Here is a 57,671-nt window from a genome sequence, read left to right as displayed (position 1 = left end):
CGGTACGACTCACCTGTACACCTTGCTGCCGATCATCGAAGCCGCCGACGTGACCGGGCATGACGCCGCCGAAGTGGCCAAGGCCTACTTCGCTGTCGGCAGCGCGTTGGACCTGCCGTGGTACCTGCAGCAGATCAGCGATCTGCCGGTCGCCAACAACTGGCAGGCCCAGGCCCGCGAAGCGTTCCGCGACGACGTGGACTGGCAGCAACGGGCGATTACCATTTCGGTGCTGCAAATGGCCGATGCGCCACAAGACATGGAGGCCCGTGTGGCACTGTGGCTTGAGCAGCACCAGGACATGGCTGATCGCTGGCGCGCAATGATGGTCGAAATCCGTGCAGCCGTCGGCACGGACTACGCCATGTATGCGGTCGCCAACCGTGAGTTGCTCGACCTGGCGTTGAGCGGTCAGTCGGTGCTGCAACCGGCTTGATCCCTCGGTAAAACAAAAGCCCCCGCCTCGTGAGAGGCGGGGGCTTTTTGTTGGCGCCACATTCATCAAACCCCATACTTTGATCTTCCAGCGTTAACGACTACCCAAACACGGCTGGATAACTTTTTTTAACCCATCGTTGTTTGCCGGCAATGTGAAGGTTGCCGTCAGCGGCTTGCCGCCTGCCATGGCGGGCGCCAACCAAAGTTTCAGCGTCTGGCCCCGTGAGGCATCACTGGCCCAGTAGGCCAGTTCATCACGCGGCACTTGGGTGCTGAACGCAAAGACGGTTCCTAGCTGGAAAGACCCGGCGTAAGCCCAAACGCCGCTGACCGAAAGCTCAATGGCCGTGCGGGTTCCTGTGGCAATACGCAACGGCCCACTGGTACTGGCGTCTGGACCATGAAAGGGTTCAATATCGAAGCCCAACGATTGCGGCTCTATTTGCAGCGCCAGCCCGGCCGTTGGGTTTCGCGGGTGGCAGCTGATTTCCAGGCTGGCCTTGGTGTGGAAGTTGTTGTAAGCGCTGTCACCAAAAGTCCGTGCGGTGGTCAACATTGGGTTGTCGACGTCGGGCCGCTCAAGCAACCACACGGGGTGCGCGGGTGTGATGATTACGTCGTCACCGGCGTGTGCGTAAACCGTGAGCGATGGTATGAAAAGAGCTGCGAGCAACGTAAAGGCAAAGGGTTGCATAGAAGTATTCATCCGTAGGTGGGCCTTGATGTAAGGAATGAATGCATTCTGCAGCTTAGCGGGCGCTCGTTATGTCGGGCGTTTCCCAAGCGGGAGTAGTTTGTCTTCCAGGTGATCCAGATGCCGGCTCATCAGGCTTGTGGCGCTGCGCACGTCGCGTTGCTCCACCGCATCGACAATCGCCAGATGCTCCTGCCACGCGCAGTAGGTGCAGGCTTTCGCTTCATATTGCGCAATGATCAATGACGTCAACGGCACCAGGCTGTTGAGGAATTGCGCCAACGGGGCGTTGCCTGCCATCTGCGCCAATTGCAGATGAAACTCCCCCGATAATCGAATGGCCGGCCCGCGCTGGTCGCGTTCGATGCAGTCGCGCTCCCGTGCAATCAACTCGCGCAGCTGGCGTATGTGCGTGGTGGTCGCCTGGGCGCACGCCAACTGCACCACGGTGATCTCGGTCATCCGCCGTGCTTCCAGGATCTGCCGCGTCTGTTGCGCATCCGGCGCCGCCACCTGGGCGCGCTGGTTGGGGCGCAGGATGATCACTTGCTGGTGGGACAGTTTGGCCAGCACACGGCGAATCACGCTGCGGCTCACACCAAAGGTTTCGCCCAGGCTCTCTTCGGTAAAACGGCTGGCCGGGGCGATGCGTTGTTCGAGGATGGCGTCGAACAGGCGTGGGTAGATGTCATCCACCGACAGTTTTTTGCCGCCAACCAGGCGCAGGGCAGGGAGGACGGCATTGCGTTGCAGGGCGTGGGCGCTCATGGTCGGTCTCCAAAAAATCAGCTGCCCAGATGGTCGTCCGGGATGTTCAAACGAATGCCCATGCGCAGGCCTTCCTGGAGGATGTGCCGGCGCATTTCGGCGCTGGCCAGGGCGCTGTTCTTGTTGCGGATGGCGCGCACCACGGCGTCGTTCTCCTGCAGGCGTTCGGCCAAGTGCTCGGGCGAATTGCGCAGTACCTGGGCGCTTTGCTTGAGGGCGTTGCTGGTCTGCTGCACCACGTTCTGGAAGATCGGGTTGGAGGTCAGCGCGAACAGCTCTTCGTGAAAGCCGATGTAAGCGTTCATACCCGCTTCGGCGTCGCCGGCCTCCAGGGCTTCGCGCATGTCCATCAAGGTCAGGCGCAATTGGCCGACTTCCTTGCTGCTGATGGACTGGGCCACCAGGCCGACAATAAAGGGTTCGAGGGTGTAGCGCAGTTGCAGGATATCTTCGAGGCTGGCGTCGGCCACGGCGTCGCTGGATTGCGGTTCGTTGACGCTGGTTTCCAGCACCACCACGCCTTTGCCGGGCATCGAGCGCACCAGGCCGAGGGTTTCCAGCACGATCACGGCTTCGCGCAGGCTCGGGCGGCTGATGCCCATCTGCTCGGCCAGTTCACGCTGGCCGGGGAGCATGTCGCCCTGGCGCCATTGGCCCCGCTTGAGTGCGGCGCGCAGTTTTTCTACGACTGAATTGACGACGGTTGAAGTGCTGATCACGTCTACGTCTCCTTGGATGTTGCCAATACGATGGTCAAATTAGCGATGACCAAAATGTGGGAGCGGGCCTGCTCGCGAATGCGCAGTGTCAGCCAATGGATTTATCAACTGACCCGCCGCTTTCGCGAGCAAGCCCGCTCCCACATTTGATTTGTCGCTCATAGACTGGGTTAAAACTCCTGATGCGCCGGCAGCACCGGCTTCTTGGCCTGGAAGGCATACCCTTGTTCGCCGTCGAGCACCTTGTTGGCGCGCTGGATATCAATGTCTTTTTCCCAACGGGCGATGGCCACGGTGGCCACGCAGTTGCCGATCAGGTTAGTCAGCGCGCGGCCGATGCCCATGAACCAGTCCACCGCCAGCACCAGCACCAGGCCGACTACCGGAATCGCCGGGATCGCGGTCAGCGTGGCCGCCAAAATCACCAGCGCCGAGCCCGGAATGCCATGGGCACCTTTGGAGGTGATCAACGACACCAGCAGGATGGTCAGCAAATCAGTCATCGACAGCGGCGTGCCGGTGGCATTGGCGATAAACACAATGGCCAGGGTCAGGTAGATCGAGAAACCGTCGAGGTTGAACGAATAACCGGTCGGAATCACCAGGCCGACGGTGGAGCTGCCAATGCCCAAGTGCTCGAGTTTACGCATGATCTGCGGCAATACCGCGTCGGAGGAGGCGGTGCCCATCACGATCAGCAGCTCTTCGCGCAGGTACTTGAGCAGCGGCAGCATGCGCAGGCCGGACAAACGCATCACCAGGCCCAGCACCAGCCCGACAAAGGCAAAGCAGGTCAGGTAGAACAAGCCCACCAGGCTGCCCAGGTGTTGCAGTGAATCCAGGCCGTAGGTGCTGGTGGTGAAGGCAATGGCGCCGAATACACCGATTGGCGCCAGGCGCACGATCATGCCCATGATGCGAAAGATCACATGGCTAAGTTCGTTGATCAGCCGCGAGATGCCGGAAGCGGCTTCGCCCACCAGGTTCAGCGCGCTGCCGAACAGCACCGAAAACAGCAGCACTTGCAGTACGTTGTTGTCGGCAAAGGCGCCGATCACCGAGTTGGGGATCAGGTCCATCAGGAACTGGCTGGTGCCGCGAATGTGCTGGCCCTTGTCGGCCAGTTCATTGAGGCCGGCGGACGACAGCTGCTCCAAGTGAATATTGGCGCCTTGGCCGATACCGGTGCTGAACGCCATGATCAGGCCGATCACCAGGGCGACGGTGGTCAGCACTTCGAAGTAGATCACTGACTTCAAGCCGATGCGCCCGACCTTCTTCAAGTCGCCGGCACCGGATATACCGCTGACCACCACGCAGAATACGATCAGGCCGATCAGCATTTTGATCAGCTTGATAAAGCCGTCACCCAGGGGTTTGAGTTGCGAGGAGAATTCGGGAAGGGCCAGGCCGCAGATAACGCCTAACATCAGGCCAATCACGACTTGCAGGAAAATCGAACGCGAGCACCATCTGAGCATGGGAGGGATCTCTATTCGGTGCCCTGGTGGTTCCAGGGCTTAATTGTTGTGGTCTTACCGGTATGTCCAGTGCGGGGCCAGTCTACGCCGGGTTTTTTTCAAATCACAAGTAAATATTCGGCGGTTGCCAGGTCCCGGTCTGACCAGTTGGTCGGTAAGGGTGATGCTTGAGCGGTTGGCAGGTAATATTTTTTTTCGCTTATCATCCGCGTCTTGATTGGCGAGGTGACACATGGACAGACCCGGGCTGACCACCGACGCAGCAGGCCAGACGCACTGCACCTGGCGCACTGCCGCACCTGAATATCCGCGTTACCACGACCACGAGTGGGGCGTGCCGGTGGCAGACGATACCCAGCTGTACGAGAAAATTTGCCTGGAAGGTTTTCAGGCGGGCATGGCGTGGATCACCATTTTGCGCAAGCGCGAGCAGTTTCGGGCGGCGTTCGAAGGGTTTGATTTTCGCCGCGTTGCGCAATACGGCGAGGCCGATATCGAGCGGCTGATGAACGACCCAGGCATCGTGCGCAACCGCGCAAAGATCGTCTCGACCATCAACAACGCGCGCCGGGCCTGTGAACTGGTGGACGAAACCGGTTCGCTGGCGCGCTGGTTGTGGGCATTTGAACCTCCGCCAGAGGAACGCCCGGCGGTGGTGGACATGGCTTACTGGACCGGCAACCCGACGTCACCGGCATCGGTGCGCTTGTCCAAGGCCTTGAAGAAACGCGGCTGGACCTTTGTTGGCCCCACCACGATGTACGCGCTGATGCAGGCGATGGGCATGGTCAATGATCACCTGGAGGGGTGTGTTTGCCGAGCGCGCATAGAGACGCTACGCCAACAGTTCAAGCGCCCTTGAGTCAACGACTGCCGCTCCCACAGGGGGTTGGCAGTGTCTGCAGGCTCTGGTCAGGACAGGAAACCACCGTCCACATTCAGCGACACACCGGTGGTGTAGCTGGACGCATCGCTGGCCAGGAACAGCACCGCACCGGCCATCTCGCTTGGGTCGGCCACGCGCTTGAGCGGGATCTGCGCCAGGGCCATCTTCAGGATCGAGTCGTTCTTGACCAGCGCCGAGGCGAACTTGGTGTCGGTCAGGCCCGGCAGCAGCGCATTGCAACGGATGCCGAACGCCGCGCATTCCTTGGCAAACACCTTGGTCATGTTGATCACGGCGGCCTTGGTCACCGAGTAGATGCCCTGGAACACACCCGGGGAGATGCCGTTGATCGAGGCCACGTTGATGATGCTGCCGCCGCCGTTGTCGCGCATCAGCTTGCCGGCTTCCACTGACATGAAGAAGTAGCCGCGAATGTTCACGTCAACGGTCTTCTGGAACGCGCCCAGGTCGGTGTCCAGTACGTTGCAGAATTGCGGGTTGGTTGCGGCATTGTTGACCAGGATATCCAGGCGCCCGAACTGCTCACGGATACCGGCGAACACCTGGGTAATCTGCTCCATTTCACCAATATGGCAGGCCACGGCGGTGGCTTTGCCGCCGGCGGCGATGATCGCATCGGCCACGTGCTGGCAGCCTTCGAGCTTGCGGCTGGAGACGATCACATGCGCACCTTGCTGGGCCAACAGCTTGGCGATGGCTTCACCGATGCCACGGCTGGCGCCGGAAACAAATGCGATTTTGCCGTCGAGGTCGAACAGGTGGGTCTTGGACATGCTGGGTTCCTTGCTCTTGTAGTCAGAGGGCTGATTTAGCGATGACATTCAGGCTCATTTGCTCCAGCAGCTTGTTCATATGGATGAACTGCGCAAAGCGTTTGTCCTGGGTCTGGCCGTGGAAAAAACGGTAGTAGATCTGCTGCACAATGCCGGCCAAACGGAACAGGCCATAGGTGTAGTAGAAGTCGAAATTGTCGATCCGGATGCCGGAGCGTTCGGCGTAATAGTCGACGAATTGGCGACGAGTCAGCATGCCCGGCGCATTACTGGGTTGGCGGCGCATCAGTTGTACCGGCGCAGGGTCCGCGGCTTCGATCCAGTAGGCGAGGGTGTTGCCCAAGTCCATCAGCGGGTCGCCCAACGTGGTGAGTTCCCAGTCCAGTACGCCGATGATCTGCATCGGGTTGTGCGGGTCGAGAATCACGTTGTCGAAGCGGTAGTCGTTGTGCACGATGCTGGAGGTCGGGTGGTCAGCCGGCATCTTGTCGTTGAGCCACGCGCGCACTGTTTCCCAGCTGGGTGCGTCGGGCGTCAGGGCTTTTTCGTAGCGGTCGCTCCAGCCGCGAATCTGACGGGCTACATACCCTTCGGGCTTGCCCAGGTCGGCCAGGCCACAGGCGGCGTAATCCACCTGGTGCAGTTCAACGAACTTGTCGATAAAGCTCTTGCACAGTGCCTCGGTCTTGGCCGCGTCCAGGCCCAGTTCGGCGGGCAGGTCCGAGCGCAGGATGATGCCGTTGACGCGCTCCATTACATAGAACTCGGCGCCGATCACCGACTCATCAAGGCAGTGCACATAGGCTTTGGGGCAATACGGGAAGCCGTCCTTGAGCTGATTGAGAATGCGGTATTCGCGGCCCATGTCGTGGGCGGACTTGGCTTTGTGGCCAAACGGCGGGCGACGCAGCACGAATTCCTGGCCGGGGTATTCCAGCAGGTAAGTCAGGTTGGACGCGCCACCGGGGAACTGGCTGATTTTGACCGGGCCGGCAAGGCCCGGAATATGCGCCTTGAGGTAGGGATCGATGAGGCTGGCATCAAGTTCTTCGCCGGGGCGAATCTGGGTCGATTGGTCGTTAAGCGCCATGCTTATCCCTTCTGCTTATTCTAAAGGCCTTGGACTATTGGCTAATCTAATGCGCACCGCCGCCCAGCGACAAGGTCGGGGCGGCTTAATAGGTTAGCGTGTTGGACGATGATCAGTGGGCCTGATGTGCTCAAATCACCAGCATCGCGCGGCCACCGGGATTGCAGGACAGGTTGGCACCGATTTCGACTTTTGCCAGGTCGATGCCCAGGCCGGCGAGCAGGTTGTTGACGATGGGGTCGAGCAGCGGGCCGAGCAGCCCGGCAATCAAACCGCCCAGGGTGGTGAGCAAACCGTTGACCACGCCCGTGACCAGGCCCAGTACGGCGCCCAACAGGCTGGCCATTTTGGGCGAATGGTTGATCAGTTGGACGCCGGTGAGTGTTTCCTTGAGGCTGCTGACCGCGTTCGAGCTGGCGAATGCGTAATAGAGCGGTTGCTGGTTGATAGCGGGCGGGTCGGTGTAGGTGTGGGCACGCGCGGTTTTCAACACTTCGCTGTCGACTCGGACGCCCAGGCCGCCCGCGGCAAAGGCCTGCCTGTTGCCGCACACGCCGGTGCCGCGCTTGCAGGTTTTAGTGCCGATATCCACCAGCGGGTATTCGTCTACCTTGAGTGTTTCGGTGGATGAGTACAGGTTCTTGGGGTCAACCTGGCCAATCATCGCGCGCAATGCCGAGGTTTCGCCGAGTACCGACAACGACTTTTTACCGCTGTCGCAACGGTAGCCGGTGACCCTGGCGCTGCCGCCGGCCGCTTCCAGGGCGATATTGAGGGTGTCGCCGATTTCCAGGCTGGCGACCAGGCAGCAATTGGGGTCGAGCAAGCCAAACAGCCCGCCCAACAGGTCACTGAGCGCCTGCACCACGCCCCCCAGCAGGTTATTGACCAGGGTGACGATCGGCAATTTTACCGAGATCAAGGTGCGCACTTGGGCGGTGCGCACATAGACGGGCTGCCTGGCGATATCTTTGGGGTTGCCGATGCTGGAAACCTGCCCCGGCTCGATCACTTTGGTCGACAGGGTCACGCCGAGCAGGCCCAGCACATTGACCGGCAGCTCCACGGCAACCGCGCTGGCTTTGTTCGACAGTTGCACAAAACCCTGGATCAGGTTGAACAGTTGCAGGTTCACATCCAATGCAGTTTTGTCGGTGCCGTTCTGGATATTGATCAGGTCGCCCAGGTGCAGGATCTGCGAGCCCGGCGCAATCAGCTTGATGGCTTCCAGGTTGTTGATCACCACGTTGACCGCATCACCGCCCAGCTTGAGCACATCAATGGCCGCCTGGATCAGTTGGCCGACGGTGGCGTCGGTCTTGAGCAACTGGTCGTAGTTGCCGGCGCTGACTTTCAATTCGATGGCCAGGGCATCCAGGTACTTGAGCAGGCTGATATCGGTATTAAGCAAACCGTTCCAGCCCACTGCGTCCAGTTGCAACTTGCCGCCCAGCAGGCCACCGATCAAGGCGTTAAGGGCAACAGACTGGGTGCTGTCCACGGTCAATAAGGTGCTGCGAACCGTGAGCTGGGCAACCGTGGGGGTTGGCGCGGCGGCGACGGCGGTGGCGCTCAGCAGCGTGGTGAGGTTGACGGATTGGCGCGAGAACAGGGTGAGCACGCCATGGGCAAGGCTGGTGTGCACGCGATGGGTGGCAACCACCCGGATAGCGTCGGTTTTGTTCGGGTCGGCGCTGAACGTGCGCATAAAATCTGCGCCGGTGGCGAGGGTGCCGCAGGCGGTGGCCAGGGTGCGATTGTCGTCGAGGCTGAAGTTGTTGCGCGCCGCGCTTTCAGTTGCAAACTGCGCAGCAGTGTTGGCGGGCGCCACACAAGTGCCGCTGCGGCTTACCGCCTCCAGCGCCGCGGTGTCGGCCACACGCTGCAATTTGCGCTTCTCCAGGTACAGGCGACCGCTGTCGACCACCAGCAGCAGAAACAGCAGCGCAATACCGAGGGTTAACGCGCCTATCAGGCCGATGGCGCCGCGCTGGCGGGCCGGGCCGAGTCCATGGCCAATCATTGTGCGTTCCTTCGCCGGTCCTGCACCGACGTCCTGAGCATACCCGCAAGCAGTGTAGTCAGGTTTTGCGCCGGCGCTGGCTAATCGCTACTAGTTGCGCGGCGGCAGGGTAACCGGTGTCAGCACTGGGCGGCCGGCGAAATATTCCACCAGGTTATCGGCCACGCGTTGCACGGTGTCGTGGGCCGCTTCCGGCGACAGGCCGGCGACATGGGAGGTGAGCACGGTATTGCTCAGGCGCTTGAGGGCGTCGGGCACTTTCGGCTCATCGTCGAATACATCCAATGCGGCGCCGCCGATACGGCGTTGTTCCAGCGCTGCCACCAGGTCGGCGGTCACCACCACGCTGCCGCGTCCGATGTTCACCAGGTAACCGTTCGGCCCCAACGCGTCCAGGGCGTGGCGATCAATCAAATGGCGGGTGCCGGCCCCGCCCGGCGTGGCCAGGATCAGGAAGTCCGAGGTGCGCGCCAGCTCCACGGCAGTTGCGCAATAGGTGTAGTCCACATCATCGCGGGGCTGGCGGTTGTGGTAACTCACTTCCATGCCAAACCCGAGGGCGGCACGCTTGGCAATCTCCATGCCCACTGCGCCGAGGCCGAGAATGCCCAGTTGCTTGCCACCCAGGGAAGGGCGCATCACTTTCGGCCATTCGCTGCGCCGCACCGCCGCGTCAGTCTGGGGAATGCCGCGCACCAGCGCCAACAGCAAGGCCATGGCGTGGTCAGCTACCGACGGCGCGTTCACGCCAGCGCCGTTGGTGACCACGATCCCGCGATTGCTTGCCGCTTGCAGATCCACGTGCTCATAACCTGCGCCGATCACGCAGATAATCTCCAGCAACGGCAGCGCCGCGATTTCTTCGGCATACAGCCCCAGCGGGCCACGGGTGAGTACCGCCTTGATCTGCGCGCCGTGGGCCTTGATCGCTTGGGCACGCTCGGCCGGCGTCGGCGCCAGAATCACATGAAAGTCATTGCTCTCGATGATTTGCAGGTATTCGTTGATGGTTTCAACCAGGACCAGAACAGTGGTGGGCATCGCAAGGCTCTTCCTGAAGGGTTTGATAGGACGAGTATGCGGGATTTGTAAGACGGAACGATCTGCTCAATCAGAAAAATCCCGCACAGGTGACGCTAGAACCCGATATCCAGCGCTTTCACCCGCTTCACAAATGCTCCCGCCAAGGTCGCATTGTGATGCTCGATGATCGCCTGGGCCGACAAGGTCGGGGTATCCATGCAGGTATGGCCGTCCTCGGGCAGCACTACCGAAAACCCAAGCTCCACCGCTACGCGGCACGTGGTGTCGATGCAAAACTGGGTTTTCATGCCGACCACCACCAATTCGTCGACCTGCGCTGCCGCCAGTTGTTGCGCCAACTCGGTGCCCAGGAAGCAACTGGGGCGGGTTTTATTGAACAGGTGGTCGCGCGCTGCATCCACCTCGAGGCCGTGCCACAGCTGCCAGAGCGGGCTGCCTGCTGCAATCGGCGAACCCGCCGGGCCGGTGTGGCGGGCGACGAAGATGGGGGCGCCGGCGTTGCGGGCGCGCTGGATAAGCTGATTGATGGTGCCCAGCACGCGCTCGCGCTCGAAGGGGGATTCCGGCCCGTCGTATAAACCGGTTTGCATATCGATGATTAACAGGGCGTTTGCCATGGTCTTGCTCCGTGCAGTGGCCAGCGGGCGGGGCAATAAAAAGGCCCCGTCCATTACTGGCGGGGCCTTGGGTTGTTGCTGGGTGTCTTTAGCTCTGGCACCCACAGCAACCGCACGACCCGCCATAAGCGGTCGTGGTGGTGGTGCGGGTGAGGCAGGGCTGAATCAGGTTCATGGCCTGATCATGCTGGGGAGGGTGCGTGGCTGTCAACGGCGCTGTCCGAGTTCTGCTCTTGCAGCAGGGTATTTCTTGCAGCCTCAAGGAATTCATCTGACAAACTGCTGCCGCGTGTCGCACGGGCGAGGGTGAGCGCGCCAATCATCATTGCGTACTTGGCGAGCATCGCCTCGCGGTCTTCATCCTGAAGCTGCGCAAAAACCTGCAGTGACTGTTCAACACCCTCAATAAAGGTATGTTGCAACGCCGTGTCAGCGGGCTCATGGCACATGTCCGGGGTGAAGGCCGAGATGGGGCAGCCGTCGCCAGGGTTGTCACGGTGCCTGGTGGAAAAATACGGGCGCAGGATGGCTTCGCGGGCGGCGCGCACATCATCACTGCGGCTGATTTTTTCCTGCCAGCCCAGGTTCGATTGTTCGAATGCCTTTTGGCACGCCTCGGTGGCCAGCGCTTCCTTGGATGCGAAGTGCCCATAGAAACCGCCGTGGGTCAGGCCGGCTGCGGCCATTACGTCAGACAGGCTGATACCGTGCAAGCCGCGCTCTCGGAAGAGGTGCGTGGCTGCCTCGACGATGATTTCGCGGTTGAGTTCGGCTTGTTTGCGGGAGACGCGCGGCATGGCTGGGTTCTCAGGATGTAGGCGGACACTGCCTGAAACGTACAGGAATGGGTGGGATTCTAAAATAGATTTGTTGTGAAATGTATTCTCCATGGGCTGCCGTGGTGTTTGAAACGGCAGCCCTGCATCGCAACTACTGAGTGGTTTGCGCTTGCCGCGCCTTGGTTTGTTCCGCTTGCGCAATGGGCATGAAGTCGTAGGTTGGGAAGAATTGCGTGGTGTAAACACCCCAGGCGGTGTTTTCGATCGCCAGGTTTACTTCTGCCAGGCGCGACGCGGGCAGGCGCAGGACGATGACCTGCCCGATGCCCATGGTTATGTTCCAACTCACCACTTCCACACCGGCAGGCGGGAATACTTTGTGAAATTGCTGCTTGGCCAATTGTGCCTTCAACTCACTCAAGGGCCGCGACTGATCATGCTTGAGAAACACCGTTAACATGACGGCGTTTTCAGGCGTGGTCGTGTTAACGGTGGTTTGCGTACTGGTTGTGGCGTTGGCTGCGCCGGGAAACAATACGGCGGTTACCAAGGCAGGTATTAAAAGCAGTTTGAGAGCGTTGCTGGGGTTCATGTTGGGCACCTTCATTGTTGTTAACGTGCAGGGTGCAGCATTGGGGCGGGGGAATAATGTCATTCGATAGGGCTGTTTTTTTATTGAACCGCTAACGGGTTAACAGCACGGCACGGTGTTTGTGTGAAGTGTGAGCGGGGATCTTAGTTTGCACCTTGGCGATGGCTCAATGGCTATGTATGGTTCTGTAACAGTTATAGGTCTATTGAGATGAAAATATAAATTAGATGCAGGACGTGTCTTTTTTTAATGTCGGATGTGTCTTGTAAGTTAGTTGTTTTAAATGGATTCCGGATCCTGCGCCTACGCTGCCCCAGCCCTCGCAAACGGCCGCCCAGGGCCCCCTTGCACGCCTGCACCGGCTAACCATTCCTCAGCTAAGTCTTTGCTTATTCGAGAGAATCCCGGACAATCCGGCCCCTTCTATGGACGGGGCGCTGCCTGTCAGGTTTTTCTGACTCGCCCCGGCCGTGTAAATGCGGAGATCCGACCGGATGAATGATCAGGCCAATAGCGTCGACGAACGCTATGCAACGACACCTGCAACCCTCACAAGCTGGAGCCGCCAGGACACCACCTGGATGCTCGGCCTGTTCGGCACCGCCATTGGCGCCGGTACTTTGTTTTTGCCGATCAACGCCGGCCTGGGCGGCTTCTGGCCCCTGGTGATCCTGGCATTGCTGGCGTTCCCGATGACGTTCTTCGCTCACCGTGGCCTGACGCGCTTCGTGCTGTCCGGCCGCGCCGGCTCCGACATCACCGACGTGGTTGAAGAGCATTTCGGCCTCAAGGCCGGTGCGCTGATCACCTTGCTGTACTTCTTCGCCATCTTCCCGATCCTGCTGATCTACAGCGTGGCCCTGACCAACACCGTCAGCAGTTTTATGGAACACCAACTGCACATCCTGCCGCCGCCACGCGCGATCCTTGCCTTTGTGTTAATCCTCGGCCTGCTGGCCGTGGTGCGCTGCGGTGAGCAAGTGATCGTCAAGGCCATGAGCCTGATGGTGTATCCGTTTATCGTCGCCTTGCTGTTCCTGGCGGTGTACCTGATCCCGCACTGGACCGGCGGCATCCTCAGCACTGCCGGCGAAGTCCCGGCGCCGTCCGCGCTGCTCAATACCCTGTGGCTGGCGATTCCGGTGATGGTGTTCTCGTTCAACCATTCGCCGATCATCTCGGCGTTCGCGGTCGACCAGAAGCGCCAGTATGGCGCCAATGCCGATGAACGCAGCTCGCAGATCCTGTGCCGTGCGCACCTGTTGATGGTGGTAATGGTGCTGTTCTTCGTGTTCAGCTGCGTACTGACCCTGTCGCCGGCACAGCTGGCCGAAGCGAAAGCGCAGAACCTGTCGATTCTGTCGTACCTGGCCAACCACTTCGACAACCCGACCATCGCCTTCGCCGCACCGTTGATTGCATTCGTGGCGATTGCCAAGTCGTTCCTGGGCCACTACATCGGCGCCAGTGAAGGCCTCAAGGGGCTGGTATTGAAAACCGGGCGTCGTCCGGCTGCCAAATCCCTGGACCGCATGACCGCCGCGTTCATGCTGGTGGTGTGCTGGCTGGTCGCCACGCTCAACCCGAGCATTCTCGGCATGATCGAAACCCTCGGTGGCCCGATCATCGCCTCGATCCTGTTCCTGATGCCGATGTACGCGATCCGCAAGGTGCCGGCCATGGCCAAGTACCGTGGGCAGGCGTCGAATGTGTTTGTCACCGCTGTAGGCCTGGTCGCGATTACTGCGTTGGTTTACTCGCTGCTGTCCTGATAACCGGCAGCAGGCAGCAAAGCCGATTCGCGCACTGCGTGAGTCGGCTTTTTTTGTGTCCGAAAAAAATCCCGATGGCAATGAGGGCTAAGCTGTCGACGTGTTGGTTCCCTTTGGAGATACCCATGGCTCGGCCCCGTCCGCAACTGGTCACAGGCAAACTGGAAAAACTGCACCCTACACAATTGACGGTCGGCATGGCTGAAGTCGCTGCCAAGCGCGACGCCTGGACCAAACTCAAGCGCAGGGAGCGCGCCGCCGCCCTCGATAAGCACTGGTTTCCTTGTGTGCTGGGGCCGGACGAACGCTACTACATCACCGACCACCACCATTTTGGTTTGGCCTTGATTCTGGAAGAGGTCAAGAGTGTCTCGCTGCTCATGCTCAAGGACCTGTCTTTCGTCGAGCGCAGCACCTTCTGGAATGTCATGGCATTCAATCAATGGGTCCACCCCTACGACGCGCGCGGTTTGCGGCGTACCTATGAAGCCATTCCCCGCAAGATAACCGACTTGCAGGACGACCCTTACCGCAGCCTTGCCGGCCTGCTGCGCACCGCCGGTGGTTACGCCAAGGACGCAACACCGTTCAGTGAGTTTTTGTGGGCGGACTTCTTTCGCAGCCGTATCGGCAGCGATTTTGTCAGCCAGCCAAATGCCAAATTGTTGGGCAAGGCCATGACCCTGGCGCGCAGCCAGGAAGCCCGTTATTTGCCAGGATGGGTTGGGCCGATTGAAAACTGAAACTGTCACGCCCGTTGCCGTACCCCCCAATCGTACCCAGGACATCCTTGCCGGGTTATCCATCGCCGGGTTACTGCTGCCGGAGGCTGTGGCGTATTCCAGCATCGCCGCATTGCCGTCGCAGGCCGGTGTTATCGCTTTGTTTGCCGGGCTGGTGTGTTACGGCCTGCTGGGCACCAGCCGTTTCGCGATTGTGTCGGCCACGTCCTCTTCGGCGGCGGTATTGGCGGCTGCTACCGCCAGCCTGGCCGGTGATGATCCGGCGCTCAGGCTGTCCCTGGCCTTCGGCCTGGTGCTGATCACCGGCGTGCTGTTTTTGCTGGCCGGTTTGTTCAAGCTGGGCGGTGTGACGTCGTTTATCGCCAAGCCGGTGTTGCGCGGTTTTGCCTTTGGCCTGGCGCTGACCATCATCCTCAAGCAATTGGCGAGTGTGGTGGGCGTACACCTGACCGATAACAACCTGATCCGTTTCCTGCCGCAACTACTGGAACAACTTCCGCGCTGGAACTGGCCGGCGGCGCTGGTGGCAGCGGCAGCATTGGCCGTCTTGTGGCTGTGCGCGCGAATCCCGCGTTTGCCGGGCGGCTTGCTGGTGGTGGTGCTGGGGATTGTTGTCGGGCAGTACCTGGGCTTGCAGGCCCATGGCGTGCCCTTGATCGGCATGATTGATCTGCGTCTGGAACTGGGGCACTTTCCGGTGCTGCCGTTCGCGGATTGGTTGCGCCTGGGCGAGCTGGCCTTTGCCTTGGTCATGATCCTGTATGCGGAGTCCTACGGCTCTATCAGTTCGTTCGCACTTAAACATGGCGACCGGGTGTCATCCAATCGCGATCTGTTGGCGCTGGGCGCGGCGAACCTGGTGTCCGGGTTGTTCCATGGCATGCCCGCCGGTGCGGGCTATTCGGCGACGTCGGCGAATGAGGCCGCCGGCGCCGGTTCGCGCCTGGCGGGCATCATTGCGGCGTTGGTGGTGCTGGTGATCGTGTTGACGGTGCTGCCGTATGTGGCGTTAACACCGGAGCCGGTGCTCGCCGCCATCGTCATCTACGCGCTGGGCCGTAGTTTGAGCCTGCAACCCTTGGGCCGTTATTTCCGGTGGCGCCGTGACCGTTTGCTGGTGGTCTGCGCGGTAGCGGCGGTCCTGGTGTTGGGCGTGCTGGATGGCTTGCTGGTGTCGGTGGCGATCAGCGTGGTGTTGATGTTGCGCCAGATGTCTTCGGCGGATATTCAAGTGCTGGGGCGCTTGGGCGACACTCACGATTTTGTTGACCAACAACACCATGCCGATGCGGTGCAAGTGCCTGGCCTGTTGATTGTGCGGCCCAGCGAGGCGCTGTTCTTTGCCAATGCCGAACGCATCCTGGGTGCGGCGTTGCGCTTGATGCGTCAGTCGCCGGTCGATGCGGTGGTGTTGAGCCTGGAGGAGTCTCCTGACCTTGACGGCACCAGTATCGAGGCGCTGGCAGCGTTTTTTGCGCAGGTGCACGGGGAGGGTAAGCGGCTGGTACTGGCGCGGGTGCGGCATGCGGCGCTGGAAGTACTGCAAGCCTTGCCCGAAGCCGTTGCGCCACAGGTTTTGCTGAGTGCCTTGAGTGTCGATGGCGCAGTGCAGTTGGCGTTGCACACCAGGTCGTGAGTGCCAATGATCAAAAAGTGTGGGAGCAGGCAAGCCAGCTCCCACATTTGTTTGGTGGGGTTGTTAGCGCTGTATTCCAGGCATAAAAAAACGCCGCGCATCTTGCGATGCGCGGCGTTTTTTAAATCACAACATCTTAGGCTTGAATCACCGGGATGTTGGCGCTTGCTGCGATCTTGCGGAACTCGGCGATCTGGTCGAAGTTCAGGTAGCGGTAAACGTCACTGGCCATGGTGTCCAGTTTCGCTGCGTAACCCATGTACTCTTCGACGGTCGGCAGGCGACCCAGCGTGGAGGCAACTGCCGCCAGCTCAGCCGAGGCCAGGTAGACGTTCGCGCCATCACCCAGACGGTTCGGGAAGTTACGGGTCGAAGTCGACACAACCGTCGAGTTCGGCTCTACACGTGCCTGGTTACCCATGCACAGCGAGCAGCCCGGCATTTCCATGCGCGCGCCAGCCTTGCCGTAGATACCGTAGTAGCCTTCTTCGGTCAGTTGGTGAGCGTCCATCTTGGTCGGCGGCGACAGCCACAGACGGGTTGGCAGCTGGCCCTTGACCTGCTCCAGCAGCTTACCGGCAGCGCGGAAGTGACCGATGTTGGTCATGCACGAACCGATGAACACTTCGTCGATCTTCTCACCGGCAACGCTGGACAACAGACGGGCATCGTCCGGGTCGTTTGGTGCGCAGAGGATCGGCTCGTTGATTTCGGCCAGGTCGATCTCGATGATTTCGGCGTATTCGGCGTCGGCATCGGCTTCCATCAGCTCCGGGTTGGCAACCCAGGCTTCCATCGCTTGGGCGCGACGTTCCAGGGTGCGTGCATCGCCGTAGCCTTCGCCGATCATCCAGCGCAGCAGGGTGATGTTGGAGTTCAGGTACTCGGTGACCGATTCCTTGGACAGCTTGATGGTGCAACCGGCAGCCGAACGCTCAGCCGAGGCGTCGGACAGCTCAAAGGCTTGTTCCAGCGTCAGGTCGTTCAGGCCTTCGATCTCCAGGATGCGGCCGGAGAAGGCGTTCTTCTTGCCTTTCTTCTCTACGGTCAGCAGGCCAGCCTGGATCGCGTAGTAAGGAATGGCATGAACCAGGTCACGCAGGGTGATGCCAGGTTTCATTTTGCCTTTGAAGCGCACCAGGATCGATTCCGGCATGTCCAGTGGCATTACGCCAGTGGCTGCGGCAAACGCGACCAGACCGGAACCGGCCGGGAACGAGATGCCCATCGGGAAACGGGTGTGGGAGTCACCACCGGTGCCGACGGTATCCGGCAGCAGCATACGGTTCAACCAGCTGTGGATGATGCCGTCGCCTGGACGCAGCGATACACCGCCACGGGTCATGATGAAGTCAGGCAGGGTGTGGTGGGTGGTCACGTCGATCGGCTTGGGGTACGCCGCGGTATGGCAGAACGACTGCATGACCAGATCGGTCGAGAAGCCCAGGCACGCCAGGTCTTTAAGTTCATCACGGGTCATAGGACCGGTGGTGTCCTGAGAACCCACGGTGGTCATCTTCGGCTCGCAGTAGGTGCCAGGACGAACGCCTTTGCCTTCTGGCAGACCGCAAGCCTTGCCGACCATTTTCTGTGCCAGGGTGAAGCCCTTGCCGGTGTCGACAGGTGCTTCTGGCAGTTTGAACAGGTCGGTAGGGCCCAGGCCCAGCTCAGCACGCGCCTTGTCGGTCAGGCCACGGCCGATGATCAGCGGGATACGGCCGCCGGCGCGAACTTCGTCCAACAGCACCGGGGTCTTCATTTCGAAGGTGGTCAGGACTTCGTCGGTGCCGTGTTTGCAGACTTTGCCAGCATGCGGGTACAGGTCGATCACGTCGCCCATGTTCATGTTGGTCACGTCGAATTCGATTGGCAGTGCGCCAGCATCTTCCATGGTGTTGTAGAAGATTGGGGCGATCTTGCTGCCGAAGCAGAAGCCGCCGGCGCGCTTGTTCGGCACGTACGGTACGTCGTCGCCGAAGAACCACAATACCGAGTTGGTTGCCGATTTACGCGACGAACCGGTACCCACCACGTCGCCGACGTAGGCGATCGGGAAACCCTGGCCGCGCATCTCTTCGATCTGCTTCATCGGGCCGGTTTTGCCTTGCTCGTCCGGCACGATGCCTTCGCGTGCCATTTTCAGCATGGCCAGGGCGTGCAGCGGGATGTCAGGGCGGGACCAGGCGTCCGGGGCAGGGGACAGGTCGTCGGTGTTGGTTTCGCCGGTGACCTTGAAGACGCGCAGGCTGATCTTGTCGGCCAGGGTTGGGCGGTTGCGGAACCACTCGCCGTCAGCCCAGGACTGGATCACGCCTTTGGCGTGCTCGTTGCCGTTCTTGGCTTTTTCGGCCACGTCGTGGAACGCATCGAACATCAGCAGGGTGTGCTTGAGTTGGGCGGCCGCGACAGGGGCCAGCTCGGCGTCGTCCAGCAGCTCGACCAACGTCACGATGTTGTAGCCGCCTTGCATGGTGCCAAGCAGTTCAACCGCGCGTTTCTTGTCGATCAGGGGAGAAGTGACTTCGCCCTTGGCCAGGGCGGACAGGAAACCGGCCTTGACGTAGGCAGCCTCGTCAACGCCTGGTGGAATGCGGTTGGTGATCAGGTCAACGAGAAATTCTTCTTCGCCAGCCGGAGGATTCTTCAGCAGCTCGACCAGGCCTGCGGTTTGTTCGGCGTTAAGCGGCTGGGGAACGATACCCAGTGCTGCGCGCTCTTCGATATGTTTGCGGTAGGCTTCAAGCACAGTTATTACCCTCATCAGTGGTCCCACGGGACGCTCATCCAGAAATGAACGGCACGCATGCGCTCGGGGGCTTTTTGGGCCGCAAAGCCAGCGCTGCCGGCATTCCTCACAGAAGCTGCTTTCAAAGTTTTACGCCTGCAGAACGGAGCTGATGAGGGTTGGCGCGGGCTCTGACCTACCGGGTCGAACCTGCGCCAACACCGTTCTGAAGGAACGACTGTGCTCGTGACGCTTTGAAAACAGCTTCCAGCGGATTATTGGCGCCTTACAAGGCCGGATGATTCTACGGCAAAAAAAATCTAAAGGTAAGTTACCTCACCAAGTTTGCTGGGTGATCAACCTTAGACAAAGGGCTAACATGGCGCATCGTTTCGCTGATTTGTGTGCTTTGCCCATGTCCAACCAAGCCATCAAAACCCCCTGCGTCGGCCTGTGCTCCACGGTTTACGGCGATCTCGTGTGCCGTGGCTGCAAACGCTTTCACCATGAGGTGATCCAGTGGAATGGCTATAACGAAGAAGAAAAACGCGCGGTATGGCTGCGATTGGAACAGCTGTTGGTGCAAGTGATGGCGGCCAAACTGGAAGTCTTCGACCCCAAGATGCTGCGCGGGCAGCTTGAGCAGCGCAAGATTCGCTTCGTGCCGCACCAGTCCGAATACTGCTGGGCCTACCAGTTGATCGCCCGCGGCGCGCGGGTGATTTCCAACCTGGAAGCCTATGGCATGGTGCTGCTGCCGGAGTTTCGTGAGTGGGCGCTGCCGGAACTGCGCGATGCCATTGATCGTGAGTTCTTTATCTTGTCCGAGGCGCATTACCAGCGCTATATCGCGCCGGGGTTCCTCAGAGATGCGTTGGCGGACTGACAACACACATCAAACATGTGGGAGCGGGCTTGCTCGCGAAAGCGGTAGATCAGTCAATAATTCGGTGACTGACACTCCGTATTCGCGAGCAAGCCCGCTCCCACATTTGATCTCCATGGTCTGAGGAGGCTATGTCAGGTCAGGCCTTGGTCGCCAGCTCCTGCAGGTGATCCATCAACGTCTGCGGCTTGAGCACCAGCACATCACCTTCCACCGCATCCAGCACCACCTCCGCCGTATTGCCGATCAATGCGCCGGAAAGCCCGGTGCGCGCCACCGTACCGATAATGGTCACCGCCGCTTGCAGCGTGTGGGCGGCATGGGGGATCAACACATCCGCCGGGCCTTCCTCGATATGCAGGTGGGTGTCGTCGATATCAAACTCGGCCTGGAACGCCTTGCACTGTTCGCGATAGCGCGCCTCGATGGTTTCCTTGAGCTGGAAGGTCGGGTCTGCTGCCGACAGCATCGGCGACGGATGGGCACTGATCACGTGCAGTTGCGCTTTGGCCAGGCGCGCAATGTCGAAGCCATGGTCGATGATGGTGTTGTGCAGCGCCTGGTGTTCGCTGTCGCTGTTGCCCACATCAATCGCCCCCAGCACCACCTTGTCGGCCCAGGGCGTCGAGGTTTTCACCAGCAGCACCGGGGTAGGGCAGTAGCGCAGCAGTTTCCAGTCTGCCGGCGTCAGCAGGGCCTTTTTCAGTGGGCTGTCGGCAAAGTGCTGCTTGATCACCAGGCCACAGCCTTCGGCCTGCTGCACGTCGATGATGGTGTCATGCAGGCTGTCATTCCAAGCCTGCTCGGTGGTCACGCTGTAGCCGTCCTCTTGCAGGCCGGACTTGAGCAGGCTCAACAGCGCCGAATGCTCGTGCTTTTTGTCGCACACCAGCAAATGCAGGTGCGCGCCGGTGACCCCGGCAATCAGCTTGGCGCGCTTGAGCGCCAGGCTTTCTGAATGCTCAGGTTCGATAACCACCAGGATGCTGCGAATGGCTTGCATGGTCGGGGTCTCCAAAAGGGTGGGCCTGGAACAACTATAGTTGCTGCCTGCCAGACGTCATGTTGATGCACATCAAGGCCGGTGGCTGGTGGTCTGCGGCGGGGTCGGTATAATCGCCGGCCTTTTGTGATCCTTTTGCCCGTGAGCCTGATGAACCTGCCCGAAATCCACGAATTCCTCGGCTGCCGCACCCCCGACGCCTGGGTCCAGGCCGCGTTGGCCGATCAGCACACCCTGCTGATCGACCACAAGAACTGCGAATTCAAAGCCGCCAGCACCGCCCTCAGCCTGATCGCCAAGTACCACGCCCATGTGGACCTGATCAGCATGATGTCGCGCCTGGCCCGTGAAGAGCTGGTGCACCACGAACAGGTCATGCGCCTGATCAAAAAGCGCAAGGTCGAGCTGCGCCAATTGCACGCCGGCCGTTACGCCTCGGGTTTGCGCAAGGTGGTGCGCAGCCATGAGCCGGTCAAGCTGGTGGACACGCTGGTGGTCGGCGCCTTTATCGAAGCACGCAGTTGCGAGCGTTTCGAAGCCCTGGTGCCGCATTTGGACGAAGAACTCGGCAAGTTCTACTTCGGTTTGCTCAAGAGCGAGGCCCGGCACTTCCAGGGTTACCTGAAACTGGCTTACCAGTACGGCGATGCCAAAGACATCGCCCAGGTAATCGAACGGGTGCGCGCCGCCGAGCAGGAACTGATCGAGTCACCCGACATCGAGTTCCGCTTTCACAGTGGCGTGCCAGCCTGAAGCAACGGCCACGCCGATCAGCGCAGTGATCCCGGCCAGCAGCAGGATCACCGTTTGCGTGCCCAGCGGCGCCGCCAGCACGCCGATCAACAGGCCCGCCAACGGCTGCGCCAGGTTGTTGAGCAAGGTGATCACGCCGACTGTCTTGCCGAAGTCCTGCACCGGAATCACCCGCTGGCGGGTGCTGCGCATGTACACGTTGAACATCTTGTCGAAGCCGGTGATCAGCAAAAAACCCAGGGTGTAAGCCCACAGGTTGGGGCTGACGGCCATGATCAACGCCCCGGCAGCGATCATTGAATACGACAGCCCACCCAGCACCTTCAACGGCAGGCTGGAGCGCGCCAGGTAAAACAAAATGACGATGGTCACCACCGCGCCCGCAGCCTGCAACAACGCATAGGCATCTTTGCCCGCCGCGAACAGGCCGGTGACCATGGCTGCAGACGTCGCCAGCGTGACCCCGATGATCAGGTTGACGCCCACCGCCAGGGTAATGATCCGCTTCAGTTCCGCCAGTTTGCGAATGTGCCCGAAGGCAATGCGCAGCGGTTGCAGCCAGATATCCTGATGCTGCTCAAAGCTTTCCAGGCTGACCGTGGTATTGCGTTGCCAGACCAACATCGCCAGGTCCGCCAATACAAACAGACCGGCAATCGCGACCACCACCCAAGGCCAGGCCCACACCTCGAGCATCAGCGCCGCCACCAGTGGCCCCAGCACCAGGCCGCTCTGGTCGGCGATCTGCGAGTAGGACAAAGTCTTGGCATAAGTGTAATGCTTGAAGATATGCGGCATCACCACTTCGCGCGCCATGATGCCCTGGGTCGTCAACACGCCGCACAGCGCCGACAGGATCACCAACCAATAAATACCGTCGAACACGCCATACAGCGCCACCGCCGCCACGCACGCCAAAGCACGGTAAACCTGGCTGATATGCAGAATGCGCACCGGCGAGAACTTGTCGCACAATGCGCCGCACACCGGGAACGCCAGGTAGCGCGGCAGCGACTCGACGAAGAACGCCAACCCCGCCCACGACACGCTGTTGGTGGTTTGGAACACGATCAGCGGCACGATAAACAACAGAATCTGGTCCGCCAGCCGCGACAGGAACAGCGAGATAAAAAAAGCCAGGTAGTCCTTGCGCATATAACTCCTGTTAGTGGCGTAAAAGATTGCAGGCTATTTGTTAAAAACTCTTAAAAGCATGAAGCTTCGTCGGGCGGTAATGGCCAGTTGCTTAAGTCGGCCAGCTTGCCACCTATAATGCGCACACTTCAATCCGCGCATCCACACTGAGAACTTATGGAAAACCTGGGTCTGGGCAAGGTCCTGCTCGTTGAGGACGATGAAAAGCTGGCAGGGCTGATCGCGCACTTCCTGTCGCAACACGGTTTCGAGGTGCGCGTGGTGCACCGGGGCGATGAGGCGCTGGCGGCCTTTCTCGATTTCAAACCCAAGATTGTGGTGCTCGACCTGATGCTGCCGGGCCAGAGCGGGCTGCATGTGTGCCGGGAGATTCGCAATGTGTCCGACACGCCCATCGTCATTCTCACCGCCAAGGAAGACGACCTGGACCACATCCTGGGCCTGGAGTCGGGCGCCGACGACTACGTGATCAAACCGATCAAGCCGCCGGTACTGCTCGCGCGCCTGCGCGCCTTGCAGCGCCGTCAGGTGCCGGAGCCCACGGTGCGCGGTGCGCTGGAGTTTGGCCGGCTGTCGATTGATCGCAGTTGCCGCGGGGTCAGCCTGGGCGGTGAGGCCATCGACCTCACCACCATGGAGTTCGAACTGCTGTGGCTGCTGGCCAGCAACTCGGGAAAAATCCTTTCGCGCGACGACATTCTCAACCGCATGCGCGGCATTGCCTTCGACGGCCTGAACCGCAGCGTCGACGTGTACATCAGCAAGTTGCGCAGCAAGCTCAACGACAACCCGCGCGAACCGGTGTGCATCAAGACCATCTGGGGCAAGGGTTACCTGTTCAATCCGTTTGCGTGGGAGGTTTAGATGCTGCGCCTGTTTCTGCGCCTGTATGTGATCCTGGCGCTGGGGTTGGCCGGGGCGATCTGGCTGGTCAACTACACCTTCGATGAGTTATTGCCCGAAGCCAACGAAGTCTATAACCGCGAAGCCTTGCGCGGGCCGGCCTACGGCCTGGTCGAGCAACTGCGCCCGGTGCAGGGCGCGGCCCGCGATGCGCGCCTGGCCGAGCTGCAACCCCATTACGGCCTGCGCCTCCAGCTGGTGGCACGCGACACCCTGGCGCTCACTGACCGCGAACAACAACTGCTGGCCGGCGGCCAATTGGTGGTGCGCGGCGACTTCATGGAATTTCTGGCCACCATTGATGGCGGCCCACAGCTGCTGCAGATCAAGCTGCCGGAAGAGCCCAAATGGTTGTACCTGTGGGCCTATGGCTTTCTGGGCGTAAGCCTGGCCATCGTCCTGTATTTTTGGGTACGCCCGCACTGGCGTGACCTGGAGCATATCCGCCTGGCCGCGCAGCGCTTTGGCGATAACGACCTCGGCTCGCGCATCCTGCTGCCACGCCGTTCGACCGTGCGCGAGCTGGCCGGGCACTTCAATCAGATGGCCGAGCGCATCGAAAGCTTGATCGCCAACCAGCGTGAGCTGACCAACGCGGTGTCCCATGAGTTGCGCACGCCGATTGCGCGCTTGTCCTTTGAGCTGGATCAACTCAAGCAACAGGCCGACCCGCGCCAGAGCCGCGAATTGATCGCCGATATGTACGCTGACCTCGGTGAGCTGGAAGAAATGGTCTCCGAACTGTTGACCTATGCCAGCCTGGAGCGCGGCGCCACCCAGGTCACTCGGGAGAATATCGAAGCCCACAGCTGGCTCGACAGCGTGATCGGCAGCGTGGCGCTGGAGGCCGAGGCAGCCGGGGTGCAGTTGTCGTTGCGCACCTGTGAGGTCGACTTTATCCAGATCGAGCCGCGCTTTATGGCGCGTGCAGTGATCAACCTGCTGCGCAATGCCATTCGCTACGCTGAGCGCCGTGTAGAGGTGTCGCTGGTCAAGTTCGGCAATGGCTACGAAGTGCGGGTCAATGACGACGGCCCTGGTGTGCCGATGGAGGGGCGGTCGAAGATCTTCGAACCCTTCCTGCGCCTGGATGCCAGCCGCGATCGCCGCACCGGCGGCTTTGGCTTGGGCCTGGCGCTGGTCAAGCGCGTCAGCCAGTGGCATGGCGGGCAGGTGGAAGTGCTGGATTCGGAGTGGGGCGGGGCGTCATTCAGGATGACATGGGCGTACGCCGAGTAAAGCTCGGGCTTAGCAGGGTACAGGTGTGATAACCCCTTCAATGTGGGAGCTGGCTTGCCTGCGAATGCGGTGTATCAGTTAAAGAATTATTGACTGACACACCGCATTCGCGAGCAAGCCCGCTCCCACACGTTCTGATCGGCTAGCCGATCAGAACGTGTATTCCAAAACCCCCATCACCGACGTCTGCAACCGTCGCTCCACGATCGGGCTCTTGCCCGCTTCATCCGCCAGGTACTGCACATCCAGCAAGGTCGAGAACTGGGTGTGCTCGCTGATCGGCAGGCTCCACACCAGGTTCAGGCCATTGCTGATATTGCCCGCGCCGGCCTTGTAGGCTTTGAAGCGGCTTTGCGCGGCCTGGCCGGTGGTTACGCCATACCAGGTCTGCAAGTAGTTGCGGTCGCCAAAGTGGCTGCTGAGGCTGGCATCCACCGAACCGTAGCGACCTTCGTACAGGTTGGTGCCCAGGCTCAGTTCCAGGTGGGTGTAGGCCTTGCCGGTGTCTTTGCGGTCGTTCTCCTTGAGGGCATGTTCCAGGGTCGCGCCAACAATCACACCGCCCAGGTTATAGCTGGCGTTGACGCCCAATTGCGGGCGGGCCTTGATCTCGCCCATGCCTTTAAGGCGTTTGGAGCCGGCATGCAGGCGCTCGTTTTTGTCCTTGCGCGCGGCGCTTGCGCCGACATACGCACTGAAGCTCAGGGCGTTGCCTTCGTAACCCCAGCCCAGGCCCTTGTCGGTGTCGAGGAAAATCCCCCACGGGCTCACGACTTTGCCGCCCAGCAGTGGCGCGGTCATGCGTTCGTCGCTGCCGCTGTAGCGCGGCAGGTTGCCCACGCCGGCCTTGAGGCTGTATTGCCAGTCTTCGGCAATCGCCGTGTCTGCAGCCGCGAGCAGGCACAGTGAGGTGAATGACAGGCAGAGGTTTTTTGAGCGCATCCGGGTATTTGTCCTTGTTAAAAATTCAAGAGGTTGTTGGGCGATTGCGTGCGTTTGAAGGAGTAACCCGAGGCGCTGAGGCCGTTGACTTGGCGGCTGACGGTATCGCCCAGGCCGTAGCCGTTGCCGGCCAGCACCGCGTGGGCGTTGTCGACGGGAAGCAGGATGTAGTCGGTAAGCGGCTCGTTGTGCAGTTGGCCGCGAATCACCAGGAAGCCTTCTTCCAGGCGCACGCTGATGCCGCTCAACGGCGCGTCGGGTTCATGGGTGTTGAGCACCTGATAGGTGCCGATGGTGGAGGCCCAGGCCAGCGGCAGCGGCGGCGGGTCGATGCGTTCACCGATGGCCAGGCGTTGGCCGTGGCTGCGGGCGGTGAGCACTTGGCGGCCCTGCACCGTGACCACGTCCAGCTGAACGCGGCCCAAATCACCGAGGTCCTTGAGCCAAAAGCCCAGGACTTTTTTCTGCGCGCGCAGCCAGCCGTGTTCGTCGCGCAATAACTCGAAGTCAAAGCCGGCCAGTTCTCCGCTCAGCCGATTGCCCTCATCTTTGACCCGGAATACGCCCCAGGCCGTGGCATAAAACCCGGCCAGGCGCTTGCGGTCGACGGCGGCCGGCACCTGGCGCAACTTGAGCCCATGGCTGGGTGCCTGGCAGTCGTCGGCGCACACGGCTTGCCCGGTTTGCGCCTGGAGCAACAGGCGCAGGGTCTCGGTGGCCAGGCGTGCGACCAGTTCTTCGGCATTGCTGTCATTGGCCATGATGATCACCGCCAGTTGCTGGTCGGGCAGCACGCTCAACTGCGCGGCAAAATCATCACCGCCGCCACTGTGCTGGTAGGTGCGCACGCCGGGGGCGACGGGTTCATCGCCGCAGGGTGCGAGGAACCAGCCCAGGCCCATCCGGCAATCGAAGTCCAGGGCATTGCCGGTGTTTTGCTGGGTGAACATCTGATCAATCGACGGGCTCTCAAGCACGCGGGTGCCTTTATAGAGGCCATGGGCAAACAGCATCTGTACGTAGTGGCTGAGGTCTTTGGGGCTGGCCCACAAGCCGCCGGCGGCCAGGTCGCGCACCTGCGCATCGGTACTCGCCACGCCGTCTTCGTAACCGAGGGCGCGAAAGCTCAACTGCGTGCCGGTGCCGACAAAACTCGACTGGTTCATCTCCAGGGGCTGGAGCAGGCGACTTTGCAACTGGGCTTCAAAATTTTTGCCGCTGCTGCGCTCGATGGCCGCACCCACCAGCGAATAACCGAGGTTGGAATAGGCCACCTGCGAGCCCGGCGGGCTGCTCAGCCACACGCCCGACACGCGCATCGGCATCTGGCCCATGGCATAGGTGCTGCGCACGTCGCGCAAGTGTTCACTGGGCAAACCGGATTGATGACTGAGCAAGCGGCGCAAGGTGATGTCGCGGTCGGCGGCGGCCTGGTCGGTGTGAAAGCGCGAACGCACGTAGAACTCGCGCAAGGTCTGCTGGATGGGCGCGTCGAGGGCCAGGCGCTGCTGCTCGACCAATTGCAGCGCCGCCGTGGCCGTCAGCAGTTTGGAAATGCCGCCGGCGCGAAACGCCGTGTTGGCGGTCACCGGCACCCCCTGGGCCTTGTCGGCCAGGCCAAAGCCGCGCGCCCAGATCAGCTCCTGGCCATTAACCAGCGCAATCGACAAACCGGGCACATTCTCGCGGGCCAGGTCTTTGGGAATACGCGCTTGCAGGTAACGGATGATCGCGCCGTAATCGCCCTTGGGAATCGCCGGCGGGGCAGGCGGCTGCACGTGGCAGCCGAGCGTGCCCAGCAGGCAACCCCATAACGGAATACCGCGCAATGTGCGAAACATGAAGAGCACCCGGATGGTGGTTTGGATGCTCGAATGCTAGGGCCATGCCGGCCAACAATCTTTGAGAGCTTTGTCGAGAAACTGTCAAAGAATGTTAACGCGTCAGCCCCAAACGCTCATGCCACTGGGCGATGGATTCTTCGGGGTATTCGTCGAACTGCAAATCGCCCTTGCGCACACTGACTTCCACCCACGGCGCCTTCGAGCCGAGCATCAGGTGCGTGTGCTCAGGCGGCACCGGCAACGGCGTGTCGATGGCCGAGGCAAACGGGTGAATCAACGCCGGCCATTCGGGGCTGAACAGCCACAAGGCGCTGCCGCACTGCGAGCAGAAATGCCGTTCGGCAGTGCTCGCATGCGCGCGGCTGGCGCCTTCGGGCTTGAGGCGGGCGTGGTAGATCGAAATGTGTTTACGCCCGTGAACCTTCAAACTCTTGGCGTCGGCGCCCAGGTTGATCGCATAACCTCCGCCGCCTTGGGTTTTGCGGCAGATGGAGCAGTAGCAGCGCTGGTACGGGTAGGGGTGCTGGCTGGTCAGGCTGAACGTTACGGCGCCGCAATGGCAGGATCCTTCGAGTTGCATGGGCTGACTCCTCAAGGCAGGTTGTAACAACGCTTTGCTAATACTTTAGCCTCAGGCAAAATTCCCCGCTTTGGTTTCAGGGAAGATACCCATGATTGCTCAGTTGCAAAGCGCTGCCACGCAAATCCGCCACGCTGTGCGTAATGCGACCGAAGGCTTGGTCGGGCGCGAGCAATTGGCCGAGCTGATTGTGCTGGCGGCGGTCGCCCAGGAGCACATCCTGGTGATCGGCCCGCCTGGTACGGCCAAGAGCGCCGTGGTGCGCCGTGTGGCGCAGTCCATGGGCGGGCGTTACTTCGAATACTTGCTGGGGCGCTTCACTGAGCCGTCGGAGCTTTTTGGTGCCGTAGACCTGAAAAAACTGCGTGAAGGCACGGTGGAAACCGACGTCAGTGGCATGTTGCCGGAGGCCGATGTCGTGTTTCTCGATGAAGTCTTCCTGGGCTCGACCGCCATCCTCAATACCTTGCTGGGCGTGCTCAACGAGCGCCGCTTTCGCCGTGGCCATACTCAAATTCAATGTCCGCTGCGGGTGTGTGTCGGCGCGGCCAATGGTTTGCCGGACGATGAAGCGCTGGCAGCGTTTGGCGACCGCTTCCTGTTGCACCTGTTCGTCGAGTCGGTGCCGGACAATCAACTGGAAGCCATGCTGGCGGGCGGTTGGCAGTCGGAGCAGCGGCCGGTGCACCAGTTACTGGGGCTGGCCCAGCTGGACACGCTGAGCCAGGCCCTGAAAAACGTCGATCTGGGCGCGGTGCGTCCCGCCCTGGCCCAGGCAATTCGGCGCCTGCGCGAAGCCGGCATACAGTTGTCGGACCGCCGCATCGTCAAGTCTCAACGGTTGATCGCGGCCGCCGCGTTGCTGGGCGGGCGGCTGCAAGCCAGCGACGCAGATCTGTGGCCGCTGCTGTATGTGCTGCCCACTAAAGAGACTCAGCAGCATGGTCGCGAGGTGCTGCGCGACTTGTTTGCCGCGTCCAGCAACAGCCACTTGTTCAGTGCGGTCGAAGAGGCCACCTTGCAACCGATGTCGCGCTTGAATCGCTTGCTGGAAACTGCGCAAGACTACCTGGCCCGCAGCGAGCCGCCCGACAGCCCGGCGCTTGAAGGGCTACTGCGCGAGATCGACGCCAACTTCAATAGCGAGACTATGCCGGAACCCTTGCAGCAGGTACGCGGGCAACTGTCCCGAATGCTGACGCCATGAGTGCCGACCACTACGCCTGGACCTGGCGCCCAAGGCAGGTGCCTGCCGACCCTAAAGCCGCCGTCGCCTGGGGAGACGCCGCGCGCCGCTTGCATGCGCGCTTGCTGCTGCTCGCCGATGAACAGGCGGCGCGCTTGCACGCTACCGCCAGCGGCGACGTACTGGTGGTCACCGGGGCGGCGGCGGATTTGCCGTGGGTGGACGGCGTGGCCTACGCCGCAGTGCACCCCGGCGCGCCTGGGCTGTGGCTGCCCACCAGTTGGGAGCCGACAGTGCCGGTAGACCTGCTCGGCCAAACGCTGTCGGCACGGTTCAAGCGCTCGCCCTTGCTGTTGTGGCGCGAACCGCAAGCCGTAGTGCCATTGGACCGCCTGTTGCCTGTGACGGTTGAACACCTTCAGCGCATCGCGACGCATTGGGGTGCCAGCCATGCAATTGCCTGAAGCCCTGCAACCCTGGCGCCAGTGGCTGGAGTGGTTTGCGCCGCAGCATCTGCCGCTGTTCGCCGATTTGCTTGGGCGCCTTAACCCGGTGCTGGGGCCACTGCGCGGCAGGCAGCAAGGCGGGGTGCCTGAGCCGGATGGCGTGGGTGATCTGCAACGCCGTGGGCCTTACGAGCGCCTGCTCTCCAGCGAATGGCTGCTGGCCGATGAAGTGCCGGATGAGTTTATGCGCCGGGCTGTCGGCGGCGAACATATGTTCCTGGCGCCGCAGTACCGCGCCCGTGAAGCCAACCGCCTGATTGTCGTGCTGTTCGACGCCGGCCCGTTGCAGTGGGGCGCCGCGCGGCTGGTGCATATCGCCTTGCTGATGCTGCTGGCCCGGCGTGCCGAGGAGGCGGGGGCGCAGTTGCGCTGGGGCATCCTGCAAGGCGCTCCGCTGCTGCATGAATTCGATAGCGCGGGGCAGCTCAAGCAGCTGCTCAAGGCGCGCACCTATGAAAGTGTCGCCCCGGCGCACTGGCACGCCTGGCAGGAATGGCTGGCCGCGCAGGGTGAAACCTTGGGTGAGTGCTGGACAGTCGGGCAGCGCTTGCCCAAGGACACGACCAAGACCTGTACGCACCGGGTGCAGGTGCAGCGCAGCCTGGATGGGCACAGCCTGTCATTCGAGTTGCAGGCCGCATCGGTGCGGCGCGTGCTGCTGCCTATGCCGGATGAGGCGCGCGCGGTGCAACTGCTCAAAGGCCAGTTCGACGATGAAGTCCAGGCGCCGCCGCCGAATCTCGCACGTGCGGTGCCACGCGTCGCCTTGACCTTGCCGCCGGTGATCTCCAGCGCCGGTAACTATGTGGCGCTGCGCCTGCTCGATGAGGCGGGCATGGTGGTGATCAAGCTGCCGCACAAAAACCAGAAAAAGTCGCTGGAAGTTCGACGCCGTCTGTGGGGCAAGCATCAGCGCGTATTGAGCACCACCTTTCACCACCGCAGCCTCGGTGCCGTGTTGAGCGACAACGAAAGCCTGACGTTCTGGAACATTCCCGGTATGCCCACCGTCGACAAGCCCGCCCGTGAACAGCTGCAACTGCCACCGGGCACTGCGACGTTCCTGCCGAGTGTGTGGCTGCACAGTCAGAATTCCGTGCGTGTGTACTTGCTCGACAGCCAGGGGCGGCTTGCCTACTGGAAGTCGCGTCAACTCTGCCAGGTGGCGGACGACGTGATGAGCCTGGTACAGGTCGACCCTTTGACCATCGCTTATGTGCGCAGCGAAGGCGGGCAGATCGTCGCGTATTCCGGGTCTGCTGACGGTTTACGCGCCAATGGTCATGCGGTCGGCTCGGCAGCGGGCGTTAGCCAGGTGCTGCTGGCCGCCAACTTTTACTGGCGCCAGTACTGCGGCGGTTGCGCGCTGCTGACCACCCAGGACGGCCACCAGAGTTGGCGCCTGGTGACCCATGAAAGCTTTCCGGCGAAACACGAACAGATCGACTTGGCGCCGGGCTGGAAAGCCATCGGCCTGCACCACGCGTTCGCCCAGCGACAGCTCTACTCACTGGTGCTGCTGGGGCCGAACCAGCACAGCGTCGGGCTCTACGCCGAGGGGCAACAGCGCACGTTGTTTACCACTTCGGCGCCGATTGCCCGCGCGAGTTTTTGCCCCATGAGCGGCTTGATCGCTGTACTGACCACTGACCGCGAATTACTGGTTTACTCGGTTGGCGAGCGCTCCATGCGTTTGCAAGTGATGTGCAACCAGGCACCACAGCTCAGCCAGGAAGCTGCCAATGCTTGAGCCAGAACGGATGCTGATTCGCCGCCCGCTACTCACCGGGCACCAACAGATTGACGGCCTATGGTTTGCCGCCGAGCGTTTTGATGAAGGCGAGCGCAAGCGCCTGATCCTCAAGTATTGGCAAATCGACGCGCGTGCCTACCGCTTTGCCGACGGCGACTTGCTGCAGTTTCACACACCTTGCCCAGTAAACTGCGAAAGCCTGCACGGCTGGCCGCTGATCCGCCAGGGCCTGGGCTTGTCGTCTGCCGCGCTGCACCCTGAGGAATTGCGCCGGCTGCCCGTTGCCGACCTGTGGCTGGTGCGCGGCAGCCAGATCCATGCACTGCAGCTGCGCGATGCACACGTGCTGACGCCTGGGCTGTGGCTCGACATCAGCACCTACACACTGCTCGACACCTTTGACTGCCATACCCCGTTGCCTGCAACGCTGCCGGATGCAGTGATCACCGACCTGCGTGAAATCCTCGGTGGGCCGCTGGAGCCCGTCAGCCCGGAGCGTGAAGCAATCATGCAAGCGCTGCTGGAGCGCCCGCGTCACACGTCGAGTAAAGGGGCTGGCGCCAGCTCGTCGCCCGCGCGAAACAACATGGATGACGCCCGTGAAGTCTCTTCCCCGGTGCTGAAAATCGTGATTGGCTTGCTACTGTTGGGGGGGCTGATCCGCCTCTTCGGCCAAAGCGATGCTGCCGCCATGCTGGCCACGCACACACAGTCCTTCAGCGGTATGCTCCTGGGCAGCGTGATCTGGATGGTTGTGATTACCGCGCTGCTGTTCGGGTTGAACCGCTTTCTGCACCGTGGCGCGTCGGCCCCCGCCCAAACGGCACCCAGGCCGGTTGCCCGCGCACCCGCTGACCCAGGCATCGCTGCGCGTGCCACCCCGCGCAGGCACAAACCTGCCGCGTGGCGCCGCTTGTTGACCCGGCTGACCCAGCATTCCCAGCTTTCCAAACTGTATGGCAAACGCCAGGCCGCCTACATGCAGCGCATGTTGGAGATGTTCGAAGACGGCAATTTCGAAGAAGCCTTGCGCCACGCGATCCCCTTGAACGGCGGTGCCTCCAGCGGTGAACAGAGCTTTGGTACGCCCCAACGCCGCGAGGATTTGAGCCTCAGCCAGCAGGATGGCCCGGCGCGCTCGATGCTGTTTGAAGACGACTTGGCCGAGCACTTGCGCCAAGTGTATCGCCAGACTTTTGAGCGCCTGGACCGTGCCGGTCGTATCGAGGAAGCGGTATTTGTACTCGCCGAATTGCTCAAAGAGCACCAGCAAGCCCTCGATTACCTGGAGAAACACGCGCGCTATCAGCAGGCCGCCGACCTGGCCCTGGCGTGGGACATGCTAGCTGCGGTGATCGTGCGCCTGCTGTGCCTGGCCGAGCAGTGGCAGCGCGCCGTGCAGGTGGCGCGGCGCGACAATGCGTTCGCCGACGCCGTGGTGATGCTCCAGGCCAAGTCGCCGGAAGCCGCCGACCGCTTGCGCCTGGAATGGGCCGAGTCGTTGATCGCCAAAGGCCTGTGGTTGCAAGCCGTCGATGTTATTTGGAGCCTGCCCGCAGAGCGCCCACGCGCGGCGCAATGGCTGCTCAACGCCGAGGCGGCTGGCGGGCGCTTGGGTATTGAGGCGCTGGTTAAACGCGCAATCCTGTTGCCCGAAACGCTGAACGCTTACGGGCCGTGGGTCGAGCAATTGCGTGACGACCCCACGCGCGCCAGCGAACGCTCAGCCCTGGCGCAGGCCTTATTGCTGCACAAGGCCAACACCACCGCCCTGGCCTGGCTGGCCGGTGCCACCGTGCAGGCGATTCTGGCCGATCAATTCAGCGATCAAGGCCAGCTGACCCATAACCAGTTACAAGCACTGGTCAAGATGAGTCGCGACAAAGCGCTTCAGGCGGATTTGCCGGGCCAAGCCTTGAAGCGTACGCCCGTGGTCTCGCTGGAGCGTTTGGGTGAAACCCGCGAGTGGTCTGCGCCGGCCGCGGGCAGCCGGCCGATTTTCGACGCGGCCCCGCTGGAAGACCAGCGTTACCTGGTGGCGCTGGGCGAGGCGGGTGTGATGGTGGTGGATGCGGCGGGCACAGCGTTGTTTCACTTTGCTGTACCGGCGCAGAAAATCGTTATTGCCCATAGCCGACAGGTTGCGTTGGTGCTGATCTGGCGGGGGAATGTATGGCGCGTGAGCAAACTGGACCTGGTCAATCGAGTCGCCAAAGACCTCGGTATGCTGGCCATGGATGTCTATGCAAACACCTTTGATGGCAGCAACTGGACCATCGGCAAAGGCTCGCAGTTGCGCGTGGTGGATGTTGACCGTGGCTTTGAAACGCTCTGGCATGTGAGTGATCTACCGGAGTCGGTGCGTGCCATCAAGGTGGATGAACACAACGAATACCTGTGGCTGTCGGCGCCGGGCGGGTGCCTGATGCTGTGGCATTATCGTCTGCCGGAGCGGCGGCTGGTCAGCCGTGAAAGCGCGTTTGACATCGTCGCGACGGACTTCCAGGTTCCCAGTGCCACCGCTGAATCGGCGCAGTATCGGATCAAGCACGACTATGGAACACCCACGCTGATACTGAAGCAGCACGGGGTTCGGAAGCGCTACCGGCTGCCTGGCAACTTACCGGAAGAAGAATGGGATGAGTCCGTCAGCCCGTTTCTATTTGAGGACTGGTTGCTGATCAGTTATCGGGTTGAGGAACACGGCACCTGCTGGCACGTGATCCACCGTGCCAGCGATCGGCTTTGCGTCACGTTGCACTGGCCGCAATCGCCGGCCCAGCTTCGCCGCCTCGGGTCTGATCTGTTGCTGTTCGATGGGCAGGGCCGGCTGAGCCATATCAATATTGATAACGCCAGCCAGCGCAACATCAGCCTGCACTGAGTGTGTCCGGCATCAAGGTGGCGATCAACGCCCGAATGGTGCCGGGCAACGCTTCCAACTCGCGCACCAGGATACTGCGCTCGCGAATCGCCCACGGCTCATCGAGTTTCACCGTCACCAACTGCATGGTCCGGCTGTGCCGCACGGCGGCGGACTCGGGAATGATGCCGATGCCTACGCCGGCCTCGACCATCCGGCAGATCGCTTCGAAGCTCGACACCTGGATGCGCAGCGATAAATGCTTGCCCAGGCGATCAACGTGTTCACGCAAAAAACTCAATAGCGTGCTGCCTTCGTGCAGGCCAATGTGCTGGTAGGCCAGTGTTTGCTCCAGCGTGACCGAAGGCTGGTCGGCCAATGGGTGGCCGACCGGCACCATCAACACCAATTCATCGGTGCTGAAATGCAACACCTGCAAACCTGCGGCCTCAACCGGCCCGGCAATGATGCCCATGTCGCTGGTGCCATCAAGCACACCACGCACAATATCCCGGGACAAACGCTCCTGCAGGTCGACGGTCACACCCGGGCGCTGGGACAGGAAGCCTGCCAGCACCTCCGGCAGAAACTCGGTCACCGCCGTGGTGTTGGCGAAGATGCGGATATGCCCGGCCGAATCCACACCGTATTGGGTGAACTCGCTTTTGAGGTAATCCACCTGGCGCATGATCAGCCGCGCATGGTGCAGCAGCCGCTCGCCCGCCGGGGTGATCTCCACGCCACGGCTGTCGCGGTACAGCAGGCGCGTGTCCAACTGACCCTCCAACGCCTTGATCCGCGCACTGGCGGCGGCCGGCGAGAGGAACGCACGCTTGGCGCCCTGGGTGAGGCTGGGGGATTCGGCGATATGGATAAACAGGCGCAGGTCGGCGAGATCGAAATGCATGCAAACCCCTATTTGGGCAACGGTGAGGTTCAAGTGTGGTAGCTGGCTTGCCTGCGATAGCGGTATGTCAGCACCGATGATGTTTCTGGTACACCGCTATCGCAGGCAAGCCAGCTCCCACAGGATATAAGGGCGGACTCGAAGTTGGCGTTCAGCATAACCGAACGCTGGTTTATTGAAATGCAAATTCTCAGAACGGGCAGGCGCTTGCATGATCCGGGGCAGACACTCACTGCCCGAGGACCTGCACCCGATGAGCGCCACTGATTGGATCGGCCGAAGCGAGACCGCCCACGACCACTTGAGCCATAACCTGCTCAAACGCATTGCCGCCACTTTTGGCGAGCCGGTGCCTGCACAGGGCGCCGATTTGCCGCCGCTGTGGCAGTGGTGTTTTTTCCAGGACCCGCTGCCGGAACCCGCCTTGGGCACTGACGGCCACCCGGCCCGGGGCGGTTTCCTGCCGCCGGCCGACAACCGCAATCGCATGTGGGCCGGTGGGCGCATCGAGTTCCTGCATGCCTTGCGCGCCGGTGAGGCCGCCACTCGCGTGTCGACCATCACCCAGGTCGAAGAAAAGACCGGGCGAACCGGCTCGCTGCTGTTCGTCACCGTGCGGCATGACTATTCCCAGGACGGCCGCCTGGCGATCCGCGAAGAGCAGGACATCGTTTACCGCGAGCCCACGCCGCCCAAATCAGGCAGCGGTGACGCCTTGCCCGAAGGTGAATGGCAGGAGTCGATCAGCCCCACGCCAACCCTGTTGTTTCGTTACAGCGCCGTGACCTTCAACGGCCACCGCATCCACTACGACTACCCCTATGTTACCGGCACCGAAGGCTATTCAGGCCTGGTGGTGCACGGCCCGTTGATCGCTACCTTGAGCCTGAGCGCGTTTTGCCGCGCCCATCCCGATGCGACCCTGCGCCATTTCGCTTATCGCGGCGTGCGCCCGCTGATTGCGCCGCAGCCGTTTGCTGTGGGTGGGAGGGTGATTGAAAACGGGGTTGCAGAACTGTGGGCTGGCAACGCAGACGGTCTGGCTCAGAAAGCCGAAATCCACTTCGAATAATCCAAGAACAACAGGCGGAGAGCCGTTAATGAACCCCAATGACAACGAAGAACTCAATGCCATCCGCGAAGGCGTGCGCGCCTTGTGCGCCGAGTTCGATGCCGCTTACTGGCGCAGGATCGACGAACAAAAAGGCTTCCCCGAAACCTTCGTCAAAGCCCTGACCGACGCCGGCTGGCTGTCGGCGATGATCCCTGAAGAGTACGGCGGCTCAGGCCTGGGCCTGGCCGAAGCCTCGGTGATCCTCGAAGAGGTGAACCGTTGCGGTGGCAACTCCGGCACCGTGCACGGCCAGATGTACAACATGTTCACCTTGCTGCGCCACGGCAGCGAAGCGCAAAAAAGCTTCTACCTGCCCAAGCTCGCCAGCGGCGAATTGCGCCTGCAATCGATGGGCGTGACCGAGCCCACCACCGGCACCGACACCACCAAAATCAAGACCACCGCGATCAAGCGTGGCGACAACTACGTGATCAATGGCCAGAAGGTCTGGATCTCGCGCATCCAGCATTCCGACTTGATGATTCTGCTGGCGCGCACCACGCCGCTGGCCGAGGTGAAAAAGAAGTCAGAAGGCATGTCGATCTTTCTGGTCGACCTGCGCGAAGCCATCGGCAACGGCCTGACCGTGCAGCCCATCGCCAACATGGTCAACCACGAAACCAATGAGCTGTTCTTCGACAACCTGGAGCTGCCCCTCGACAGCCTGATCGGCGAGGAGGGCAAAGGCTTCAAATACATCCTCGACGGCCTCAACGCCGAACGCACGCTGATCGCCGCCGAGTGCATCGGTGACGGCCGTTGGTTTATCGAAAAGGCCAGCGCCTATGCCCGCGACCGCGTGGTGTTTGGCCGCCCGATCGGGCAGAACCAGGGTGTGCAGTTCCCGATTGCCGAGGCGCATATCGAAATCGAAGCGGCGGACCTGATGCGCTGGCGTGCCTGTGAGGAATACGACAGCGGCAAGAATGCCGGGGCCAGCGCCAACATGGCCAAGTACCTGGCGGCCAAGGCGTCCTGGGAAGCCGCCAACGCCTGCCTGCAAACCCACGGTGGTTTCGGCTTTGCCTGTGAGTACGACGTGGAGCGCAAATTCCGCGAAACCCGCCTTTATCAAGTTGCGCCGATCTCCACCAATCTGATCCTGTCCTACGTGGCCGAGCATCTGCTCGAACTGCCACGCAGCTTCTGAGGGCCTGACCATGAGCCATACCCACGCCTTGTGTCGGTTCCTTGCGGACCTTAACGACGAACAATTGCCGGAAAAGGTACTGGCACGCACCGAAGACCTGTACCTGGACTGGCTGGCCTCGGCGCTGGCCAGCAAGGGCGCGCACCCGATCCCGTTGTTTGAACGCTATGCGCAAAAAATGGGACCCGACAGCGGCCCGGCCCAGGTGATCGTCAATGGCGGCAGCACCAGCGCGTATTTTGCCGCGCTGGTCAACGCCGCATCCTCCCACCTGGTGGAGCAGGATGACCTGCACAACAGCTCGGTGCTGCACCCGGCGACCGTGGTGTTTCCGGCCGCGCTGGCTGCCGCCCAGGACCTTGGCAAATCCGGCCGCCAATTGCTGCTGGCCTCGGTGGCGGGCTATGAAGCCGGTATCCGCATCGGCGAATTCATGGGCCGTTCCCACTACCGCATCTTCCACACTACAGCGACCGTCGGCACCCTGGCGGCGGCGGTTGCCGTGGGCAAGCTGATGGATTTTAGCCAGGAGCAGTTCATCAACCTGCTCGGCAGCGCCGGTACCCAAGCCGCCGGGTTGTGGGAGTTTTTGCGCGATGCCGCCGACTCCAAGCAGTTGCACACGGCCAAGGCAGCGGCGGATGGCTTGCTCGCGGCGTATTTGACGGCGGACGGGCTCACCGGCGCACGCAATATTCTGGAGGGTGACCAAGGCCTTGCGGCGGGCATGTCCAGCGACGCTGAGCCTGGCAAGTTATCGGCCGGCCTCGGCAGCCGTTGGGCACTGCTGGAGACCTCGTTCAAGTTCCACGCCTCGTGCCGTCACACCCATCCGGCCGCCGATGCGCTGTTGGATCTGATGCAGCGCGAAGGGCTGTGCGCTGCCGATATCGCCACGGTTCAAACGCATGTCCATCAAGGTGCCATCGACGTGCTCGGCCGCGTGACCACCCCTGCCACTGTGCATCAGGCCAAATTCTCCATGGGCACTGTGCTCGGCCTGATCGCTGTGCATGGCAAGGCCGGGCTCACCGAGTTCCACGAACACGCGTTGACCGACCCCGCCGTTTCGGCCTTTCGCGACAAGGTCAGCATGACCCTGGATGCGCACGTCGACGCCGCCTACCCGCAGCGCTGGCTGGGCCGCGTCACCGTCACCACGCTCGATGGCCGCACGCTGCAGGGCGCCATCGACGAACCCAAGGGCGACCCCGGCAACACCCTGAGCCGGGCGGAGCTGGCGGATAAATTCCAGCGCCTTACCCAATTCAGCGGCGCGCGTACACCGGCGCAGGCCACTGCACTGATCGAAAAGGTCTGGAACCTGCGCAGTGCAGCGTCCATGGCCCACTGGCTTTGAGGAAGCGTCATGACTAATCAACGACCGCTGGACGGTATCACCGTGATCAGCCTGGAACACGCGATTGCTGCGCCATTCTGCACCCGCCAGTTGGCGGACCTCGGCGCCCGTGTGATCAAGATAGAACGCCCTGGCGCCGGTGACTTTGCCCGTGGCTATGACGAGCGCGTGCGCGGCCTGGCCTCGCACTTTGTGTGGACCAACCGCTCCAAGGAAAGCCTGACCCTGGACCTCAAGCAGGACGAGGCCGGCGACATCCTGCAAAGCCTGCTGGCCGATGCCGACGTGCTGGTGCAGAACCTCGCACCCGGCGCGGCGGCGCGCATGGGCCTGTCGTTTGAAGCGCTGCATGAGCGTTTTCCACGGCTGATCGTCTGCGATATTTCCGGCTATGGCGAAGGCGGGCCCTACGAGAAAAAGAAAGCCTACGACCTGCTGATCCAAAGCGAGGGCGGCTTTTTGTCGGTGACCGGTGGCCCGGGTGAAGACCAGATGGCCAAGGCCGGTTGCTCCATCGCCGATATCTCCGCCGGCATGTACGCCTACAGCGGCATCCTCTCGGCGTTGCTGCTGCGCGGAAAAACGGGGCAGGGCAGCCGCATCGACGTGAGCATGCTCGAAAGCCTGGTGGAGTGGATGGGCTACCCGATGTATTACGCCTTCGACGGCGCGCCCCAGCCACCACGGGCCGGGGCGGCGCATTCGACGATCTACCCGTATGGGCCGTTTCCCACCGGCGACGGCGGCACGGTGATGCTCGGCTTGCAGAACGAACGCGAATGGGCGGCGTTCTGCGACAAGGTGCTGCTCACGCCTGAGCTGGCCACCGATGAGCGTTTCTCGGCCAACTTCAAGCGTTCGGCCAACCGTGAGGCGCTGCGCCAGATCATCGTTGACAGCTTTGCGCAGTTGGACGCGCAAGCCGTGATCCAACGCCTGGAAGGCGCGCAGATCGCCAGTGCCAGGGTCAACGACATGCAAGGCGTGTGGGACCACCCGCAGCTCAAGGCGCGTGACAGCTGGCGTGAAGTCCAAAGCCCGGCCGGGCCGCTGCCGTCGCTGTTGCCGCCGGCGCGCAATGCCGCGTTTACCCCGCGCATGGACGCCGTTCCCGCCCTGGGCCAGCACAGCCAGGGCATTCTCGATCAGCTGGGGTTTTCGGCGCACACCATCGACGGCCTGCGCGCACGCGGCGTTATTTAATAAGGAATTCACCTGATGCCAAAGCCTTTAGTTCGTTCGGCCCTGTTTGTGCCCGGCAGCCGCCCGGAGCGGTTTTCCAAAGCCCTGGCCAGCGGCGCCGATGCGGTGATTGTGGATTTTGAAGACGCGGTGGAAGAACCCCTCAAGCGCCAGGCGCGGGATAACCTCGGGGTGTTTTTGCACGCGCACCCACAGGCTCAGGTGTGGGTGCGCATCAATGCACCGGAGCATGCCGAGCATTTTGAGGATGTGGCGTTCTGTAAAGCCCATGCCAATGTGGCGGGTGTGCTGCTGCCGAAGGTAGAGAGCGCCGCCCAGGTTGCCGTGGTGGCGGCTGCCGGCAAGGTGATCTGGCCGATTATCGAAAGCGCCAGGGGCTTGCTGGCGGTGGCTGAGATTGCCCATGCGCCGCAGGTTGAGCGCCTGTCATTTGGTGGTCTGGATTTGGCCCTGGACCTGAACCTGAGCAGCGGTTCTGCGGCTGCGCAGTTTGCGCTCGACCAGGCACGCCTGGCGTTGATCGTGCATTCGCGCGCCGCCGGTTTGGTGGCGCCGCTGGATGGCGTGCACCCGGCCATCGACGACCCCGAAGGTTTGCGCCGCTCGATCCGTCATGCCTATGAAATGGGCTTTGCCGGGGCGCTGTGTATCCATCCCAAGCAGGTGGCGGTGATTCATGCAGCGCTGGCGCCCAGCGCCGAAGACCTGGCCTGGGCCAAGCGCGTGGTAGAGGCGGGAGCCCATGGGGCCGGGGCCTATCAGATGGATGGGCAGATGGTGGATGCGCCGGTGTTGCTTCGTGCGCAAAGGCTTCTCGCGGCCCAACTCTAACTGACGAAACTGGCTCAAAATGTGGGAGCGGGCTTGCTCGCGAATGCGGTATGACAGCCACTGAATTAATTGCCTGATCCACCGTCTTCGCGAGCAAGCCCGCTCCCACATTGGAACATAGGCGTCTGCAGGACTGGCGTTCGGCCTGGCCGAACGCAGGTATCTACAATTCGAAATTCACTACACGCGTCACATCAGGCACCTTGCCCTGAAACACAACAATAAGAAGGTGATTCCCCATGCTCAAGCTTTCTCGGGCGCTGCTGTGCGCCGCCACTTTATTTGCCGCGGGCCTGGCCCAGGCGGCCGACCCGATTGTGATCAAGTTCGCCCACGTGGTCGCTGAAAACACCCCCAAGGGCCAGGGCGCGTTGTTGTTCAAAAAGCTTGCTGAAGAGCGCTTGCCGGGCCGGGTCAAGGTCGAGGTGTACCCCAACTCCTCGCTGTTCGGCGATGGTAAAGAGATGGAAGCGCTGTTGTTGGGCGACGTGCAGATGCTGGCACCGTCCCTGGCCAAATTCGAGCAATACACCAAGCAAGTGCAGATCTACGACCTGCCGTTCCTGTTCAATGACCTGGCCGCCGTCGACCGTTTCCAGGCCGCCCAGGGCAAGGCATTGCTGACCTCGATGCAGGACAAGAACATCCTCGGCCTGGCCTATTGGCACAATGGCCTCAAGCAACTTTCCGCCAACAAAGCCCTGCATGAACCCAAGGACGCCCGTGGCCTGAAGTTCCGTGTGCAGGCCTCCAGCGTACTCGAAGAGCAGTTCAAGGCGATCCGCGCCAACCCGCGCAAGATGAGCTTTGCCGAGGTGTATCAAGGCCTGCAGACCGGTACCGTAAATGGCACCGAGAACACCTGGTCCAACTATGAAAGCCAGAAGGTCAACGAGGTGCAGAAGTACTTCACAGAGTCCAACCATGGCCTGATCGACTACATGGTGATCACCAACGCCAAGTTCTGGAACGGCCTGCCGCCGGATGTGCGCACCTCTCTGGAGCAGATCATGGTTGAAGTCACCGTCGAGGTGAACAAACAGGCCGAAGCGTTGAACCAGTCGGCCAGGCAGAAGATCATCGACGCCAAGACCAGCGAAGTCATCGAACTGACCCCGGCGCAACGCCAGCTGTGGCGCGAAGCCATGCGCCCGGTGTGGCAGAAGTTCGAGGGTGAGATTGGCGCCGACCTGATCAAGGCGGCGGACGCCTCCAACCAGTAATTGCGGGTTGTACCGAGATCCAATGTGGGAGCGGGCTTGCTCGCGAATGCAGTCTTTCAGTTGATGCATTCGGTAACTGACACACCGTCTTCGCGAGCAAGCCCGCTCCCACATTTTGACCCGGTTTCGACCCTGAGCCTTGCACCTACCTATCTCTGCTTCGCGAGGTTTTGCCATGCAAACGCTAAGGCGCGTCTGGGAGCACCTGGAGGAAGGGTTTATCGCCTTCCTGCTGGCCGCCATGACCCTGGTGACATTCGTCTACGTCATGCTCAACAACATCTACACGCTGTTTTTTGCCCTGTCTGACAAGTGGGCATGGAGCAGCAGCTTTTTCGGCGCCCTGGGCGACCACACCATGACCTGGGCCCAGGACATGACCTGGAGCGTGGCGTTGACCAAGGCCATGTTCGGCTGGCTGATTTTTTTCGGCATCTCTTACGGCGTGCGCACTGCCGGCCACCTCGGCGTAGACGCGCTGGTCAAGCTGACCAAGCGCCCGGTGCAGCGCCTGCTCGGCATGCTCGCGTGCCTGTGCTGTCTGGCCTACGCCGGGCTGTTCATGGTTGCCAGCTACAAGTGGGTGAGTGCCGTGATGAGCGCGCATATCGGCGCCGAAGACCTCGACCAATACGGCGTGGACGTGGGCGATATCGTGATCATCGTGCCCATCGGTTTTGCCTTGGTGTTTATCCGCTACCTGGAAATTTTCTACCGCATCTTTACCCACCGTCAGGTCGGGTTGGGGCTGGCCGATGAGGCCGCAGAGGCCAGCAAGTTGGCCGGCAGCCATGAGGAGCGTCACTGATGGCCGTGCTCTGTCTGTTTTTGCTGTTGTTCGTGTTCATGTTCCTCGGCGTGCCCATCGCGATTTCCCTGGGGCTGTCCGGCGCGGTGTCGATCCTGATGTTCAGCCAGGACTCGGTGAGTTCGCTGGCCATCAAGCTGTTCGAAACCTCCGACGCCTACACCTTCCTGGCGATTCCATTCTTCCTGCTGTCCGGTGCGTTCATGACCACCGGCGGCGTGGCGCAGCGGCTGATCGACTTTGCCAACGCCTGTGTCGGCCACATTCGTGGCGGCCTGGCGATTGCGGCGGTGCTGGCGTGCATGCTGTTTGCGGCGCTGTCCGGTTCATCACCGGCGACGGTGGCGGCAGTCGGCTCGATTGCCGTGGCGGGCATGGTGCGCTCGGGTTACCCGAAGGAGTTCGGTGCGGGGATCATCTGCAACGCCGGTACCTTGGGCATCCTGATCCCGCCGTCGATTGTGATGGTGGTGTATTCGGCCGCTACCGAAACCTCGGTGGGCAAGCTGTTCATGGCCGGTGTGATTCCAGGGCTGCTGCTGGGGCTTATGCTGATGGTCGCGATCTACATCGTCGCGCGCATCAAGAAGCTGCCGGCGCAGCCACGTGCGACCTTCCGTGAGTGGCTGACCTGCGCACGCCGGGCGTTCTGGGGCTTGCTGTTGCTGGTGATCATCCTGGGCGGCATCTACAGCGGCATGTTCACGCCAACCGAAGCGGCGGCCGTGGCGGCGGTGTATTCGGCGTTTGTCGCGTTGTTTGTGTACAAGGACATGACACTGCGCGACTGCTCCAAGGTACTGCTGGAATCCGGGCGCCTGGCGATCATGCTGATGTTTATCATCGCCAACGCCATGCTCTTTGCCCATGTGCTGACCACCGAGCAAATCCCGCAGGAAATCACCGCCTGGGTAATCTCCGAAGGCCTCACGCCGATCGGCTTTTTGATCATGGTCAACGTGGTGTTGCTGGTGGCCGGCAGCTTTATGGAGCCGTCCGCGATTGTGCTGATCCTGGCGCCGATCTTCTTCCCGATTGCCATGAAGCTGGGCATTGACCCGATTCACCTGGGGATTGTGATGGTGGTGAACATGGAAATCGGCCTGGTGCATCCGCCGGTCGGGCTGAACCTGTTTGTGACTTCGGCGGTGACCGGCTTGACGCTGGGGCAGACGATTCGCGCGGCGTTGCCGTGGCTGATGATCCTGTTGGTGTTCTTGATCATGGTCACGTACTTGCCGTTTATCTCGCTGGCGCTGCCGCACTGGCTTGGCATGTAAGGCGGTCTGAAAATGTGGGAGCTGGCTTGCCTGCGGTAGCGGTTGTTCAGTCAGCCAATTCGGTGACTGATATACCGCCATCGCAGGCAAGCCAGCTCCCACATTTGGTTTTTGTCAGGTTTTAGTTATCCATCGCGCTCAAGATCCCATAAGCCAACTTCACCCGTTCGGCATTCGGGTAATTGCGGTTAGCCAAAATAACCACCCCCATGTCCTTGCTCGGTACATAAACCACATACGCACCAAAACCGCCGGTTGAGCCGGTTTTGTTGTACAGCACGTTGGCCGGTTGCGGCTGCGCCGGAGTCAGCCAATTAACCTTGTGCGGCTGCATCGCCATCTCGGTCGAGTTGCCATCAAGCAACGCCTGCAGCGTGATCGGGTAGGGGTAGCGCTCCCAGCCCAGGCCCTGGGTCATGCCATTGACCGTGTAGTAACCGGCGTGCGTGGCAGCGATGGCCTGTTGCAGCGGCTTTTCCAGCGTGTCGGGATGCATGTTCGCGATCACATAGCGGGCCAGGTCCTGGCTGCTGGTCTTGATGCCGTAGGCTTCGCTGTCCAGCGCACCGGCGCTGACGCGAACAGGCTTCTGATTTTTGTCATAACCTTGCGCATATCGACCGGCTTTGCCCGCAGGCACGTTAATGTGGGTATTGCTTAACCCAAGCTTGGGCAGCAGGGTGTTCTCCATGGCCACGTTGAACGGTTGGCCCAGGCTTTGCGCGGCGAGGTAGCCGAACAGGCCGATGCTGGGGTTGGAATACAGGCGTTGTTCACCTGGCGCGTAAGTCGGCTTCCAGTGTTGGTAATAGGCGAGCATGGCGCCCGCATTGTCGGCCGCGTTTGGAAACTGCAGCGGCAGGCCGCCGGGGGTGTAGGTCGCCAGCTGCAACAGGCTGATGCGATCAAACACCGTGCCGGCCAGGGCGGGCTGGTGTTGGCTGGCTTTGTCGGAGAGCTTGATCTTGCCGATGGCCTGGGCATAGCCACCGAGGGTGGCGGTAAACGTTTTACTCACCGAGCCCACCTCAAACAAGGTGTCTTCGTTGACGGGCTGCTGGGTATCCCTGGACGCGACACCGTAGTTAAAGTATTGCACCTTGCCTTTGTTCACCACCGCAACCGACAGGCCGGGGATGCCTTGTTGCTGCATCAGTGGCGCAACGCTGGTGTCGACCACCGTGCGCAAATCGGCGGCTGCCATGCAACTTCCAGATACAATTAGTAAGGCCGGTAGCAGTGATTTTTGTAAGATTTTATTCATGGTGTTTCGCTTCCATGTAAAGGGTGCAGTGACGATCAGAGCCTGCGCAGGCGGGGCAAATCTAGGTGGATTTTGTTCGCTGAGCAAACGATGATATCTCGCATCAGCCATTAGATTATTTAGGGTCAAGCATGCTGCGCTCCCACTTACCGCTCAACGCGTTGCGGGCGTTCGAGGCTTCCGCCCGGCATTTGAGCTTCACCCGCGCCGCCATCGAGTTGTGCGTGACCCAGGCAGCGGTCAGTCACCAGGTCAAAAGCCTGGAGGCGCAACTGAATGTCACCTTGTTCAAGCGCCTGCCACGCGGCCTGATGCTGACCCGCGAAGGCGAAACCCTGCTGCCGGTGGTGCGCGAGTCTTTCGATCGTATTGCCCTTACCTTAGGCCAGTTCGAAGGTGGCCATTACCGTGAAGTGCTCACCGTCGGGGCGGTGGGCACTTTCGCCGTCGGCTGGTTGCTGCCGCGCTTGCCGGATTTTCAAAGTCGCTACCCGTTTATCGACCTGCGCCTGTCGACCCACAACAACCGCGTCGACGTCGCCGCCGAAGGCCTCGACTATGCGATCCGCTTCGGCGCCGGTGCCTGGCATGGTACCGAGGCTTGCCAGCTGCTCGAAGCGCCGTTGACCGTGCTGTGTGTGCCGCAGGTTGCCGAGCAATTGCACACGCCGGACGACGTGCTCAAGCACACGTTGTTGCGCTCTTACCGAGCCGATGAATGGAACCTGTGGTTCCAGGCGGCCGGGCTGCCGGCCGACACGCCGGTGCCGCGCAGCATTGTGTTCGACTCGTCCCTGGCGATGATGGAGGCCGCGCAGCAAGGCATCGGCGTGGCATTGGCACCGGCGATGATGTTCTCGCGGCAATTGGAGAGCGATGTGATTCGCCAGCCGTTCTCCGTGGGCATCAGCACCGGCAGTTATTGGCTGACGCGCTTGCAATCGCGGCCAGAAACCTCGGCCATGGCCGCGTTCAAAGGCTGGTTGAAAGCGCACACCGCCCAGGCTTGAAGTTTTTATTCTTGAAACAAAATGAAACATTTGTGACGGGCCAGCCTCTACCGTACCCCGTACCGAGTGCTTCCATGAAAATTCCGCGCCCCTCTGCCCGCATGCCCCACCTTATCCAACTGCGCAACCTGAAGATGGCGCGCTCGGCCCATGCTTATGTGCGCGGCAGCACGGTGCAGTTTTACGAGTGGTTGCACAGCCAGCCCGGTCGCCGCTTGCCCCATGGCCCGGCGATCTGGATCTGCGGCGATTGCCACGCGGGCAACCTCGGCCCCACGGGTGATACCAAAGGCCGTATCGACATGCATATCCGCGACCTCGACCAGACCGTGATCGGCAACCCGGCCCATGACCTGGTGCGCCTGGCGTTGTCGTTGGCCACCGCCGCACGCGGCTCGGACCTGCCGGGCGTGACCACTGCGCGCATGCTGGAAGAAATGATGGTGGGCTACGAGCAAGCCTTCAAAGACAAGCCCGATGAAGCGCCACCGCGCCCGTCCCAGGTCAAGGCTGGCATGCGCAGCGCGGTAGAGCGCACCTGGAAAAACCTGGCGCGTGAACGCATTGAGAGTGCGCGGCCAACCATTGCGCTGGGCAAGCATTTCTGGTCATTGTCACGGGCGGAAAAGAGCGCGCTGGAGAGCGTCTGTGCCTCGGATGAAATCCACCAGCTGGTGACTTCGCTCAAGGGCCGCCCCAAAGACGCCAAGGTTCAATTGCTCGACTCGGCCTATTGGGTCAAAGGCTGCAGCTCACTCGGCTTGCTGCGTTATGCAGCCTTGCTGGGTGTGGGCGACAAGGACGACCAGGAATATTGCCTGATCGACATCAAGGAAGCCGTCGGCGCCGCCGCGCCCCGGGCGGCACGCGCGAAGATGCCACGCGACAATGGCCGGCGCGTAGTGGAAGGCGCCCGTCAGCTGTCACCGGGCCTGGGCGAGCGCATGCTGGCCACGCGCTTTCTCGATCACGGTTTCTTCATCCGGGAACTGCTGCCCCAGGACATGAAACTGGAACTGGACGAATTGAGCGAGATCGACGCCATGCACGCCGCCGGTTACCTGGCCCGCGTGGTCGGTATCGCCCATGCCCGGCAGATGGACCGCGATACGCGCAAGGATTGGATGGCGGTGTTGCAGGAAAACCGCTCTAAACAACTAGATGCACCGTCGTGGTTATGGACCAGTGTGGTGCAGTTGGTGGGCAGCCATGAGCAGGGGTATCTCAACCATTGTCGGCGGTATGCGTTGGAGCACTAGAAGCGGCGCTTAAAGGTAATGTTGGCATATTCAAAGTTCGATGATAGCTTCCCGCCTTCAATTATCGACGGATCGAATATGCAATTGCCCACGCCATGAATTCGGCCATTACTGTGCCTGACAGCGTTGTACCTCAGCGCCCACAACAGCGCGTTCGCTGCGACTAATCCGGGTGACCAGGACCTGATTCGCGACCGGCAAAACCGCCTGCTGGAAGAGCAGCAGCGACGCCTTGAAGAACTCAAGGAACTGCCCGGCAAACAGGTAAAACCGGTGGCTCCCGCCACCCCGGTTGATAGCCTTTGCTTCCCCATCCAGCACATTGAACTCAAGGGCGCCGACACCTTGTCTGCCGATGAGCGCGAGCGCCTGGTCAAGCCTTATGTGAATCAGTGCCTGGGGGTTTCCCAGCTGAATGAATTGCTCAAGCGCGTGACCGACTATTACATCAACAAAGGCCTGGTCACCAGCCGTGCCTACTTGCCGCAACAAGACCTGTCCAGCGGTCGTCTGCAAGTATTGGTGGTGGAAGGCAAGCTGGAGGGGGTTAAAGGCGCCGACAACAGCAAACTGTCCGAGCGCGAACTGGCCATGGCCTTTCCCGGCCATAGCGGCGACTTGCTCAATCTGCGAGAAGTCGAGCAGGCCATCGATCAGCTTAATCGGTTGCCGTCCAACCAGGCGCAAATGGAACTGGCCCCTGGCAGCGAAGTGGGCGGCAGCACCGTGTTGGTCAAGAACAACCCGCAGAAACCCTGGCGTGCCAGCCTGTCGCGCAATAACGATGGGCAGCGCAGCACTGGCGAGCAGCAGTGGGGCACCGGCTTTGAGTGGGACAGCCCGCTCGGCCTGGCCGATCAACTGGTGCTGCGCGGCGGCCATGACGCGATCAGCGACCATCAAAAAACCTCTAAAAACGCCATGCTCTACTACAACGTGCCGTGGGGTTGGTGGAACTTCAGCTACAGCTACAACCAGAGCGATTACCGCTCGGTGGCCCAGGGCGACGGCTTTGATTTCAAGCAAACCGGCGACAGCCAAAACCACCAGCTGCGCGCCGAGCGGGTGATCCACCGCGACGCCCTGAGCAAAACCTCGGTGAACGTGGGCCTGGCCCATTTGCGCACCAACAACTACATCAACGACAGCCACCTCAAAGAGAGCAGCAACCGCCTCAGTGAGTTGCAGCTGGGCATCAACCACGGGCGCCGTATTGGCAGCGCCTTCGTCAACCTCGACGTCGGCATGCAGAACGGCACCGGCGCGTTCGACGCCCAGGGCAATCACAACCCCGGCCCGGGCGTGCCGGATGCGCGCTACCGCAAATACACCGCCACCGTCAGCTACCTGCAACCGTTCAGGCTGTGGGGCGAGTCGTTCAGTTTCACCAGCCTGGCCACCGGCCAACGCAGTGAAGACGTGCTGTTCAGCCCGCAGCGCATGAGCCTCGGCGGTTCCTCGTCGGTACGCGGTTACAAGGACCAGCAACTCAATGGCGACAGCGGAGGTTACTGGCGCAACGACCTGCGCTGGAGTCGCCCGGTGACGCTGGGTTGGCTGCGCCCGGTGTTCGGTGAATACGGCGCCAGTGTCGGCTATGACCAGGGCGTGATTCGCAATGCGCGCTACAACGGCGAGGTACACGGCCGGGTCTCGAGCAACTCGCTGGAGTTGTTTGCCCGAGGCCAATACGTGAGCACCAGCGTGACCTTTGCCCACTCGCTGGAACGACCGGCCACGCTGCTTGAGCGCGAAGCGCCGATCTACTTCCGCATGGATTTTTTCCTCTAATTCAACGCCCCGTTGCATCGAGAATTTGAAATGGATGTTCGCCAGTTTGCCTTCCTTGTTCGCCAGCCTTCGGCTGCCCTGAAAAGCCGTGACGCGTTCCTGGGCCTGCCCAAACGTGGCCTGGCCCTGATTTTGGCCAATGCGCTGTTCTGGCAGCCATTGCTGGCCCAGGCCGAAGGCATTGTGGTCAGCGCCCCCGGCACCAGCGTCGGCCAGGCCGGTAATGGCGTGCCGGTGGTGAACATCGCCGCGCCCAACGGCAGTGGTTTGTCCCACAACCAGTTCAAGGACTACAACGTCGGCGCCAACGGGCTGATCCTCAACAACGCGACCTCCACCACGCAGTCAACCCAGTTGGGCGGGATCATCCTCGGCAACCCCAACCTGCAGGGCCGCGCGGCCAATATCATCCTCAACGAAGTCAACGGCGCCAGCCCCAGCCAGTTGCGGGGCTACACCGAAGTGGCGGGGCAGTCGGCCAAGGTCATCGTGGCCAATCCTTACGGCATCACGTGCAGCGGCTGCGGTTTCATCAATACGCCGAATGTGACCCTGACCACCGGCAAACCGGTGCTCGACAACGGCCGCCTGGACCGTTACCAGGTCGATGGCGGCGCCGTGACCATCGACGGCCAGGGCTTGAACGCCAGCAACGTCGACCGCTTCGAAATCATTACCCGCTCGGCCAAGATTAATGCGCAGATCAATGCGCGCAACTTGACCGTGATTGCCGGGCGTAACGACGTTAACGCCCAGACCTTGAATGCGACGGCACGTGCCGATGACGGCAGCGCCAAGCCTGAATTGGCGATCGACTCGTCGGCATTGGGCGGCATGTACGCCGGTGCGATCAAGCTGGTGGGCACTGAGGCTGGTGTGGGCGTGAAGCTAGACGGCACACTGGCAGCCAGTGGTGGCGATATTCAGCTGGATGCCAACGGCCATTTGAGCCTGGCGCAGACAGCGGCCACCGGCAACATCAACGTCACCGCGCAGAGCGTCAACCTGACCGACAAGGTCTACGCTGGTAACAATGTGCAGGTCACCAGCGCCCAGGCACTGGTCAACCAGAAGAGCCTCGCCGCCCGCGACAGCATCACCCTGGCCAGCAATGGCCAGGTCACCAACAACGGGATTATCGAGGCCGGCGTCAACGCCGATGAAACGCGCAATGCCAACGGCGATGTCAGCCTGTCTGCGGGCAGCCTTAAAAATACCCAAAGCGTGGTTGCCAGCCGCACCCTGACGGTAACTGCGGCACAAAAACTGGATAACCAAAACGCCACGTTCAGCGGCGCGAGCGCGGTGGTTAATGCCGGCCAGGTCGATAACCAAGGCGGTCGCGTGCTTGGCTTCAAGGACTTGACGCTTAACGCAAGCCAGCTGGGCAATGACAACGGTTTGGTCGCCGGCCAGGAACAGGCCCGTGTTACCGCCGGCACGCTGAGCAACCGCGCAGGCGAAATCTCCGCCAACCAAACCAGCGTTACCGCCACGACCCTGGATAACCGTGCCGGCAAACTGCTGGGCGCCCACCTCAATGTGCTCGCCAGCGGCGCGATCGACAACCGCCTGGGGATCTTCTCGGCCACCAGCCTGCTGACCCTGCAGGCCGCCAGACTGGACAACAGCGGCCAAGGCACCGTCGCGAGCCAGGGCAACCTGACCGCGAACATCGGCGGGCTGTTCGATAACCACAATCAAGGCAACCTGGTCAGCCAGGGCGCCCAACAGGTCAGTGTCGGCCAACTCAACAACGCCCAGGCCGGGCTGGTATCGAGTAAAAACACCCTGGTACTGCACGGCGATACGCTCGCCAACCAGGGCGGCCTGGTGATTGCCGACGGGGCAATGACCCTCACAGGCGGCAGCGTCGACAACAGCCAGCAAGGCGTGATCAGCAGCAAGGCCAATACCCGCGTCGAACTCGCCAGCCTCAACAACAGCACTGGCGGCCGACTGAGCAGCGACGGCGGCCTGATCCTCAGCGCCAGTCAAATCGAAAACGGTGCCGGCCGGATCAGTGCCAAGGGCGACCTGCTGGCAACCGTCGGCGTGCTCAACCAACAAGCCGGCGAATTGGTCAGCGAAGGCGTGCTGAGTTTTACCGGCACAGCCCTGGATAACCGCAACGGTGGCCTCATCGCTGCCACCCGTGGCGTCGACCTGTACAGCCCGAGCATTCTCAACCAGCAAGGTGAAATCTCCAGCCAGGCCCGCGTGCGGCTGGGTGCCGATCAACTCACCAACAGTGGTGGCAAGGTCATTGGTGACGGCGGCCTGGTGCTCACCGTGCAACGCCTGCTCAACCAGAACAAAGGCCTGTTGGCGGCGCGCCAAGGCCTGGAATTGAACGGCGGGCAACTGGACAACAGCCAGGGCGGCCGCGTTATCAGCCAAACGGGCGTGAACATCAACCTGAGCGGCGATCTGCTTAACCAAGGGCAGGGCGTGTTACTCAGTGACGGCGCGTTAACCCTCAATGCCGGCACGCTGAACAACAGCCAGGCCGGTGTGATCAGCGCCAAACAACAGCTTGACCTGCGCAGTGCAGGCCTTAACAACAGCCAGCGCGGCAGTATCAGCAGTGACGCCGGGATCCTGCTTAAAACCGGGCAACTGGACAACAGCCAGCAAGGCTCGATCTTCGCCAAGTCCGCGCTGCAGGCAAACCTCGCCGGGCTGGACCAGCATGACCACGGCGAACTGGTCAGCAATACCGCCATCGACCTGGACCTGAACCACGGGCAACTGATCAACCGTGACCACGGCCTGATTGCCACGCCCGGCCAATTACTGCTGCGCAACCTCGGCAGCGTCGACAACAGCCAGGGCGGCGAGCTTTCCAGCACGCAATCCTTTGCGGTGGTGGCCGACACGCTGAACAACCGTGGCGGCAAAGTCATCAGTGGCGACAGCTTGCAGGTGCGCATCGCCCAGGCGATGGATAACAGCGTCGAAGGCGTGGTGTCGGCCAAGAACCTCTTGCAGGTGACGGCGGGCAGCCTTGACAACCAGGCCGGTGGTGCGATTGCCAGCCGTGGCGCTGTGGACCTCAAGGTCGCTGGCGCTTTGGACAACCGTAATCAGGGCCTGATCAGCGCGGCGACCACGCTGGATGCAACGGCGGGCGCATTGAACAACAGCGACAAAGGCCGGCTCTCGGCCGGCACTCGCCAAACCCTCAGCACCGGGGCGCTGGATAACAGCCAGGGTGGGCAACTGGTCAGCGATGGCAACCTTACGCTGACGGCGGCCGATGTCAGCAACCGCAACGGCGTGATCGGCAGCCAGCAGGCCTTGAGCCTGAGCGTCGCCAACCTCGACAACACGGCGGGCCTGATCAACAGCCAGGGCGACCTCAGCCTGGCGGGGCAGCGTGTGGACTCAAGCCTCGGCGGTGAAATCTCGGCCAAGGGCAACCTGCAACTGGTGGTGCAACAGCTGATCCAGCGCCAGGGCCGCCTGATCGGCGAACGCGCTGTGGCGCTCGACCTGCAAGGCGGCGACCTCGACAACAGTGCCGGCCTGATCAGCGCCAAAGGGCCGCTGAGCTTTGCGCGCCTGGCCAACCTCACCAACCGCGAACAAGGCGAAATCTCCAGCAATATCGGATTCAGCGTGGCGGCCCAGCGTATCGACAACAGTGATCGCGGGGTCATCCTCAGCACCGATCAACTGCGCGTTGAGGCGAACACCCTGATCAACGCCAACAAAGGCCTGATCTCCGGCTGGAACGGTTTGACCGTGGCCGGCGGCAGCCTCGACAACAGCGCCGAAGGCACGCTGTCGAGCAAAAACGGCAGCCTGCACGCCAACCTCAGCGGCGCCCTCGATAACCACGCGGCCGGCGCCCTGGTGAGCCAGGGCCTGCAAACCCTCAGCGCGGCGAGCCTCAACAACGCCCAAGGCATCATCTCCAGTCAGGGCGATGTGGGCCTCAGCATTGCCGGGCGCCTGGATAACAGCAACAACGGCTTGATTTCCTCCAGCCAATCGCTGGGTTTGAACCACGCCCAAAGCCAGATCCTCAACCGTGGCGGCCAGATCAGCGCGGCCAACATCAACCTGACCGGCCAGAGCCTGGACAACAGCGGCGGCCAACTGATCAGCCAGGGCAGCCTGCAAGGCACCCTCAGCGGTGCACTGATCAACGCCAACAATGCGCGCCTGGCCAGTGGCGGCGCGTTGCTGCTCAACGCCGCCAGCCTCGACAACCGTGGCGGCCAACTGGTCAGCCAAAACCGGCTCGACCTGACCCTCGCCAACGGCGATTTGAACAACAGCGGCAAAGGCACCCTCGCCAGCCAGCAGGACCTGCTGATCAAACTGCTGGCCGGTGACGTCAACAACCAGCAAGACGGCCTGATCTACAGCCAGAAGGGCAAGCTTGAGCTTGCCGCACGCACCCTCGACAACCAGCAGGGCACCTTACAAAGCCAGACCGACAACCTGCTGCGTCTGAGCGGCGCCCTCAACAACCAGGGCGGCCGGGTCGACAGCCTCAGCGGCAACCTGGACCTGAACGCGGCCAATGTGGCCAACACCCGCGGCGGCATCCTCAACAGCGGCAAAGGCTGGATCAAACTGGTCAGTGGCCTGTTCGACAACGGCGGCGGCATCACCCAGGCGCAATCGCTGGATATCGACGCCAAGGGCGGCGTGCTCAACCAACTGGGGCACCTGTCGGCGCTGGGCGGTGAAAACCGCATTGTCACCAGCAGCCTGAATAACCAGGGCGGCGGCGTGTATGCCAACACCTTGCTCAAGGTCACGGCCGCAGACTTCGATAACCAGGGCACGGCGGCTAACAACGGCGGCAAAGTCGGCGCCCGCAACATCGACTTCGGCCTCACCGGCACCTTAAGCAACCGCTTCGGCCTGATCGAAAGCGACGACACCCTGCGCCTTGCCGCGCAAACCCTCAACAACGCCGCTGGCAACCTGCGCGCCATGGGCCGCGCGGGCAACACCGATATCAACGTGTCGGGCCTGTTCGATAACCGCTCCGGCGCGCTGGAAAGTGCCAACGAAAATCTCAACCTGCAAGCCGGCAACCTCGACAACAACGGTGGCCGCATCGTGCACACCGGCAGCGGCAAATTCGACCTGACGTCTGATCAAGTCACCCGTGCCGGCGGCAGCTTTGTCACTAACGGCCAGTTGGACATCAAGGCAGCGAGCTGGACCAACAGCAGCGTGATCCAGGCCGGGCGCTTGAACCTCGACATCGGCCAATTCACCCAGACCGCCAGCGGCCAATTGTTGGGCGCACAAAGCCTGACCGGCACCGGCGACACCTGGACCAACGACGGCCTGCTGGCCAGTGACGGCAGCCTCAACCTCACGCTTACCGGCGGCTACAGCGGCAACGGCCGGGTCAGCAGCCTCGGCGCCATGACCCTCACGAGCGCCAGCATGGACTTGGGCGAAAACGCCCGCATTGCCGGCGGCGCGGTCACCCAGGTCAACAGCAGCACCCTGACCAACCACGGGCGCCTGACCGCCCTCGGTGACCTCACGGTAAACGCCACCACCCTGAACAACTACGGCACTTTGGGCGGCGCGGAAAAAGTCCGCCTCAACGCCACCCACCTGCTCAACGACAGGGGCCTGCTGTTCAGCGGCAACGACATGACCTTGCGCGCCAACGATGTGCGCAACCACTACGGCGACGTCTACAGCCTCGGCGGCCTGGACATTGCCCGCGACGATGCGGGCGCGCGCAGCAGCCTGATCGAAAACGTCTCCGGCAGCCTGGAAAGCGCCGGCAACATGCGCCTGCTGGCCGACACTTTGAGCAACCGCCGCGACCAGTTCAGCACGGAAAAGAAACTGGTCTCGGGCAACCTCAATATCTATTCCAACGACTTCTGCAAAGGCAAAGGCTGCGAGCTGTACTTCACCTCCGTAGAGAAATACGAAGACGTGCTGGTCGGCAGCTCGGCCTCGGCGTTCATCAACGCCGGTGGCGACCTGACCGTCGGCAGCCAGACCTTCGATAACCTCTACAGCTCGGTGTCTGCCGCCAAAAACATCCTGATCAACACCGACGTGCTGACCAACCGTGGCGCCGCCGGCGGTGAAGAAGTGCACCTGAATTCGGGCTTTTATACCCGTGACCGCAGCTTCTACAACACCTTCATGGAGCGCCAGAACCAGTTCAACGTCTATAACAACCCCAACTCCGGCGACTACCGCCCAGGTGAGATGACCCTGGCCAAGATCATGGCCGGCATTGGTAACTTTTACGAAACCAGCACCTACGTGGTGCCGACTGCCGGCAGCGTTATTGCCCAGGCGGTGATCCAGGCGGCCGGCTCGGTGACGGTCAACGCCACGCAAAAAATCGACAACAGCGTGATTCGCCCCAACGCCACCGACATCAAGGCCCCGGCGCAAAACCACGACACCAACTCCGACGTATTCGCCTCCACGGTGAAACCGGCGATTACCGCGCAACTGCCGCCAGACCTGGCTCAGCGCCAGGTCAACCCGGCCACCTTGCCTGGCTTCAGCCTGCCCACCGGCCAGAACGGCCTGTTCCGTTTGAGCGGCCAACAGGCCAAGGCGGACAGCGCCGCCAGCGCCTCCACGGGCACTGGCGACTTCAGCGTCGGCGGCCGCCAGATTGCCGACAAAGACCGCGAAAAACCGCTGGACTACAGCGCCGTGCAAGAGCGTGGTTTCAGCGTCGATGGCCAGCCACTCAGCGGCGCGGTCACTGGCCAAGGCACGCTGAACCTGGACAGCCGCGCGCCGTCGGTAACCCGCGTGCAAGGGCTGCCGCAAATCGCCGCGGTCGACAACAGCCACAAATACCTGATCGAAACCAACCCGGCGCTCACCGACCTCAAGCAGTTCATGAGCTCCGATTACCTGCTGGGCAAACTGGGCTACAACCCTGATACCGCCTGGAAACGCCTGGGCGATGGTCTCTATGAGCAACGCCTGATCCGCGAAGCCGTGGTGGCCCGCACCGGCCAGCGCTACATCGATGGCATCGCCAGTGACGACGCGCTGTTCCGTTACCTGATGGACAACGCCATCAGCTACAAGGACTCGCTCAAGCTGCAACTCGGCGTGTCGCTGACCGCCGAGCAAGTCGCGGCGCTGACCCACGACATCGTGTGGATGGAAGAAGCCGAGGTCAACGGCCAGAAAGTCCTGACCCCAGTGCTCTACCTGGCCCAGGCCAACAACCGCCTGGCGCCCAACGGCGCACTGATCCAGGGCCAGGACGTAAGCCTGATCACCGGCGGCGACCTGCACAACAGCGGCACCCTGCGCGCCACCAACAACCTCAGCATGGTCGCCGGCAACATCGACAACAGCGGCCTGATGCAAGCCGGCAACCGCCTGGAAATGCTCGCCACCGACTCGATCCGCAACACCCGTGGCGGCATCATCAACGCCCGCGACATCAGCGCCACCGCCGTGACCGGCGACATCCTCAACGAGCGCACCGTCACCGCCTTCAAGCAAGAAGGCGACGGCTACCAACTGCGCAACGACGTGGCCAGCGACGCCTCGCGCTTCGAAGCCACCGACACCCTCAAGCTCAACGCTGGGCGCGATGTGCTCAACGTCGGCAGCGACCTCAAGGCCGGTGGCAACGCCAGCGTGACCGCCGGGCGCGACGTGGTGATCGCCAGCCAGACCGAACAGGACGACTACGCCTACCAACGCCGCCGCGTCAAAGGCACCGAGCAAACCACCCTGCAATACGGCTCGAACGTGGACGTGGGCGGCAACCTCGCCATCGACGCCCGCCGCGACATCGCCGTGGTCGCCAGCACCGTCAGTGCCGCCAAAGACCTCAGCGTCAAAGCCGGCGAAAACCTGACCCTGGCCGCCGCCGCCAACGAACAACACGACTACTCCAAAGGAAAAAAAGGCGGCACCAAAACCACCACCCAACTCGACACCGTCACCCAACAAAGCGCCGAACTCAAAGCCGGCGGCGACCTCATCGCCATCGCCGGCACCGACCTGACCCTGGTCGCCAGCAAAATCAGCGCCGGCAACGAAGCCTACGTACACACAGGCAACGAACT

44 protein-coding genes (1 of these 44 running past the window's edge) are annotated in these 57,671 nt (G+C 61.6%); 25 read left to right on the top strand and 19 right to left on the bottom strand.

Going from position 1 to position 57,671, the window contains the following annotated elements:
- Positions 1-436, top strand: partial view of an NAD-glutamate dehydrogenase gene (locus tag BLV67_RS28140; RefSeq protein WP_069786350.1) — the end only. Its footprint begins 4,433 nt before the window's first position; 436 of the gene's 4,869 nt are visible here — the last part of the coding sequence; its start codon lies off the left edge, out of view; the stop codon is at positions 434-436.
- Positions 437-529: 93 nt separating this feature from the next.
- On the opposite strand, the gene BLV67_RS28135 is transcribed toward BLV67_RS28140, so the two are convergent.
- The 4 genes from BLV67_RS28135 to BLV67_RS28120 all read right to left on the bottom strand — a co-directional run bounded on the left by BLV67_RS28135 (position 530) and on the right by BLV67_RS28120 (position 4,115).
- On the bottom strand, positions 530-1,132 hold the full coding sequence (locus tag BLV67_RS28135; protein ID WP_065931300.1) for a hypothetical protein: 603 nt from the start codon (positions 1,130-1,132) through the stop codon (positions 530-532).
- Between the two features lie 69 nt (positions 1,133-1,201).
- On the bottom strand, positions 1,202-1,900 hold the full coding sequence (locus BLV67_RS28130) for a GntR family transcriptional regulator (RefSeq protein WP_065931301.1): 699 nt from the start codon (positions 1,898-1,900) through the stop codon (positions 1,202-1,204).
- A 17-nt stretch (positions 1,901-1,917) separates the two neighbouring features.
- Positions 1,918-2,619, bottom strand: a complete 702-nt coding sequence (locus BLV67_RS28125; protein WP_065931302.1) for a FadR/GntR family transcriptional regulator — start codon at positions 2,617-2,619, stop codon at positions 1,918-1,920.
- 170 nt (positions 2,620-2,789) lie between these two features.
- Entirely contained in the window at positions 2,790-4,115 is a 1,326-nt protein-coding gene (locus BLV67_RS28120) for a C4-dicarboxylate transporter DctA (protein ID WP_169986452.1), read from the bottom strand.
- 217 nt (positions 4,116-4,332) lie between these two features.
- On the opposite strand from BLV67_RS28120, the gene BLV67_RS28115 reads away from it, so the two are divergent.
- Positions 4,333-4,962, top strand: coding sequence for a DNA-3-methyladenine glycosylase I (locus BLV67_RS28115; protein ID WP_069786351.1), 630 nt, complete (start codon positions 4,333-4,335; stop codon positions 4,960-4,962).
- A gap of 50 nt (positions 4,963-5,012) precedes the next feature.
- Here BLV67_RS28115 and BLV67_RS28110 read toward each other — a convergent pair whose 3' ends face one another.
- The 7 genes from BLV67_RS28110 to BLV67_RS28080 all read right to left on the bottom strand — a co-directional run bounded on the left by BLV67_RS28110 (position 5,013) and on the right by BLV67_RS28080 (position 11,925).
- Positions 5,013-5,780: an SDR family oxidoreductase gene (locus tag BLV67_RS28110; RefSeq protein WP_056860254.1), complete on the bottom strand. Its 768-nt coding sequence runs from the start codon at positions 5,778-5,780 to the stop codon at positions 5,013-5,015.
- Positions 5,781-5,802: 22 nt separating this feature from the next.
- On the bottom strand, positions 5,803-6,870 hold the full coding sequence (locus tag BLV67_RS28105; protein ID WP_065931304.1) for a phosphotransferase family protein: 1,068 nt from the start codon (positions 6,868-6,870) through the stop codon (positions 5,803-5,805).
- 130 nt (positions 6,871-7,000) lie between these two features.
- The gene (locus BLV67_RS28100; RefSeq protein WP_069786352.1) at positions 7,001-8,893 is read right to left on the bottom strand and encodes a pilus assembly protein TadG-related protein; all 1,893 of its coding nucleotides are present in this window, start codon (positions 8,891-8,893) and stop codon (positions 7,001-7,003) included.
- A gap of 90 nt (positions 8,894-8,983) precedes the next feature.
- A complete protein-coding gene (locus BLV67_RS28095) occupies positions 8,984-9,934 on the bottom strand; it encodes a 2-hydroxyacid dehydrogenase (RefSeq protein ID WP_069786353.1) in 951 nt (316 codons plus the stop codon).
- Between the two features lie 95 nt (positions 9,935-10,029).
- Positions 10,030-10,554 carry a cysteine hydrolase family protein gene (locus BLV67_RS28090; RefSeq protein WP_069786354.1) on the bottom strand — a complete coding sequence of 175 codons (525 nt, stop codon included), beginning with the start codon at positions 10,552-10,554 and terminating at the stop codon, positions 10,030-10,032.
- Positions 10,555-10,736: 182 nt separating this feature from the next.
- Positions 10,737-11,351: a TetR/AcrR family transcriptional regulator gene (locus BLV67_RS28085; RefSeq protein ID WP_065931308.1), complete on the bottom strand. Its 615-nt coding sequence runs from the start codon at positions 11,349-11,351 to the stop codon at positions 10,737-10,739.
- Between the two features lie 133 nt (positions 11,352-11,484).
- Entirely contained in the window at positions 11,485-11,925 is a 441-nt protein-coding gene (locus tag BLV67_RS28080) for a hypothetical protein (protein ID WP_065931309.1), read from the bottom strand.
- 494 nt (positions 11,926-12,419) lie between these two features.
- On the opposite strand from BLV67_RS28080, the gene BLV67_RS28075 reads away from it, so the two are divergent.
- From BLV67_RS28075 to BLV67_RS28065, 3 genes are all read left to right on the top strand, one after another.
- Positions 12,420-13,697, top strand: a complete 1,278-nt coding sequence (locus BLV67_RS28075; RefSeq protein WP_069786355.1) for a serine/threonine transporter — start codon at positions 12,420-12,422, stop codon at positions 13,695-13,697.
- A 125-nt stretch (positions 13,698-13,822) separates the two neighbouring features.
- A complete protein-coding gene (locus BLV67_RS28070; RefSeq protein WP_069786356.1) occupies positions 13,823-14,440 on the top strand; it encodes a ParB-like protein in 618 nt (205 codons plus the stop codon).
- Positions 14,430-16,076, top strand: coding sequence for a SulP family inorganic anion transporter (locus BLV67_RS28065; protein WP_069786357.1), 1,647 nt, complete (start codon positions 14,430-14,432; stop codon positions 16,074-16,076). Before BLV67_RS28070 ends, BLV67_RS28065 begins: the two co-directional genes overlap by 11 nt.
- Positions 16,077-16,212: 136 nt before the next feature.
- On the opposite strand, the gene acnB is transcribed toward BLV67_RS28065, so the two are convergent.
- A complete protein-coding gene (gene acnB, locus BLV67_RS28060; protein ID WP_069786358.1) occupies positions 16,213-18,822 on the bottom strand; it encodes a bifunctional aconitate hydratase 2/2-methylisocitrate dehydratase in 2,610 nt (869 codons plus the stop codon).
- Between the two features lie 394 nt (positions 18,823-19,216).
- Between acnB and BLV67_RS28055 the strand changes: the two genes are divergently transcribed.
- Positions 19,217-19,687 carry a DUF1289 domain-containing protein gene (locus BLV67_RS28055; protein WP_065931313.1) on the top strand — a complete coding sequence of 157 codons (471 nt, stop codon included), beginning with the start codon at positions 19,217-19,219 and terminating at the stop codon, positions 19,685-19,687.
- A gap of 139 nt (positions 19,688-19,826) precedes the next feature.
- Here the strand turns inward: BLV67_RS28055 and BLV67_RS28050 are convergent, their stop codons facing one another.
- On the bottom strand, positions 19,827-20,690 hold the full coding sequence (locus tag BLV67_RS28050; RefSeq protein ID WP_069786359.1) for a universal stress protein: 864 nt from the start codon (positions 20,688-20,690) through the stop codon (positions 19,827-19,829).
- Positions 20,691-20,840: 150 nt separating this feature from the next.
- Here BLV67_RS28050 and BLV67_RS28045 point away from each other — a divergent pair, with 150 nt between their 5' ends.
- Positions 20,841-21,443: a MiaE family protein gene (locus BLV67_RS28045; RefSeq protein ID WP_058421365.1), complete on the top strand. Its 603-nt coding sequence runs from the start codon at positions 20,841-20,843 to the stop codon at positions 21,441-21,443.
- On the opposite strand, the gene BLV67_RS28040 is transcribed toward BLV67_RS28045, so the two are convergent.
- On the bottom strand, positions 21,399-22,598 hold the full coding sequence (locus BLV67_RS28040; protein WP_069786360.1) for an MFS transporter: 1,200 nt from the start codon (positions 22,596-22,598) through the stop codon (positions 21,399-21,401). The two genes, BLV67_RS28045 and BLV67_RS28040, sit on opposite strands and share 45 nt — an antisense overlap.
- Positions 22,599-22,754: 156 nt before the next feature.
- Here BLV67_RS28040 and BLV67_RS28035 point away from each other — a divergent pair, with 156 nt between their 5' ends.
- Complete coding sequence (locus tag BLV67_RS28035) at positions 22,755-23,462, top strand: winged helix-turn-helix domain-containing protein (RefSeq protein WP_069786361.1); 708 nt, start codon at positions 22,755-22,757, stop codon at positions 23,460-23,462.
- Complete coding sequence (locus BLV67_RS28030; protein ID WP_069786362.1) at positions 23,463-24,740, top strand: ATP-binding protein; 1,278 nt, start codon at positions 23,463-23,465, stop codon at positions 24,738-24,740. It abuts the gene before it with no gap.
- A gap of 150 nt (positions 24,741-24,890) precedes the next feature.
- On the opposite strand, the gene BLV67_RS28025 is transcribed toward BLV67_RS28030, so the two are convergent.
- The 3 genes from BLV67_RS28025 to BLV67_RS28015 all read right to left on the bottom strand — a co-directional run bounded on the left by BLV67_RS28025 (position 24,891) and on the right by BLV67_RS28015 (position 28,106).
- A complete protein-coding gene (locus tag BLV67_RS28025; protein ID WP_069786363.1) occupies positions 24,891-25,682 on the bottom strand; it encodes a MipA/OmpV family protein in 792 nt (263 codons plus the stop codon).
- A 17-nt stretch (positions 25,683-25,699) separates the two neighbouring features.
- The gene (locus BLV67_RS28020) at positions 25,700-27,523 is read right to left on the bottom strand and encodes a serine hydrolase domain-containing protein (protein ID WP_069786364.1); all 1,824 of its coding nucleotides are present in this window, start codon (positions 27,521-27,523) and stop codon (positions 25,700-25,702) included.
- 94 nt (positions 27,524-27,617) lie between these two features.
- Positions 27,618-28,106, bottom strand: a complete 489-nt coding sequence (locus tag BLV67_RS28015; protein WP_069786365.1) for a GFA family protein — start codon at positions 28,104-28,106, stop codon at positions 27,618-27,620.
- A gap of 91 nt (positions 28,107-28,197) precedes the next feature.
- On the opposite strand from BLV67_RS28015, the gene BLV67_RS28010 reads away from it, so the two are divergent.
- From BLV67_RS28010 to BLV67_RS27995, 4 genes are read left to right on the top strand one after another with little or no spacing between them, the layout of a single operon-like run.
- Positions 28,198-29,313: an AAA family ATPase gene (locus BLV67_RS28010; RefSeq protein ID WP_065931323.1), complete on the top strand. Its 1,116-nt coding sequence runs from the start codon at positions 28,198-28,200 to the stop codon at positions 29,311-29,313.
- Positions 29,310-29,756, top strand: coding sequence for a bpX5 domain-containing protein (locus BLV67_RS28005; protein ID WP_065931324.1), 447 nt, complete (start codon positions 29,310-29,312; stop codon positions 29,754-29,756). The genes BLV67_RS28010 and BLV67_RS28005 overlap by 4 nt, the downstream gene beginning before the upstream one ends.
- The gene (locus BLV67_RS28000) at positions 29,743-31,548 is read left to right on the top strand and encodes a hypothetical protein (protein WP_065931325.1); all 1,806 of its coding nucleotides are present in this window, start codon (positions 29,743-29,745) and stop codon (positions 31,546-31,548) included. The genes BLV67_RS28005 and BLV67_RS28000 overlap by 14 nt, the downstream gene beginning before the upstream one ends.
- Positions 31,541-34,435, top strand: coding sequence for a bpX6 domain-containing protein (locus BLV67_RS27995; protein ID WP_069786366.1), 2,895 nt, complete (start codon positions 31,541-31,543; stop codon positions 34,433-34,435). The genes BLV67_RS28000 and BLV67_RS27995 overlap by 8 nt, the downstream gene beginning before the upstream one ends.
- Here BLV67_RS27995 and BLV67_RS27990 read toward each other — a convergent pair.
- Positions 34,422-35,321, bottom strand: a complete 900-nt coding sequence (locus BLV67_RS27990; protein WP_065931327.1) for a LysR family transcriptional regulator — start codon at positions 35,319-35,321, stop codon at positions 34,422-34,424. The two genes, BLV67_RS27995 and BLV67_RS27990, sit on opposite strands and share 14 nt — an antisense overlap.
- Positions 35,322-35,574: 253 nt before the next feature.
- On the opposite strand from BLV67_RS27990, the gene BLV67_RS27985 reads away from it, so the two are divergent.
- From BLV67_RS27985 to dctM, 8 genes are all read left to right on the top strand, one after another.
- Positions 35,575-36,393, top strand: coding sequence for an HTD2 family dehydratase (locus tag BLV67_RS27985; protein ID WP_069786367.1), 819 nt, complete (start codon positions 35,575-35,577; stop codon positions 36,391-36,393).
- Between the two features lie 28 nt (positions 36,394-36,421).
- Positions 36,422-37,585, top strand: coding sequence for an acyl-CoA dehydrogenase family protein (locus BLV67_RS27980; RefSeq protein ID WP_069786368.1), 1,164 nt, complete (start codon positions 36,422-36,424; stop codon positions 37,583-37,585).
- 10 nt (positions 37,586-37,595) lie between these two features.
- Complete coding sequence (locus BLV67_RS27975; RefSeq protein ID WP_069786369.1) at positions 37,596-38,945, top strand: MmgE/PrpD family protein; 1,350 nt, start codon at positions 37,596-37,598, stop codon at positions 38,943-38,945.
- Positions 38,946-38,954: 9 nt separating this feature from the next.
- Positions 38,955-40,148 (top strand): CaiB/BaiF CoA transferase family protein, encoded by a 1,194-nt coding sequence (locus BLV67_RS27970; RefSeq protein WP_065931331.1) that lies wholly within the window; start codon positions 38,955-38,957, stop codon positions 40,146-40,148.
- 15 nt (positions 40,149-40,163) lie between these two features.
- Entirely contained in the window at positions 40,164-40,979 is an 816-nt protein-coding gene (locus tag BLV67_RS27965; RefSeq protein ID WP_069786370.1) for an HpcH/HpaI aldolase/citrate lyase family protein, read from the top strand.
- 239 nt (positions 40,980-41,218) lie between these two features.
- Entirely contained in the window at positions 41,219-42,202 is a 984-nt protein-coding gene (locus BLV67_RS27960) for a TRAP transporter substrate-binding protein (RefSeq protein WP_065931333.1), read from the top strand.
- Between the two features lie 175 nt (positions 42,203-42,377).
- Complete coding sequence (locus BLV67_RS27955; protein ID WP_065931334.1) at positions 42,378-43,010, top strand: TRAP transporter small permease; 633 nt, start codon at positions 42,378-42,380, stop codon at positions 43,008-43,010.
- The gene (gene dctM, locus BLV67_RS27950) at positions 43,010-44,290 is read left to right on the top strand and encodes a C4-dicarboxylate TRAP transporter large permease protein DctM (protein WP_065931335.1); all 1,281 of its coding nucleotides are present in this window, start codon (positions 43,010-43,012) and stop codon (positions 44,288-44,290) included. The genes BLV67_RS27955 and dctM overlap by 1 nt, the downstream gene beginning before the upstream one ends.
- A 121-nt stretch (positions 44,291-44,411) precedes the next feature.
- Here dctM and ampC read toward each other — a convergent pair whose 3' ends face one another.
- Complete coding sequence (ampC, locus tag BLV67_RS27945) at positions 44,412-45,554, bottom strand: class C beta-lactamase (protein WP_069786371.1); 1,143 nt, start codon at positions 45,552-45,554, stop codon at positions 44,412-44,414.
- A gap of 131 nt (positions 45,555-45,685) precedes the next feature.
- Here ampC and BLV67_RS27940 point away from each other — a divergent pair, with 131 nt between their 5' ends.
- From BLV67_RS27940 to BLV67_RS27925, 4 genes are all read left to right on the top strand, one after another.
- Positions 45,686-46,564 (top strand): LysR family transcriptional regulator, encoded by an 879-nt coding sequence (locus BLV67_RS27940; protein ID WP_065931337.1) that lies wholly within the window; start codon positions 45,686-45,688, stop codon positions 46,562-46,564.
- Positions 46,565-46,638: 74 nt separating this feature from the next.
- A complete protein-coding gene (locus BLV67_RS27935) occupies positions 46,639-47,823 on the top strand; it encodes a DUF2252 family protein (protein WP_069786372.1) in 1,185 nt (394 codons plus the stop codon).
- 117 nt (positions 47,824-47,940) lie between these two features.
- Positions 47,941-49,614, top strand: a complete 1,674-nt coding sequence (locus BLV67_RS27930) for a ShlB/FhaC/HecB family hemolysin secretion/activation protein (RefSeq protein WP_244160793.1) — start codon at positions 47,941-47,943, stop codon at positions 49,612-49,614.
- Between the two features lie 30 nt (positions 49,615-49,644).
- Positions 49,645-57,671: two-partner secretion domain-containing protein (locus BLV67_RS27925; RefSeq protein WP_074854561.1), on the top strand; the 8,027-nt coding region annotated here is incomplete at its 3' end.

Origin of the sequence: Pseudomonas salomonii, from assembly GCF_900107155.1 — a bacterium.
GTDB classification, from domain to species: Bacteria; Pseudomonadota; Gammaproteobacteria; order Pseudomonadales; family Pseudomonadaceae; genus Aquipseudomonas; species Aquipseudomonas salomonii.
The sequence above is the reverse complement of the archived record's forward strand: the minus strand, read 5'-3'. Positions and strand labels throughout refer to the sequence as shown.

What these genes read in the sequence shown, in the direction of transcription:
- BLV67_RS28135 (WP_065931300.1), bottom strand. Translation starts at nt 1,132, where the DNA reads ATGCAACCCTTTGCCTTTACGTTGCTCGCAGCTCTTTTCATACCATCG.
- BLV67_RS28130 (WP_065931301.1), bottom strand. Translation starts at nt 1,900, where the DNA reads ATGAGCGCCCACGCCCTGCAACGCAATGCCGTCCTCCCTGCCCTGCGC.
- BLV67_RS28115 (WP_069786351.1), top strand. Translation starts at nt 4,333, where the DNA reads ATGGACAGACCCGGGCTGACCACCGACGCAGCAGGCCAGACGCACTGC.
- BLV67_RS28110 (WP_056860254.1), bottom strand. Translation starts at nt 5,780, where the DNA reads ATGTCCAAGACCCACCTGTTCGACCTCGACGGCAAAATCGCATTTGTT.
- BLV67_RS28105 (WP_065931304.1), bottom strand. Translation starts at nt 6,870, where the DNA reads ATGGCGCTTAACGACCAATCGACCCAGATTCGCCCCGGCGAAGAACTT.
- BLV67_RS28100 (WP_069786352.1), bottom strand. Translation starts at nt 8,893, where the DNA reads ATGATTGGCCATGGACTCGGCCCGGCCCGCCAGCGCGGCGCCATCGGC.
- BLV67_RS28095 (WP_069786353.1), bottom strand. Translation starts at nt 9,934, where the DNA reads ATGCCCACCACTGTTCTGGTCCTGGTTGAAACCATCAACGAATACCTG.
- BLV67_RS28090 (WP_069786354.1), bottom strand. Translation starts at nt 10,554, where the DNA reads ATGGCAAACGCCCTGTTAATCATCGATATGCAAACCGGTTTATACGAC.
- BLV67_RS28085 (WP_065931308.1), bottom strand. Translation starts at nt 11,351, where the DNA reads ATGCCGCGCGTCTCCCGCAAACAAGCCGAACTCAACCGCGAAATCATC.
- BLV67_RS28080 (WP_065931309.1), bottom strand. Translation starts at nt 11,925, where the DNA reads ATGAACCCCAGCAACGCTCTCAAACTGCTTTTAATACCTGCCTTGGTA.
- BLV67_RS28075 (WP_069786355.1), top strand. Translation starts at nt 12,420, where the DNA reads ATGAATGATCAGGCCAATAGCGTCGACGAACGCTATGCAACGACACCT.
- BLV67_RS28070 (WP_069786356.1), top strand. Translation starts at nt 13,823, where the DNA reads ATGGCTCGGCCCCGTCCGCAACTGGTCACAGGCAAACTGGAAAAACTG.
- BLV67_RS28055 (WP_065931313.1), top strand. Translation starts at nt 19,217, where the DNA reads ATGTCCAACCAAGCCATCAAAACCCCCTGCGTCGGCCTGTGCTCCACG.
- BLV67_RS28050 (WP_069786359.1), bottom strand. Translation starts at nt 20,690, where the DNA reads ATGCAAGCCATTCGCAGCATCCTGGTGGTTATCGAACCTGAGCATTCA.
- BLV67_RS28045 (WP_058421365.1), top strand. Translation starts at nt 20,841, where the DNA reads ATGAACCTGCCCGAAATCCACGAATTCCTCGGCTGCCGCACCCCCGAC.
- BLV67_RS28040 (WP_069786360.1), bottom strand. Translation starts at nt 22,598, where the DNA reads ATGCGCAAGGACTACCTGGCTTTTTTTATCTCGCTGTTCCTGTCGCGG.
- BLV67_RS28035 (WP_069786361.1), top strand. Translation starts at nt 22,755, where the DNA reads ATGGAAAACCTGGGTCTGGGCAAGGTCCTGCTCGTTGAGGACGATGAA.
- BLV67_RS28030 (WP_069786362.1), top strand. Translation starts at nt 23,463, where the DNA reads ATGCTGCGCCTGTTTCTGCGCCTGTATGTGATCCTGGCGCTGGGGTTG.
- BLV67_RS28025 (WP_069786363.1), bottom strand. Translation starts at nt 25,682, where the DNA reads ATGCGCTCAAAAAACCTCTGCCTGTCATTCACCTCACTGTGCCTGCTC.
- BLV67_RS28020 (WP_069786364.1), bottom strand. Translation starts at nt 27,523, where the DNA reads ATGTTTCGCACATTGCGCGGTATTCCGTTATGGGGTTGCCTGCTGGGC.
- BLV67_RS28015 (WP_069786365.1), bottom strand. Translation starts at nt 28,106, where the DNA reads ATGCAACTCGAAGGATCCTGCCATTGCGGCGCCGTAACGTTCAGCCTG.
- BLV67_RS28010 (WP_065931323.1), top strand. Translation starts at nt 28,198, where the DNA reads ATGATTGCTCAGTTGCAAAGCGCTGCCACGCAAATCCGCCACGCTGTG.
- BLV67_RS28005 (WP_065931324.1), top strand. Translation starts at nt 29,310, where the DNA reads ATGAGTGCCGACCACTACGCCTGGACCTGGCGCCCAAGGCAGGTGCCT.
- BLV67_RS28000 (WP_065931325.1), top strand. Translation starts at nt 29,743, where the DNA reads ATGCAATTGCCTGAAGCCCTGCAACCCTGGCGCCAGTGGCTGGAGTGG.
- BLV67_RS27995 (WP_069786366.1), top strand. Translation starts at nt 31,541, where the DNA reads ATGCTTGAGCCAGAACGGATGCTGATTCGCCGCCCGCTACTCACCGGG.
- BLV67_RS27990 (WP_065931327.1), bottom strand. Translation starts at nt 35,321, where the DNA reads ATGCATTTCGATCTCGCCGACCTGCGCCTGTTTATCCATATCGCCGAA.
- BLV67_RS27985 (WP_069786367.1), top strand. Translation starts at nt 35,575, where the DNA reads ATGAGCGCCACTGATTGGATCGGCCGAAGCGAGACCGCCCACGACCAC.
- BLV67_RS27980 (WP_069786368.1), top strand. Translation starts at nt 36,422, where the DNA reads ATGAACCCCAATGACAACGAAGAACTCAATGCCATCCGCGAAGGCGTG.
- BLV67_RS27975 (WP_069786369.1), top strand. Translation starts at nt 37,596, where the DNA reads ATGAGCCATACCCACGCCTTGTGTCGGTTCCTTGCGGACCTTAACGAC.
- BLV67_RS27970 (WP_065931331.1), top strand. Translation starts at nt 38,955, where the DNA reads ATGACTAATCAACGACCGCTGGACGGTATCACCGTGATCAGCCTGGAA.
- BLV67_RS27965 (WP_069786370.1), top strand. Translation starts at nt 40,164, where the DNA reads ATGCCAAAGCCTTTAGTTCGTTCGGCCCTGTTTGTGCCCGGCAGCCGC.
- BLV67_RS27960 (WP_065931333.1), top strand. Translation starts at nt 41,219, where the DNA reads ATGCTCAAGCTTTCTCGGGCGCTGCTGTGCGCCGCCACTTTATTTGCC.
- BLV67_RS27955 (WP_065931334.1), top strand. Translation starts at nt 42,378, where the DNA reads ATGCAAACGCTAAGGCGCGTCTGGGAGCACCTGGAGGAAGGGTTTATC.
- dctM (WP_065931335.1), top strand. Translation starts at nt 43,010, where the DNA reads ATGGCCGTGCTCTGTCTGTTTTTGCTGTTGTTCGTGTTCATGTTCCTC.
- ampC (WP_069786371.1), bottom strand. Translation starts at nt 45,554, where the DNA reads ATGAATAAAATCTTACAAAAATCACTGCTACCGGCCTTACTAATTGTA.
- BLV67_RS27940 (WP_065931337.1), top strand. Translation starts at nt 45,686, where the DNA reads ATGCTGCGCTCCCACTTACCGCTCAACGCGTTGCGGGCGTTCGAGGCT.
- BLV67_RS27935 (WP_069786372.1), top strand. Translation starts at nt 46,639, where the DNA reads ATGAAAATTCCGCGCCCCTCTGCCCGCATGCCCCACCTTATCCAACTG.